Annotated in this window: 45 protein-coding genes and 2 pseudogenes (2 of these 47 cut by a window edge); 18 read left to right on the top strand and 29 right to left on the bottom strand. The window is 55.9% G+C overall.

From position 1 onward, the window contains the following. From OM794_RS04630 to OM794_RS04600, 7 genes are all read right to left on the bottom strand, one after another. Positions 1-8,705, bottom strand: partial view of a non-ribosomal peptide synthetase gene (locus OM794_RS04630; protein WP_226248065.1) — the 5' portion only. Its footprint begins 3,526 nt before the window's first position; 8,705 of the gene's 12,231 nt are visible here — the first part of the coding sequence; its start codon is at positions 8,703-8,705; its stop codon lies beyond the left edge, outside the window. Positions 8,706-8,750: 45 nt separating this feature from the next. Continuing rightward, complete coding sequence (locus OM794_RS04625; protein WP_226248063.1) at positions 8,751-9,752, bottom strand: TauD/TfdA family dioxygenase; 1,002 nt, start codon at positions 9,750-9,752, stop codon at positions 8,751-8,753. A gap of 10 nt (positions 9,753-9,762) precedes the next feature. Next, positions 9,763-10,497 carry a 4'-phosphopantetheinyl transferase family protein gene (locus tag OM794_RS04620; RefSeq protein ID WP_226248061.1) on the bottom strand — a complete coding sequence of 245 codons (735 nt, stop codon included), beginning with the start codon at positions 10,495-10,497 and terminating at the stop codon, positions 9,763-9,765. Beyond that, on the bottom strand, positions 10,475-11,215 hold the full coding sequence (locus OM794_RS04615; protein ID WP_226248058.1) for a thioesterase II family protein: 741 nt from the start codon (positions 11,213-11,215) through the stop codon (positions 10,475-10,477). The genes OM794_RS04620 and OM794_RS04615 overlap by 23 nt, the downstream gene beginning before the upstream one ends. Further along, the gene (locus OM794_RS04610; RefSeq protein ID WP_226248056.1) at positions 11,205-11,450 is read right to left on the bottom strand and encodes an MbtH family protein; all 246 of its coding nucleotides are present in this window, start codon (positions 11,448-11,450) and stop codon (positions 11,205-11,207) included. The genes OM794_RS04615 and OM794_RS04610 overlap by 11 nt, the downstream gene beginning before the upstream one ends. 256 nt (positions 11,451-11,706) lie before the next feature. Next, entirely contained in the window at positions 11,707-11,925 is a 219-nt protein-coding gene (locus tag OM794_RS04605) for a FecR/PupR family sigma factor regulator (protein ID WP_226248053.1), read from the bottom strand. A 111-nt stretch (positions 11,926-12,036) separates the two neighbouring features. Continuing rightward, positions 12,037-12,564, bottom strand: coding sequence for an RNA polymerase factor sigma-70 (locus OM794_RS04600; RefSeq protein ID WP_226248051.1), 528 nt, complete (start codon positions 12,562-12,564; stop codon positions 12,037-12,039). A gap of 305 nt (positions 12,565-12,869) precedes the next feature. Here OM794_RS04600 and OM794_RS04595 point away from each other — a divergent pair, with 305 nt between their 5' ends. From OM794_RS04595 to fhuF, 5 genes are all read left to right on the top strand, one after another. Then, on the top strand, positions 12,870-13,667 hold the full coding sequence (locus OM794_RS04595) for an inositol monophosphatase family protein (RefSeq protein ID WP_226248049.1): 798 nt from the start codon (positions 12,870-12,872) through the stop codon (positions 13,665-13,667). A 148-nt stretch (positions 13,668-13,815) separates the two neighbouring features. Further along, on the top strand, positions 13,816-15,159 hold the full coding sequence (locus OM794_RS04590; RefSeq protein WP_226248047.1) for a glycerophosphodiester phosphodiesterase family protein: 1,344 nt from the start codon (positions 13,816-13,818) through the stop codon (positions 15,157-15,159). A 69-nt stretch (positions 15,160-15,228) separates the two neighbouring features. Further along, positions 15,229-15,444 (top strand): hypothetical protein, encoded by a 216-nt coding sequence (locus OM794_RS04585; RefSeq protein WP_265154296.1) that lies wholly within the window; start codon positions 15,229-15,231, stop codon positions 15,442-15,444. A gap of 204 nt (positions 15,445-15,648) precedes the next feature. Further along, positions 15,649-16,416: an ABC transporter ATP-binding protein gene (locus OM794_RS04580; protein ID WP_226248044.1), complete on the top strand. Its 768-nt coding sequence runs from the start codon at positions 15,649-15,651 to the stop codon at positions 16,414-16,416. 149 nt (positions 16,417-16,565) lie between these two features. Further along, positions 16,566-17,354, top strand: a complete 789-nt coding sequence (gene fhuF / locus OM794_RS04575) for a siderophore-iron reductase FhuF (protein WP_226248042.1) — start codon at positions 16,566-16,568, stop codon at positions 17,352-17,354. A gap of 23 nt (positions 17,355-17,377) precedes the next feature. Here fhuF and OM794_RS04570 read toward each other — a convergent pair. From OM794_RS04570 to OM794_RS04550, 5 genes and pseudogenes are all read right to left on the bottom strand, one after another. After that, a pseudogene (locus OM794_RS04570) lies at positions 17,378-19,028 on the bottom strand (multidrug ABC transporter permease/ATP-binding protein). Positions 19,029-19,168: 140 nt separating this feature from the next. Continuing rightward, positions 19,169-20,257, bottom strand: a complete 1,089-nt coding sequence (locus tag OM794_RS04565; RefSeq protein WP_226248037.1) for a DUF1513 domain-containing protein — start codon at positions 20,255-20,257, stop codon at positions 19,169-19,171. Positions 20,258-20,260: 3 nt separating this feature from the next. Then, a complete protein-coding gene (locus OM794_RS04560) occupies positions 20,261-21,295 on the bottom strand; it encodes an imelysin family protein (RefSeq protein WP_226248035.1) in 1,035 nt (344 codons plus the stop codon). 43 nt (positions 21,296-21,338) lie between these two features. Further along, positions 21,339-22,790 (bottom strand): di-heme oxidoredictase family protein, encoded by a 1,452-nt coding sequence (locus OM794_RS04555; protein WP_226248032.1) that lies wholly within the window; start codon positions 22,788-22,790, stop codon positions 21,339-21,341. 107 nt (positions 22,791-22,897) lie between these two features. Beyond that, complete coding sequence (locus OM794_RS04550; protein WP_226248030.1) at positions 22,898-24,193, bottom strand: imelysin family protein; 1,296 nt, start codon at positions 24,191-24,193, stop codon at positions 22,898-22,900. Between the two features lie 207 nt (positions 24,194-24,400). On the opposite strand from OM794_RS04550, the gene OM794_RS04545 reads away from it, so the two are divergent. Next, positions 24,401-25,273 carry a LysR family transcriptional regulator ArgP gene (locus OM794_RS04545; protein WP_226248028.1) on the top strand — a complete coding sequence of 291 codons (873 nt, stop codon included), beginning with the start codon at positions 24,401-24,403 and terminating at the stop codon, positions 25,271-25,273. 167 nt (positions 25,274-25,440) lie between these two features. Continuing rightward, on the top strand, positions 25,441-27,246 hold the full coding sequence (locus OM794_RS04540) for a diguanylate cyclase (protein ID WP_226248026.1): 1,806 nt from the start codon (positions 25,441-25,443) through the stop codon (positions 27,244-27,246). A gap of 22 nt (positions 27,247-27,268) precedes the next feature. Here the strand turns inward: OM794_RS04540 and OM794_RS04535 are convergent, their stop codons facing one another. Together OM794_RS04535 and OM794_RS04530 are read right to left on the bottom strand one after the other, a co-directional pair. Further along, complete coding sequence (locus OM794_RS04535) at positions 27,269-27,826, bottom strand: cytochrome b (RefSeq protein WP_226248024.1); 558 nt, start codon at positions 27,824-27,826, stop codon at positions 27,269-27,271. Positions 27,827-27,930: 104 nt separating this feature from the next. Continuing rightward, positions 27,931-28,803 (bottom strand): LysR substrate-binding domain-containing protein, encoded by an 873-nt coding sequence (locus OM794_RS04530; RefSeq protein ID WP_226248022.1) that lies wholly within the window; start codon positions 28,801-28,803, stop codon positions 27,931-27,933. 114 nt (positions 28,804-28,917) lie between these two features. Between OM794_RS04530 and OM794_RS04525 the strand changes: the two genes are divergently transcribed. After that, the gene (locus tag OM794_RS04525; RefSeq protein WP_226248020.1) at positions 28,918-29,796 is read left to right on the top strand and encodes a DMT family transporter; all 879 of its coding nucleotides are present in this window, start codon (positions 28,918-28,920) and stop codon (positions 29,794-29,796) included. 174 nt (positions 29,797-29,970) lie between these two features. Here the strand turns inward: OM794_RS04525 and OM794_RS04520 are convergent, their stop codons facing one another. After that, a complete protein-coding gene (locus OM794_RS04520; RefSeq protein ID WP_226248017.1) occupies positions 29,971-31,416 on the bottom strand; it encodes a hypothetical protein in 1,446 nt (481 codons plus the stop codon). Positions 31,417-31,740: 324 nt separating this feature from the next. Here OM794_RS04520 and OM794_RS04515 point away from each other — a divergent pair, with 324 nt between their 5' ends. From OM794_RS04515 to OM794_RS04505, 3 genes are all read left to right on the top strand, one after another. Beyond that, positions 31,741-32,118, top strand: a complete 378-nt coding sequence (locus tag OM794_RS04515; RefSeq protein ID WP_226248016.1) for a septal ring lytic transglycosylase RlpA family protein — start codon at positions 31,741-31,743, stop codon at positions 32,116-32,118. 172 nt (positions 32,119-32,290) lie between these two features. After that, the gene (locus tag OM794_RS04510; RefSeq protein WP_226248015.1) at positions 32,291-33,289 is read left to right on the top strand and encodes an NADP-dependent oxidoreductase; all 999 of its coding nucleotides are present in this window, start codon (positions 32,291-32,293) and stop codon (positions 33,287-33,289) included. A 190-nt stretch (positions 33,290-33,479) separates the two neighbouring features. Continuing rightward, on the top strand, positions 33,480-36,026 hold the full coding sequence (locus tag OM794_RS04505) for a glucose/quinate/shikimate family membrane-bound PQQ-dependent dehydrogenase (RefSeq protein ID WP_226248014.1): 2,547 nt from the start codon (positions 33,480-33,482) through the stop codon (positions 36,024-36,026). Between the two features lie 109 nt (positions 36,027-36,135). Here the strand turns inward: OM794_RS04505 and OM794_RS04500 are convergent, their stop codons facing one another. After that, positions 36,136-38,199 carry a TonB-dependent receptor family protein gene (locus OM794_RS04500; RefSeq protein ID WP_226248013.1) on the bottom strand — a complete coding sequence of 688 codons (2,064 nt, stop codon included), beginning with the start codon at positions 38,197-38,199 and terminating at the stop codon, positions 36,136-36,138. Positions 38,200-38,353: 154 nt separating this feature from the next. Between OM794_RS04500 and OM794_RS04495 the strand changes: the two genes are divergently transcribed. Beyond that, positions 38,354-38,527, top strand: a complete 174-nt coding sequence (locus tag OM794_RS04495) for a YqaE/Pmp3 family membrane protein (protein ID WP_009722289.1) — start codon at positions 38,354-38,356, stop codon at positions 38,525-38,527. 60 nt (positions 38,528-38,587) lie between these two features. Here OM794_RS04495 and OM794_RS04490 read toward each other — a convergent pair whose 3' ends face one another. Continuing rightward, positions 38,588-39,079 carry a nucleoside deaminase gene (locus OM794_RS04490; RefSeq protein WP_226248011.1) on the bottom strand — a complete coding sequence of 164 codons (492 nt, stop codon included), beginning with the start codon at positions 39,077-39,079 and terminating at the stop codon, positions 38,588-38,590. Beyond that, positions 39,069-40,369, bottom strand: a pseudogene (locus OM794_RS04485) (dicarboxylate/amino acid:cation symporter). Before OM794_RS04485 ends, OM794_RS04490 begins: the two are co-directional and overlap by 11 nt. A gap of 412 nt (positions 40,370-40,781) precedes the next feature. Between OM794_RS04485 and OM794_RS04480 the strand changes: the two are divergent. Further along, positions 40,782-40,988: a cold-shock protein gene (locus OM794_RS04480; protein ID WP_007111402.1), complete on the top strand. Its 207-nt coding sequence runs from the start codon at positions 40,782-40,784 to the stop codon at positions 40,986-40,988. Between the two features lie 149 nt (positions 40,989-41,137). Here OM794_RS04480 and OM794_RS04475 read toward each other — a convergent pair whose 3' ends face one another. Further along, complete coding sequence (locus tag OM794_RS04475; RefSeq protein ID WP_226248007.1) at positions 41,138-42,004, bottom strand: putative RNA methyltransferase; 867 nt, start codon at positions 42,002-42,004, stop codon at positions 41,138-41,140. Between the two features lie 55 nt (positions 42,005-42,059). Next, positions 42,060-42,989, bottom strand: a complete 930-nt coding sequence (locus OM794_RS04470; protein WP_413229646.1) for a DMT family transporter — start codon at positions 42,987-42,989, stop codon at positions 42,060-42,062. Positions 42,990-43,086: 97 nt separating this feature from the next. On the opposite strand from OM794_RS04470, the gene OM794_RS04465 reads away from it, so the two are divergent. Next, on the top strand, positions 43,087-44,022 hold the full coding sequence (locus tag OM794_RS04465; RefSeq protein ID WP_226248005.1) for a LysR substrate-binding domain-containing protein: 936 nt from the start codon (positions 43,087-43,089) through the stop codon (positions 44,020-44,022). Here OM794_RS04465 and OM794_RS04460 read toward each other — a convergent pair. Beyond that, a complete protein-coding gene (locus OM794_RS04460; protein ID WP_226248003.1) occupies positions 44,015-44,773 on the bottom strand; it encodes a helix-turn-helix domain-containing protein in 759 nt (252 codons plus the stop codon). The genes OM794_RS04465 and OM794_RS04460 overlap by 8 nt on opposite strands. A 161-nt stretch (positions 44,774-44,934) precedes the next feature. On the opposite strand from OM794_RS04460, the gene OM794_RS04455 reads away from it, so the two are divergent. The 4 genes from OM794_RS04455 to OM794_RS04440 all read left to right on the top strand — a co-directional run bounded on the left by OM794_RS04455 (position 44,935) and on the right by OM794_RS04440 (position 51,281). Further along, positions 44,935-48,411 (top strand): acyl-[ACP]--phospholipid O-acyltransferase, encoded by a 3,477-nt coding sequence (locus tag OM794_RS04455; protein ID WP_226248001.1) that lies wholly within the window; start codon positions 44,935-44,937, stop codon positions 48,409-48,411. Between the two features lie 312 nt (positions 48,412-48,723). Continuing rightward, entirely contained in the window at positions 48,724-50,310 is a 1,587-nt protein-coding gene (locus OM794_RS04450) for a flavin monoamine oxidase family protein (RefSeq protein ID WP_226247999.1), read from the top strand. Positions 50,311-50,322: 12 nt separating this feature from the next. Continuing rightward, the gene (locus OM794_RS04445) at positions 50,323-50,724 is read left to right on the top strand and encodes a c-type cytochrome (protein WP_226247997.1); all 402 of its coding nucleotides are present in this window, start codon (positions 50,323-50,325) and stop codon (positions 50,722-50,724) included. A gap of 62 nt (positions 50,725-50,786) precedes the next feature. Then, positions 50,787-51,281 (top strand): RidA family protein, encoded by a 495-nt coding sequence (locus tag OM794_RS04440; protein WP_226247995.1) that lies wholly within the window; start codon positions 50,787-50,789, stop codon positions 51,279-51,281. 87 nt (positions 51,282-51,368) lie between these two features. Here the strand turns inward: OM794_RS04440 and OM794_RS23305 are convergent, their stop codons facing one another. The 8 genes from OM794_RS23305 to OM794_RS04405 all read right to left on the bottom strand — a co-directional run. After that, on the bottom strand, positions 51,369-51,518 hold the full coding sequence (locus tag OM794_RS23305; RefSeq protein WP_413229648.1) for a hypothetical protein: 150 nt from the start codon (positions 51,516-51,518) through the stop codon (positions 51,369-51,371). 16 nt (positions 51,519-51,534) lie between these two features. Then, entirely contained in the window at positions 51,535-52,029 is a 495-nt protein-coding gene (locus OM794_RS04435; RefSeq protein ID WP_264167791.1) for a LysE family translocator, read from the bottom strand. Positions 52,030-52,102: 73 nt separating this feature from the next. Further along, the gene (locus tag OM794_RS04430; protein WP_226247993.1) at positions 52,103-52,858 is read right to left on the bottom strand and encodes an alpha/beta hydrolase family protein; all 756 of its coding nucleotides are present in this window, start codon (positions 52,856-52,858) and stop codon (positions 52,103-52,105) included. An 85-nt stretch (positions 52,859-52,943) separates the two neighbouring features. Beyond that, entirely contained in the window at positions 52,944-53,687 is a 744-nt protein-coding gene (locus OM794_RS04425) for an RES family NAD+ phosphorylase (RefSeq protein WP_226247991.1), read from the bottom strand. Positions 53,688-53,689: 2 nt separating this feature from the next. Then, positions 53,690-54,061, bottom strand: a complete 372-nt coding sequence (locus tag OM794_RS04420) for an antitoxin Xre-like helix-turn-helix domain-containing protein (protein WP_226247989.1) — start codon at positions 54,059-54,061, stop codon at positions 53,690-53,692. A 358-nt stretch (positions 54,062-54,419) separates the two neighbouring features. After that, positions 54,420-56,147, bottom strand: a complete 1,728-nt coding sequence (locus OM794_RS04415) for a mechanosensitive ion channel family protein (RefSeq protein WP_226247987.1) — start codon at positions 56,145-56,147, stop codon at positions 54,420-54,422. 159 nt (positions 56,148-56,306) lie between these two features. Further along, complete coding sequence (locus tag OM794_RS04410; RefSeq protein WP_226247985.1) at positions 56,307-56,846, bottom strand: GDYXXLXY domain-containing protein; 540 nt, start codon at positions 56,844-56,846, stop codon at positions 56,307-56,309. Continuing rightward, a protein-coding gene (locus OM794_RS04405) for a DUF4401 domain-containing protein (protein ID WP_226247983.1) crosses the window boundary here: on the bottom strand, positions 56,843-57,671 show its 3' portion. Its footprint extends 254 nt past the window's final position; the window shows 829 of its 1,083 coding nt (coding positions 255-1,083); its start codon lies off the right edge, out of view; it ends in the stop codon at positions 56,843-56,845. The genes OM794_RS04410 and OM794_RS04405 overlap by 4 nt, the downstream gene beginning before the upstream one ends.

Raw genomic sequence — 57,671 nt, 5'->3', positions numbered from 1 at the left:
ATGTTATGGCTACGGATTAGCTCGACCAATTGTGCCGGTTCGCGATGGGCTCCCGGCGGCGCCATCACCAGCCGCGCCCCCTGCATCAGCGGCCAGAAGAACTCCCACACGGAAACATCGAAACTGAATGGCGTTTTCTGCAGCACCGCATCGTAGGTCGTCAGCCCATAGGCGTCTTGCATCCACTGCAGGCGGTTGGTCAGCGCGTGATGACGGTTGGCCGCACCCTTAGGACGTCCGGTAGAACCCGAGGTGTAAATGACATAGGCGAGATGTTCACCGTGCAGTGCCACCTCCGGGTTGGTTGACGCATAATGCGCCACGTCCAATTGATCTAGCTCGATAACGCCAAGGCTCTCAGACACCGGCAACGTATTGCGAAGGTGCTGTTGGGTAAGCAGCAGCTCAATACCGCTGTCTTCAACCATATAGGCCAGACGTTCGCTGGGGTAATCCGGATCCAACGGTACATAGGTGCCCCCCGCTTTAAGAATGCTCAGCAGCCCCACCACCATCTCGATGGAGCGCTCAACAGCGATGCCTACTCGAGTCTCAGGTTGTACGCCTAAACCAATCAGATAGTGGGCCAAGCGATTGGCCCGGGTGTTAAGCTCGGCGTAGCTGAGATGCTGATCATCGAAAATGAGGGCTGTCGCTCCAGGCGCCATATCGGAACGACGCTCAATCAAACGATGGATCGGGGCTTCCCATTCGTAATGCTCATCATTGACGCTCCACGTCTCAAGCTGTTGCTGCTCAACGTCACTTAACCAGTCAATGTCACCGACTCGGCGAGTAGCCGACTCACTCAACTGTTTCAGCACTCCCACCAGATGCTGGATCAATATCTCGGCAGCGGCATCATCTAACTGTGACCGTGAATAGCCGCAGCAAAGCTCCAACGCCTCCTTATGGAAGACGACCAGCGTGACGGGATAATTGGTTTGCTCGCGGTTATCCACTTCGCCGAACGTCAGCCCGCCTGGCAAATTCTGGTGTAACGCGGCATCAACGGGATAGTTCTCGAATACCACCAAGCTATCGAACAGTGCCTGGCCACCCTGCCCCGCCCAGCGTTGGATTTCGTATAGCGGCGTATGCTCATGCTCGCGACTCGCCAAGTTTTGTGCCTGTAACTGGCACAACCACTCGTTGACGCGAAGCGAGGGGTTCAATGAAACAATGACTGGCAAGGTATTAATAAAGGGGCCGATCAAGTTTTCTGCTGCCGGTAGCTCAGCGGGTCGTCCAGCCACGGTAGCTCCAAAACAGATGCTATCTTGCCCCGTATAACGTGCCACCAGCAGCGCCCAGGCACCTTGCATTAAAGTATTGAGCGTTATGCGAGTCGCTTTGGCGAAACCCTCCAATCGTTGAGTGGTCGTGCTATCCAGTGACAGGGTTATCTCTTGATGCCCAGCCTGCGCTTCATGGGGTCTAGGCATTGCACTGACGAGATGCGTAGGCGCATCGAGATGCTGTAATTGGTCACGCCAGTAGGCTTCACTGGCATCAGCGTCACGGCACTGTAGCCAAGCGATGTAATCCCGATAACGCCCCTCTGTAGGTGGCAGCGCCGCCCCGGCGTAACAGCGCAATACCTCGCCCATCAGTTGTGAAGTACTCCAGCCATCCAACAGTAGATGGTGGCGCGTCCAGATAAAGCAGTGCCGGGAGCCTGCGATTTTCACCAACGCCAAGCGCATCAGCGGCGGCGCCGTCAGATCGAATGGTGCCCGTTGCTCCTCGGCCAGCCTCTCAAGCGCGCCTGACAGATCCTCTCGTTCTCGCCAATCCGCTTCGAACCACGGCAACTCGACGGTGCGTGCTACCCACTGCAGCGGCGTTCCAGCTCGCTCCAGGAAGCCGCTGCGCAATATCTCATGGCGCATGAGTACGTTTTGCCAGGCGCGCTGGAAGCGTTCGACATCCAGGTCGTCAATTTCTACCTGCAACTGGTTCAGATAGGCTGAATCTTGGTAATCGTAAAGGCTGTGGAACAGCATGCCCTGCTGCAACGGAGATAGTGGGTAGAGATCCGCCAGTTGATCGGTGGCAACAGGCAAGCCGTCCAACTGCCCTTGACTCAGCCCCGCCAGCGGGAAGTCCGAAGGCGTTGCGCCACGAACGCCACTAGCACAGTGCTCAATCAATACCTCTAGTTGCGCTTGGAAGCTTACTTGCAAGGCATGTATCGCTGCCTCGCTGTGAATCTCACGACTGTAATTCCAGTCGAAGCGCAGTTGGCCATCTTGAACCCAGGCCACCACCTCAATCCAGGTACGGCGCTTGCTTTGGGGCGCGCGAGCCTGCCCTGCATTCTCTTTAGCGAGCCGCCAGGCCCCATCGCCCTGTAGGGAGCGATCCAACTGGCCTAGATAATTGAAGGTGACCTGGGGGTAGGCACCACTAACCAGCGCGGGCTCTTCTTTCAAATAGCGCAGCACGCCGTAGCCGAGCCCCTTTTCAGGCACTTGGCGAAGTTGTTCCTTGATGGCTTTTAGGCTTGTACCGGGCTCCGCATTACCTGGGGTCAGGCGAACCGGGTAGAGCGAGGTGAACCAACCTACGCTGCGACTGAGATCGACACCCTCGAACAGGTCTTCGCGACCATGGCCTTCCAGTTCAATCAGTACGCTATCTCTCTCTACCCATTGGCACAGGGCGCTCGATAGTGCAGTGAGGAGCAGGTCATCTACCTGGGTACGATAGGCTTTATGCACCGGCCCCAGCAGTTGCGTGGTGGCCTCGGTAGGCAAGCTGCCAACGAGCGATGCGGTATCGGCGACGGTGTTGCTGCCATGGGGATTCCGTGCCGGTAGGCTGGGCTCTGGCGCTGTGACGAGACTTTCCCAATAGGAGCATTGCTCAGCCAAAGCCTCCGATTTGACATAGTCGGCCAGGGCACGCGCCCACTCATCTAGCGAGGTGGTTGCCGGTGGTAGGTCGACTGTCTTTCCTGCATTTAACTGCGCGTAGGCCGTTTGCAGGTCGTCGAGGATCACGCGCCACGAGACGCCGTCCACCACCAGGTGGTGAGCCACTAGCAGCAATCGTCCGCCGCGCTCGCCTCCCAGTGCCATCCAGATAGCACGGAACGGCCGCGCCAAACTCAGACTGCGTTGCGCAGCATCGGCAGCCTGGGGAATGGCCTGCGCCGGATCCGCATGATCGCTTACGTCCACGTGCTCGAGGAGATCGTCGGCTAGCTTGCCATAGGCTTGTTGCCAGCTATCGCCAACGCGCTCAAAGCGCAGCCGTAAGGCGCTATGGTGATCTACCACTGCCTCAATGGCACGCCGTAGCAGCGCGGTATCTACACCACTGTCCGCTTCCAGCATCAACGACTGATTCCAGTGGTGTGGCTCGGCAAAGTTCTGCTCGAAGAACCAGCGCTGTACCGGCAGCAGAGCAAAGGAAGCAGCCTTATTGGGCGCAGCCGCTTGTTTAGGAGCGGTAGCAGCCAAGGGCGTGGCCATCGCCGCCACTGCGGCAATGGTCTGCCCTTCCATCAACTGCTTGGGCGTTACCTTGTAGCCACGCTTACGCGAGCGCGCGACGATCTGCAAGCTGAGGATGGAGTCACCACCCAACTCAAAGAAGTTGTCGTTACGCCCCACCTGCTCGCAGCCGATTACGTCAGCCCAGACCTCTGCCAACGTCTCTTCTACTTCTCCCTGGGGCGCCTCGAAGGCTTTATCACTACCGGCTTGCACCGGCTCGGGCAGCGCCTTGCGATCCAACTTGCCATTGGCGGTTAGCGGTAAGGCATCTAGCCGTACTATGGCACTGGGCACCATATAGTCCGGCACGCGTTCGCCAAGCTGCGGGAGTAACGCGGCGTCATCAACGTCGCTCCCGGCTGCCATAACCACATAGGCGTACAGTTGCGCGCGTCCTTCCTCATTTTCCCGCGCTACCACTTCGGCCTCCGAGACCCCTGGCTGGTCGCGCAACAGGGCAGCGATCTCGCTCGGCTCCACCCGATAGCCGCGAATTTTGACCTGATCATCCACACGGCCAAGAAACTCCAGGCTACCGTCGGCCAGTTGGCGCGCACGGTCACCGCTGCGATAGAGCCGTTCCCCTGTATGGAAAGGGCTGGCGACGAAACGCTCCGCCGTTTGCCCCAGGCGCTGTAGATAGCCTTGAGCCAGTCCCGGCCCGCCTAAGTAGAGCTCCCCAGCTACTCCCTTCGGCACCGGATTAAGCCAGGGGTCAAGTACCCAGGCCTGAGCATTGGCCAGCGGTGTGCCGATCGGCAGTGTGCTGGCACCTCGATCGGCCATTTCGGCTTGTTGGGTGAGAACCCCTACCGTGGTTTCAGTGGGGCCGTAGTGATTAAGCACCCGGCAGGCTGGCTTGAGTTTGGCGATACGTTCCAGCAGCGCCCAGTCGGTCGCTTCGCCGCCCAGAATCAGGTGCTCGTGAGGAAGCACGTCAGCCGGAGTTGCAGCACTCAGCAGTGCCCGCAGGTGGCTGGGCACAATCTTGAGCACATCCACCTGCTGTTCCCGCATATAAGCCGCAAAGGCATCCGGGTCGAAAGCGCACTCGGGGGAAATGAGGTGCAAGGTACGGCCGGTGCACAAGGCACCAAACAACACCGTATGCCCCAGATCCGCCGCCACCGTCGACACCATAGCCAGGTTGCGGGCATCCTCTGGTAGCGCCAGCGCCTCCAGAACGCCCTGCACATAATTGGCCAGAGCACCGTGACTCACCGCCACCCCCTTGGGCTTGCCCGTGGAGCCAGAGGTATAGATCACATAGGCGGTCTGCTGGGAATGGATGTCGGGCAGTTTGTGTTCTACTGCAGACGGAATATCATCGGCAAACGCCAGTTCCATTACCGGAACGTCACCGCTCCAGTCGCAAGCCGTGCAGCTCAGCATTAAGCGAGCGTCACTATCAGCCAGTTGATAGGCCAAGCGCTCGCTCGGCAGTTGTGGATCAAGCGGTACGAAAGCCCCGCCCGCTTTGATTACGGCGAGGATACCTAGCACGTACTCGCACGAACGCTCAGCGTGAATGGCAACACGCACCTCGGAACCAACGCCTTTTGCAATTAGTGCCTGTGCCAGACTCTGGGCTTGGGCATCTAGGCTGGCATAGGTATAACGGTACTGCCCATCGTTTACGGCTAACTCATCAGCATGAGCTGCCACCACTTTCGACAGCAGGGTGGGTATATCCTGGGTGAGAATCTCGCTTTGGTTTCCTTCCAGCACGGAGATAGGCTCAGGTAGCGACAGCATCGCCGTGTGAGACCGCGGATCAGCGACGACCTGCTCGGCCAGGAATCGGAATGCCTGGCAGAAACGCTCGATCGTGGTGGCATCGAATAGCTCTGCGGAGTAAGCGAATAGACCTGCTATTCCCTCAGGCTCATCGCAAAAATCGAGACTCAGGTCGAAGTGAGCAATGCCCGTGAATACCTGCTCAGCTTGAACGGTCAGGCCAGCCACGTGGCGCTCCGCCTGCCACATTTCCTGCTGAGTGCACTTCACCTGGAACAGTGGATGTACACCCGGTTGACGTTCGAGTTGGAGCGCTTCGACTAACTGATCGAAGGGGACATCCTGATGCAGTTGGGCATCAATCAGGGTAGCGTTCACCTCGTCTAACAAACGTTCGAAATTTCCAGTGGGATCAATCTGAGTGCGCAACACAACGACATTGATAAGGTACCCAATTAAGCCCTGAAGCTCGGTTTTATGCCGATTGGCAATCGGCGCCCCTACCTTGATATCTGTCTCACCGCTAAAGCGATGCAGGGTCAGCTTTAGTAGTGCCAAGATCACGGTGTAGAGCGAAACGCTTCGTTCACGAGCTAGGCTACGTAGCCGCTCGCTCAACTCATCGGTAAGCGTAAAGCGCAATCGGCCTTCACTCGGTGCGGACAGCGCTTGGCGTGGGCGATCCAACGGCAATGCTAGCGGGGAATGATCCCCGGCGAGGCGTTCACACCAGTGAGCAAGTTGGCTCTGTCGCTCACTACTGTGCTGCTGACGCTGCTGCCAAACCGCATAATCTGCGAACTGTACTGGCAGTGGTGCAAGCTTGACTTCTTGCTGTGTGCACGCGCCCTCATAAAGTGCACATAGATCATCGATGAGCACCTGTACTGACCATCCATCGCCAGCAATGTGGTGCTGCACGACAGCTAACACATGGTGCTCCGTGGACAAGCGGTAGAGTGCGATGGTTAAGGGAGGTGCCTGATCCAGGTCAAAAGGCTTCCGGGCCAGTTTGGTGAGTGCGTCATGCAGTGCCTGCTCCCGTTCATCCACGGTATCACCGGGCATCTCGTTACAAATCAACTCAGGATGCCAATCCTGCGCTAGCCGCTGAACAGGTTCTCCCGCATCACTCAAGGGATAGTAAGTACGTAAAATGTCATGGCGCTGCACGAGATCCTCCAGCGCTGCATTGAGCGCTGTTGGCTCCAACACCCCCTTGAGATGCAGTGCCCCTGCCATATTGTAACCAGCGCTCTGGGGATCGAGCTGCCACGTCAGCCATAGGCTGCGCTGTCCTTCCGACAGCGGTATGTCGCCTTGACGCTGATCATCTTCAAGACGGGGGATGGCCGTCCCTGGTTGATCCGATGGTGCCGCCAAACGTGCTTCGATAGCGTTAGCCATGGCAGACAAGCGCGGTTGCTCGAACAGCGCGTGCAGAGATAGCTCGACGCCCCAGTGATCACTGATGGCGGCAGCTAGGCGCACCGCCGCCAGAGAATTACCCCCGCTAGCAAAGAAGTGGGCATCTTTTCCCAACGGCTTTTCCTTGCCGTCCCCCAGCACCTGGCACCAGAGCTTCGCCAACGCCTGCTCCGTTTCGCTCCCTGCTTCCGCAGTAGAGTGCGATGACTTTCCTCCGCCCTCAGCGTCACCACCGCTGACAAAACGCCCAAAGGCGTGAATGGCGTAGGCATCCAGGCTACCCGCCTCCCAGCCTTGGCGGCAGGCGCTGCGCTGTAGCTTTCCGCTGGAGGTTTTGGGGAGGCCACCTGGGTTGAGCAGTAGCACTACAGAAAGTGGCTCGTGGCAAGCGCTCCCCACCGTCTCGCTTAGCGCTTCGACCAGCTTCTCGGCGGGCACTAGCTTCTGTATGCCGCGGGAAACTTCTGCCGCGACGCCAATCCCCTCGGCGCCTTCCGGCGTGGTCACTGCAAAGGCCGCCACGCGCCCTTTGCGCACTGCGTCCACCTCGGCTTCGATAGCGCTCTCGATATCCTGGGGGTAGACGTTATGGCCGCGCAGAATGATCAAATCCTTAATACGCCCAGCGATATACAGCTGCCCTTCGTGCAGAAAGCCTAGATCGCCGGTGCGCAGCCAGCGATCATCGCGGGCGTCGTGGTTCTGTGCATCAGTATCATCGGTGCGCTGCCAACTGACCCCATCGCGGGTGACAAAGGCTTGCGCTGTAGCTTCTGGGTTCTGCCAATACCCGTGCGCCACGCTGGGCCCGTTGACCCAGATCTCGCCGACGTCACCACTGGGCAGCGAGTGAAGCCCCTCAGGATCGACAATATCGATAGCGTGACCGGGTTCCGGTGTACCGCAGCCCACCAGGGTGTTGCCTTTAAACGCTGAGGCAGCCTTTCCCTCGGCCAGCAACTGTTGAGAAAAAGCCGTGCCCACCACGCCTGTACCGCGCGAATTACAGCTAACCAATAGCGTTGCTTCGGCCAAGCCATAACAGGGTGCTGCGGTATCAGCGGAAAAGCCCGCTGGGTGGAAGCGTTCGATAAAGCCAGTGAGGGTATCGTGGCGTACCGGCTCGGCGCCTGAGAACGCAACCCGCCAGCTGGATAAATCGAGCGCCTCAAGCTGCTCGTCGCGGATACGCTCAAGACACAGCCGATAGGCAAAATCGGGGCCACCGCTAATGGTGCCCCGGTGGCGGGAGATCGCTTCCAGCCAGCGTACCGGCCGCTGTAAAAAGAAGGTGGGGCTCATCAATACCGCGGGAATGCCGCGATAGATGGGCTGCAGCAGGCCACCGATCAGCCCCATGTCGTGGTAAAGCGGCAGCCAACTGATGAAAACATCGTCGGCACCAATCGAGAAGCCTGTCTCGATAGCACGCTCGTTCGCCATCAGGTTGCCATGGCTCACCATCACCCCCTTGGGTGTAGCTGTGGAGCCTGAGGTGTACTGTAAAAAGGCGATATCACTACGCTTTGGGTGATGCTCGACCCAGTGTTCAGCGCGGCTCTCATCTACAGCATCCACGGGGATCAATTCCGCACTGCCGAAGCCTTCGCTCGCCGATGCGACCACATCGATAATCGTTGTAGAGGTGAGCACACAGACGGCCTGGGAGTCGGCAGCAATAGCGAGCAGGCGCGCCAGATGCTGCTGCTTGGCCGACTCTGGAGGGAAGACCGGCACGGCAATCACCCCGGCATATAGGCAGGCGAAGAACGCCACCACGTAGTGCTCATCGTTATCCAGCAGGATCAAGGCACGCTCACCCGCCGGGAACCGCTGCTGTAGCTCGCTGGCCAAAGCACGCGAACGCCGCTCCAAGGTGGCGTAATCAAGGGTAGTTTCGCCTTGAGCGTTCACCACAATCAGCGCCCTGTCATGGGGCCTTTCCTGAGCTAAGCGACTTAAATGCTCAACGAAGCTGTGGTTAGCAACGTTATGGGATGGGTGGCTGTTCATTGTCTGGGCGTGCCTAATATTCATATGCGTACCTGCTGGAACTCCTGGCCGTGAGATGAGGCGTTATGTTTAGTCGTTGGAGAGGTTGCCGTGACCTTCCGCCATGGCGACGACGACTTTGCGCGGCCCTTTAAACGGCGTGCGCGCATGGGCAACCAGCATGTTGTCGAGCATCAGCACATCGCCTGCCTGCCAGGGGAACATCACCGTTTCTTCGGCCAGTACGCCGCGGATCTCATCGAAAATGGCATCGTCAATGGGGCTGCCATCGGCAAAGAAGACGTTGCGCGGCATATCTTCGGGGTCGAGCAGCTCTTCGAGCGATTCACGCACTTCTGGCTGCAGGTTGGAGACATGGAAAAGATGGCCTTGGTTGAACCACACCTGCTCACCGGTGACAGGGTGAGTCTCTATGCTTTGGCACAGTTGGGTGGTACGCAGGTCGCCATCAGGCTTCCACTCACAGCGAATACCCGCGCGCTGGCAGAATGCCTCCACTTCAGCGCGGTCTTCGGTGTTAAACACCTTTTGCCAAGGCATATCGAAATCGCCGTAGTTGCGTACGTATAGGATGCCGGGGGCAAAGCGCTCGCGGATCTCTGCGGGCATACGGCGGTAAATAGCGCGGCTATCGGCTATCGGCGTCTCTCCCCCTTCGGGGGAAGCGGTGACACAGTGGAACCAGATTTTCATCGGCCACTCGCGGGTGTAGGCCTGCTCATTGTGAAGGGGAATATGTTGATGAGCGGGGTACTCGGTGGAGGTATAAATGCCTGATGAAACCGCTGAACGCGGTGTTGAGGCGAACTCATAGCTCAGCAGAGGATGACCAAAGGCGGCAGCAAACTGCTGAAAATCGTCCACGGAGGGAACATCGAAGCCTCTTAGCAGTACCCCACCGACTCTGGCCACCAGCGACTCAATATCCGCGCGTAACTCGCCAAAGGCTTCCAGCAGTGGCTGCCCTGGGTAAGAGGGAGAAATCATAATAGGCAGCTCCGAATCAGCAGGCCCCTGACGTTTGGATAGGGTGTTGGTTTGTTGCGTTGGTGTTGCGCTTTGGCTGTCCATTATTGATCTCCTAAAAATTCGTTGAGTAGCGTTTACCCTGGGCGTTTGTGTGGGAATAGCCTGAATCGACATAGCCTAAATCGATATAACCCAGGGCAGCGGCATAGCCACTCGGCGCTGGCAGCGGCCATGCTTGCAAAGGTGATGAAATGGGAAGCGAGTGCTCAAGGTGATAGGTGCCTGGCGGCCCTAAAGAGGAAGTGATCGAGAGCGACCGCAAATGATCAGCGATGCCCAGGCCCAAAGCTTTGAGCACCGCCTCTTTAACCACCCAGCGCTCCATAAAGAGCAGCGCGGAGCTGTCGCGTGCGTGGTCGAGCTGCTCACTCGGCGATAGCACCAGCCCATGCAGCGGCGCCAGTTCAGCCTCGGGTCGGCAGCGCTCAATATCGACCCCCACCGCGCCGCCGGGAGCAAGCGCGATCAGGGCGACATGGCCAGAGTGGGAGACATTGAAAGCAGGCCCATCAGCGTTTTCCAGCGCTGGTTTGCCGTAAGCGTTCTGAGTGAACACCAACTTTTCTGGCGCTATACCGGTGTGCGCTGATAGCAGTCGCCGCAGGGCTGCGCGAGTCGCCACGGCGCGTACGACATCAGCATGATGGCGAAGCCGCTGGGCGCGCTGCCACTCGGCTCGACTCAGCAACCGATCATCTTCGTCAGCCACCGGGGCGTTCAAGTCGAGCGTTAAGCGCCAGACTTCAAGCCCCTCAGGAGCCCCTTCAGCTAACGGCAGGCGCTGCATGAGGCACCTCCTCAAGCCGTCGAGTCAGCGCCCGTTCTATAGTCTCCAGCACTTGTGCTTGCTGCTGGCGAATAAAGAAGTGCCCTCCTTCGAACCAGTCCAACGAGAACGCCTCTCCCGCTTCCCGCTGCCACGCCTCTAGACGCTCTCTTTCGATATCGTCATCGCGCCCTGCGAGTACCTGTAAGGGATAACCAAGCGGCGACCCGCCGCGATAACGGAAACTGCGACAGAGGCGATAGTCCGCCATCAAGATATCGAGGGTAAGGCGCAGCAGCTCAGGGCTTTCGAAGACCTCCTCTGGGGTGCCGCCCTGTTGGCGCAGATCCGCGATTAAGGCCTTATCGTTATCAAGGCCCGCCAAGCGGTCTGAGTCGCGCATTGAGGGCGCCGCGCTGCCTGAGGCGAGCAGCATCCGCGGCTGAGGCCGCCCTACATCGCGTAAGCGTGCCGCCATGCCATAGGCCAGCAGCGCCCCCATGCTGTGGCCGAACAGGGCAAAATCACCGCGCAACCGCGTTGCCTGCTCTTCGCACAACCGCACCACCTGGGTCTCGAAGTCATCGATAAGCGGCTCACCCAGGCGTTCGCCACGCCCAGGCAATTCGACGGGATACACCTCGACCCAGGCGGGCAACTGGCGCTTCCAGCGTAGATACATGGTGGCGCTGGCCCCGGCGCAGGGCAGGCAGAGCAGCCTTAAACGCTTAACCTGCATTCACCTGCTCCGCCTCAGCGCCGGCCTGCTCATCCATCCACTGGCGCAGCGAGAGTGGCCGCATATCTGTCCAGGTCTTTTCGACGTAGGCTAAGCAGGTTGGCTTATCGCCCAGCACGCCGGTATCCGTCCAACCGGCAGGAATCGCCTTCCACTCGGGCCAGAGGGAGTACTGCTCTTCGTGGTTGACTAATACGCGGAAGACACCATCTTCACGATCAAAACAGCTTGTCATGGAATTAACCTCATCGTTGCCAAAGGAATGAGAAGTAAAACGCAATTGCTTCTCATTACTTAGTGACGAGTGAGGAACCAGAAAATTTAATGCTGGAAAGGAAGAAAGTAGAAAAAATAGGGGGAGGGGTCGCTAGGGCGTCGACATAGCATTACCCATGCCAGGCTAAAAATTGCTCCAGCGGGAGGCAGCGTTAGCTCGCGACCATTGAGTTAGCCTGAAAATCGAAGAAGGAGGTTAAAAAAACAGTGACTTATCAGTTGCGCTCATCGCCATTTGGGATCATCCCCGTTAACAACCATAGCTGTTCGGCTTCATGGAATACCCGGCGATGCTGAGGAGAAGCCGCTAACCACGCATGAAGCGCCTCGCGATCAGCGTCACTCAACGTCTCTTCATGTTCGCGCATCAGCCAGTCTAGCGCCGTTTGCCAAACGGCATCATCGCCGCTGTCGTTATCCATCGTTACTGTCAAACCTCGCTACTGCGGCCTGCTTATTACCTGCCTATGGAAGCGTCTGATATTCTCAACGCTATTGGCTGACAGTGTAACAAAGCGACAACAAAGAGGGGACGGAACGCCGATTTACTTATCTGGCAACGACCGGCCCTGTAGCGACTGGTGGCAATGAGTCAGCGCATCGCGAATCATAAAGTTAACTGACGTGGTAGAAACACCTAGCTGTAGCGCCACTTCCCGCTGGGTATGGTTTCCCGAACGATAAAGTTCAAAGGCGCGTCGCGTACGCTCTGGCAGTTCGTTCAACGATTCGACCACCTGGGCCAATGCCTGGCGATCAATGGCAATCACCTCAGGTGAGTGTGACGCACAAGAGGCGTTATCCCCCTCCTCTGCTTTTGCAAACAGCGCTGACTCAAACGCGGAACGACGGCAGCGGTCAATGGCGAGATTGCGCACCACCCGTGACACGTAGGATATGGGCTGCTTTATCTCAAAAAGCGTGGTTGCCTCTGAAATTTTCAGATAGGCATCCTGCACAACATCGTCGGCTTGATCAGCATTGCCCAATACTTTTGCGGCGACACAGCAGAGCCTAGGCCGCTGATTAACGAAGATGTCTTCTAACTCAGCGCTCCAGGTCTGGGTATCCACAGCACGGCCTCCTGCCTTGATTAACACCACGGAATAAAATGGCAACAATTATTATTTGCGTTACCATCAGGTAAGTCAACCGGTGTCAGCTAATCCACTTTTTATAACGATATGCTGGTTGATTTTTTGTTGGCTCAGTTAATAGCGACATGTAACAGGGGTATCTCTCATACGCCAAATGCATCGATGACCTCCCATTAAACCAACTTTACGCCTGTCATCGGCGTGTCATGAATGGCTAGTTACATTGAATGAATACAGTTTTGCTATTCACTAAGACACGATGAATGCTCAGGGGAAATACAATGCTCGATAGCAGTAACGACCTACTCGAAACGGTAAAGCAGGCGGCGTACGAGGCAGGTGCGCTGTTACGCGAGGGGTATTCGCTAAAGGGAAGAATTGCCTTTGAGCAAAAGGGGGCGTCAGACTTTGTCAGCTACTACGATACGGCTGCGGAAAACATCATTATCGACTGTATCAGCAGCGTTTTTCCCGATATCGCGTTCCTCGGTGAAGAGAGCGGCCTGACCCCCACCGATAGCAACTATACCGTGATCATTGACCCTCTTGATGGCACCAGCAACTTCCTGCATGGAGTGCCTCATTTCTCGGTCTCTATTGCAGTCACCAAGGGCGATGAGCTGATCATCGGGGTTGTTTATCACCCCTTGCTAGATGAAATGCTGTGGGCAAGCCTTGGCACTGGCGTCTTCCTCAATGACACACCGCTCAGTACTCCGGAACCGCGCCCGCTCAACGAGATGCTAATAAGCACCTGCCTGCCCTACCACGCCAAAGGCGACTGCACGATAGCCATAAGCCAACTCGCCGCCTTAATGCCCCAGGTAGCCGGTATCCGCAGCCCAGGTTCGGCGGCGTTGGAGCTCGCTTCTACCAGCCTGGGCCGCTTTGATGCCTTTTGGTCTCAAGGGGCTGCGCTCGACTTTTGGGATATCGCCGCCGGCGTCTTGATTGCCCGAGAGGCAGGCTATACCGTCACGGATCTCTCGGGTGAGACGAATCCCGCTCAATGGAACAGCCTAATTGCAGCGCACCCCGAGCAGCATGGCCAACTGCTAGCGTGCTTAACTTCCTGCTGATGGTAGCGGGCAATGTGCGAGCCTTCCCGGCTCGGATCATTCGCGAATTCCTGTCACTTGTGCGTCGCATCTATCACTTTGCACGGAAGCAGGCGTGAAACCTGTCTACACTCAAAACACCCACTTCGCGGCAAAGAGAGTTTCGTTGATGAAGGCTTCCGGTTTGCTAATAACCATGCTGGTTTCAGGTGGCCTGCTGGCCGCTAACACCGCCCATGCTCAAGAAGAGACTGACGCAAAGCTCTGGGATGATGCCCTGGTTAAGGCGGCACAGCAGGTAACGCTGGGGCCGCGCCCGCTATTCTTGGTTAACGACATGAGCACGGATAACGATCACGAGCGCGAGCTGAAAGCCTCTTTATTGAGCTGCGCTGCGGAGCAAACCCAGTGGCAGCGGTCTCCATTGACGATTGGACATCGTGGCGCGCCGTTACAGTTTCCAGAACATACTCTCGAATCTTATATTGCCGGTGCTCAAGGCGGGGCGGGCATTCTTGAGTGCGACGTCGCCTTCACCGCCGATGAAGAGCTCGTCTGCCGTCACTCCCAGTGCGATTTACACTCCACCACCAATATTGTCGAGACCGACTTAGCTGAAAAATGCAGCGTGCCTCCCGCTTTTGATGAAGAAAACGGCGAGCTAATGAATGCGGCAGATATTCGCTGCTGTACCAGCGATATTACCTTAGCTGAATTTCGTACCCTGCAAGGCACCATGGAGGGGGTAAACACGGATGCAGCCAGCCTTGAAGAATACCTGGCAGGCACGCCCGAATGGCGCACAGAGCTCTATGCTACCCGTGGCACCTTGATGAGCCATGCTGACAGCATTGCCCTTTTTCAGCAGCTTGGGGTGCATATGACCCCAGAACTGAAAGTGCCAGAGGTTGAAATGCCGTTTACAGGTCATTCAGAAGGCTTCACGCAGCAGGCGTACGCACAGAAGATGATAGATGAGTACAAAGCGGCAGGGGTTCCTCCCAGCGATGTCTTCCCACAGTCATTCAATCTGGATGATGTGCTTTACTGGATTGAACATGAACCTGAGTTTGGTAACCAGGCAGTTTACCTGGATGGCCGCTACAGCGATGACTCCTTTGATCACACAAACCCCGATACGTGGCAGCCAAGTATGCAGTCGCTGGTGGAAAGCGGCGTTCAGATTATCGCTCCTCCTATCTGGATGCTAGTCGAAGCAAATCCAGAGTTCGGCAGTGACGAGCAGGCAAAGCGTCTGCAACCTTCGCTTTATGCCCGCCGCGCCCGAGAAGCAGGCCTATCCATGATTGCCTGGACGTTTGAGCGCTCGGGGCCATTGGCAGAGGGTAATCAGTGGTACCACAGCACCACTGACGATGTCATTCAGCGTGATGGCGACAAACTAATTACCTTAGATGCCCTCGTTAACGAGGTAGGGGTCATCGGCGTATTCAGCGATTGGCCCGCCACGGTTGCTTTCTATGACAATTGTGCCCAGCGGGGCGCGCCCTGAACTGCATGCAGCGGTACCGGGGTTTGGCTGAGGTACCACGCGCTACGGGATGTGCACGGAGCTGAATCGGTGGTTTTCGTAGCGCGTGGTAAGCGTCAGCGCACCCGCAGCGGCGGCCCGGCGCGAAAGCAGCGCGAAGCGGTGCCGGGGTTGGATTCGGTGCCACTGGGCGTCGTTCCGCCGCCATTCGCGGGTGCCTACGAACGCTCGCTGAACTCGCGTTCTCGTTACCACGCGCTACGAGTGCCACCAAGCTGGATCGATGGGTTTTGTAGCGCGGCGTAAGCGTCAGCGCACCCGCGACGGTGCCGGGGTTGGTGTGCGCCTCCCGCGGGTAATCAAAGGCTGGCTGAGCCTTATCCGCTTCTCTGCTTTCCCAAGCCGCGTTTCCCTTCTCTTACGAAAATCATTTCATTTTTTTGTTAAAAATGAGAACTATTAGCACTAGAATGGAGCCATTATCATTAACCCCATTGCCAGGAGTGATTCATGTTCGAGGTCAAAGGCGCCACTTTTGAGATTAATGGCAAGCCGATTCTAAATCCCATTGACCACAGCTTTCATGAAGGCAAGGTTTACGGCCTGATTGGCCACAATGGCTCAGGCAAGTCGACCTTGATTAAATTGATGGCCCAACAGCAGCCCACCAGCCGTGGTGAGATTCACTTTGACCAGCGCCCGCTAAGTGATTGGGGCAATCGCGAATTTGCCCGCCAGGTGGCTTACCTGCCCCAGCATTTGCCCAGTGCCGAAAGCCTTACCGGGCGCGAGCTGGTGGCTTTTGGCCGCTATCCTTGGCATGGCCTGCTAGGGCGCCACAACCAGAAAGACAAAGAGGCCATTGACCGCGCCATTGCCCTTACCCACACCGAGGCCTTTGCCGACCGCCTGGTCGACACACTCTCCGGTGGTGAGCGTCAGCGGGTGTGGCTGGCGATGCTGCTGGCTCAGGGCAGCCGATTTCTGCTGCTGGATGAGCCACTGGCGGCGCTGGATATTGCCCACCAAATCGAAGTGCTGGCGCTGATCCGCAAGCTGTGCGATGAGTTAAATCTGGGGGTCATTATTGTCCTTCACGATATAAATATGGCATCGCGCTACTGCGACGAGCTGATGGCGCTGCACAGTGGCCGCCTGCTGGCTCATGGCACCCCAAACGATTTGATGTGCGACAGCACCTTAGAAGCAATTTATGGATTGCCGATGCAGGTCATGAAGCACCCCAACGGAGAGCACAATATCGCCGTGGCTCAATAACGCTATTCTCCGAGGCTAGACACTTTTAAGAACACTCATTCGCAATCAAGCACTTCAACTGATACGCATTATCGATTAAGCTGAGTGTCATATTTTCCCAGCGTGCTGTGTCAAAACCCTGTGTTAATGCCCTGTGATGGAGCCCCGCGATGACCTCTGCTCTGCGTCAGCCGCAACTGTTCGAGCCTTCATTGGCCGCCTGCTACACCGGGCCGTTGGCAAACTTTACGCCGCCATTAATTGGCGGCACGCCGCCCCTGGAAGCGTTCAACACCGCCCGCTGGCGGGATGCACGTTGGCTCAAAGAGGATCTCTCCCGTTTCGCTGAACAGTACCCAGGCGGTGACCTGCGGGCAGTGGTTTCGATCTGGTCGAAGTGGCACCTCAGCGCGCTAACCGTCCCCACGCTGACAGCCAACCTACTGCTGAACCGCGACCTGCCGGTGGGGCTGGACGATATGCAGGTTATTTTTAACGACAAAGGCGCTACATCACGGCTGTGGCTACCCCACGAAGGTACGCCGATCACCACGCAAGACCCGTTTGAGCGTTTTGCTACTTTGATTGAGCAGCACTGGGCACCGTTGATCGAACAATTAGCGGCCATCTCCGGCGCCGCTCAGCGAGTGTTCTGGAGCAATGCCGGTGGCTATCTGGACTTTTACGTCAATGCGCTGGGCGAGCATCCGCTTGCCAGTCAGCAGGCGTTTGAGGCCGCCAAGGGGCTGCTGGAAGCGCGCAACCTGCCCAACGGCAAGCGCAACCCGCTGTTTCAGCCGGTGCGCTACTTTACGCCCAAGGGGAGTGAAGAGGTTAAGCGGGTGCGCAAGCTCTGCTGCCTGCGCTACTTACTGGATGAGTTTGATACCTGCGGTACCTGCCCGCTAGAGGGCTGCGACCTGGAGGCGCGAAAGCGCGCCAGGCAGGTCGCCCGTTAATACGTTAGTATTTTTAACACGGTTTAGATATTAATTTGCGCAACTGCATCTTCGCTTGCCCGCGCACGCTGTTCGCCTTTCAGCTCGCTAAGCTGGCCCTTCGACATCTCCAGCAACCGATCAGCGTGGACGAAGTAGCTGTCGTCATGGCTGATGGCAAACACGGTTTTCCCCATCGCTTTTAAGTTCGGTAACAGCTCGCGGTAGAACAGCCGCCGGAACTGCGGGTCTTGATCCGCCGCCCACTCGTCCAGCAATAAGATATCGCGCTTTTCGGCAATGGCCAGCAGAAGCGCCAGACGCTTACGCTGGCCTTGGGAAAGCTGGGTGTTGATAACGCGATCCCCCTCCCACTGCAGCTTGTGCTGCATCTGCAGTCGCTCAAGCCAGGTATCAACGACCTGCGGGTCAGCAGGTAATCCTTCAGGGCCCATGGTCTGGTCAAACTGATGGAAATCGGTAAACACGCTGGCAAAGCGAGCGCGGAACGCCTCCCACTGAGCAGCAGTTACCACCTCGCCATCAATCTTAATGGTGCCACTTTGGGGGCGGTATAATCCCGAAAGCAACCTGGCCAGGGTCGACTTACCGCTGCCGTTACCGCCGATCAGAAACACCTGCTCACCGCGCTCAAGAGTCATATTAAGCGGCCCTACCTGGAAGCCTTCGCCTTGGGCAGTGTTCGGGTAGTGGTAAGTGACTTCTTCCAGTTCAAGGCGCTGCCAACCGGCCAGCGTATCTTCGACGGCAAAGCTTGACTGGTACTCGGCGAGCTCCAGGCTGCTCAATTTATCAAAAGCGACCTGAGCACTGATCAGCGTTGGCCAGGCGCCCACCGCCTGAATCAGCGGCGTGCGCAGAAACAGCAGCGTCAGCGCAAAGGTAGAAGCCACGGTAGTATTGGCCCAGCCCAACCCATTAGAGAGAAAAACACCACGCCGATGGCGCCCAACATCATAATGTTAGACCAGTTATTGGCACTTAATGGTAGGTATCGGCGCGGATAATGTGATGACGATAGTCGCGTGCATTGGCGGTATAGCGCTCATCGTAAAAGCGCCGGGCACGGTCGCGGTTCAGCGCCAGCTCTTTGCGCCCTTCAATGGCCGCCTGGAAATCTTTATAGAGGCTGTCTTCACTTTCACGCACCAGGCGAAAGTGGCGATACACCCGCGACACCAGCACCCAGCCCACGCCCATGGTGAACGCGATCCACACCACGGTGATCACCACCATTTGCGGCGAGAGCCATGCCAGATAGGCCACCGATGCGAGCGTTAGCACCACGCCCTGAATTAGCTCCGGCAGGCGCACAAAGCCAATGGTGATATTGCGCACATCGCTGGACAGGCTGGCCAGCAGCGTGGCGTTGCCCAGTTGCTCCAAGCGCTCAATATCGGTGTCGAGAATCCGCTTCACCAACCGCGAGCGTAGATCAAACACAAAGTGGTGCCCCAGCACGGTCAGCGCCAATTGCGTACTGAGAGTGACCGCCAGTAGCACCGCCAGCAGGCCGAGAAATTGCGGCAACGCCGCCATGCTGCCTACCTCAATAAGCCGCTGGTTGATGAAGGCAATCACCCCGACCCCTAAGCCAGCGCTCAATAGGCTCAGAGCAATGGCGCCTAAAAAGGGCCAGCGGTAGTGATGAAATACTAAGCGCAGCAGTTCCATGGGGCTCCTTGCCTTCCTGTAAAGAGCGCTGAAGTCTACCAGCAGCACCTCTTACCAAGAAGGTGTCATTTATATTGGTTTCAAACCGATGTCCTGGCAGCCTGTTTCAAAAGGCCATTCCAAAGCGCTATTTCTAAGAGCTATGTCAAATGGTTATCCCAGCGGAGTTCCAGACTGGCGAGCAGCTCAGGCGTTACAGAGTCAGGCGTTACTCGATAGAGCCCGCCCTGACCGGAGGAGACCAGAAAGCCGCCGTTGCCGTCGCAGCGGGCGCCGGCGGCGTCGGGCAGTGCCAGGCTAGCAACAAGCTTGCCTTGGGCGGCATCCAGCAGCAGCACCTGGTTGCCACGGGGGGCGGTAACTAAAACATTGGCCGCGACACGGCTAAACGCCACGCTGGCGATGTAGTGATTCAAGCTGGCGGTGACCTCATCGGGCAGCGCCAACTCAGAAAACTGACCATCAGTACCCAGACGGCAGATCAGCGGATGAGACTCCCACTCGGGGCCTTCAAACTGGTACCCGGCAATCACCGTGCCGTCCGCCGCTACGTCCAGATGACGGCAGCTTAGCTGGTGGTGCGAAGGCGCGTGGCGAGCCAGTATTTCGCCGCTATGGCGATCCATTAACAGCAGCGCCGGAGCCATGGTGTCCAGATTGAGTTTTACCCGGCCATAGTCAGGGTGGGTCTGAATACCCCCTAAACCAATCACCAGGGTGTCGCCATCCGGCATTAGCCGAAGCTCATGGGGGCCGATACCGTCCAGCGGCATATCGCGCACATGAGCGTAGTCGTTGGCCGCATCGTAAACGCGTACTAGCCCGGCGCTGTCCTCCAAACGGTTGGCGGTAACATACAGATAGCGCCCGTTAAGGTCGAAAACGCCATGCCCGTAGAAGTGGTAGCCCTCCCCGGCCGCAATGGTGTGGGCTAATTGACGGCTGTCGCCATCGATCACGTGCATCCGCGTGCCTGGGCGGCGGGCAAACAGTACCGCTTGGTGAGAGTCGGGCCGCAGACAGCCACCATGGCAGCGCTCGGGTACTTCGATCATAAAGCGGGTCTGGCCATCCAGTGCCACCCCGGCGATGAAATGCCCTCCGCTGGGGTCATCCACCGCGCTAAACAGCCAATCCACCTCATCTCGGGCGGGCAGCGCCCAACTCAGCGGCGTCAGCGCCATAGCCACGCTACCCAACCCCACTTTAAGTACCTGGCGTCGCTGCATGGTTCAATCCCCGTCGCTGGAATTGAAACCGCGCACCAACCCCAGTTCTGTGGCTATCTCGTTACCCAGTATGTGGCGTAGCTGGCTGATGTCGAGGTAGAGCGACTGCAGACCGCGAAACGCTTCTTCGTCTTCAAGGGAAGGCACCAAACCCGGCGGCAGTTCGCGAGCCTGGGCAAGCGCCTTATCCAGCTGGTCACGAAACGCCTCGGCTAGCGGCATGGCATCAGCTTCTCGCAGCAAGGCGGTAAGGCCCGGCAGGAAGCCGGTACGCAGGCCCTCCAGGCTGCTCTCTACCAATCGAACCGTTTGTCCGCTACGCCATGCCTCCGCCAAGTAGCCGTTGGCGGGTGCGCCTTTAAGGCCCATGGGCTCACCGAGCCGTTTATCTTCGAGTAGCTCAAGAGCCTGGATGGCGCTGCCCAGAGTGGTCTCGGTATAGCGTTGGGTATCGTCCGGCGCAATATAGTGATCGCCAAAGGCCTGCCAGTCGCGGTGTAGCGCGCTTGTGGTATCCGCAAGATGCGTCGTGATGGCCTGCATCAAGTTACAGGCGGCAGGATCGCTAAGGGCCTGCTCGCCCATGGCGTCGTCATAGAGCAAGTACTCAAGGGCGGGAAAGCCCTGGATCGCTACGCTGTCAGCGGCGATATCCTGGGCATCTGGTGCGTCGGTTGCTTTCAGCCATCCGCCCACTTTGCGGCCCACCAGGTTTTTACGATCCGGCCAGAACTGCAGCTGCCAGCCCCGGCTGTTCTGCTCCACCGGGCCAAACTGGATAAAGCGCACCGCCTGCCAGGCTTGATAGGCGTTCAGCCAGTCGTTTTCCAACCGCTGCCTGAGCGATTCATCGGAGGCTTGGCAAAAGCGTGTGGCGCTCGCCTCCAGGCGCTCGGAGGCAGCACTCAGCTCGGCATACTGCAGCTCCACTGCGCCGTGCCAAATATCCCGCGGCGTGGGAGCGTCCGAAGCAAAAGAGAGCGGCGCGGCCAGTAGCGTACAGGCCAGCAACCCCAGGCGGCGAAAAGATGCGATCACATAAACTCCTTGGCAATCAAGCCTTGCAACAATTCAACAACACTTATAGGGATTCAAGAAAACGAATGAGCTCAGCGCGCTGATCCTCAGGCAAGTCACGATAGCTCTGGGTGGCCGCTTCCGCCTCACCGCCGTGCCAGAGAATCGCCTCTTCCAGGGTGCGAGCACGGCCATCGTGAAGAAAGCCCGCTCTAGGGTTTACCGTTTGCGCCAGGCCGATACCCCACAACGGCGGGGTGCGCCACTCGCGGCCATCAGCCTTGAACTCACTGCGATGATCCGCCAGAGCGTCGCCCATATCGTGCAGCAACAGGTCGCTATAAGGCCATATAATCTGATCAGCCAGCGCCGGTCGTTCGGCATCCGCTGCGGCGCGATGGCGCGGCGTATGGCAACTGGCGCAGCCCAGGGCATTGAACCGTTCGGCCCCCTGCTGAACCGCCGGGTCATCCAGGTTGCGGCGCATCGGCACTGCCAGGCTGGAGGCGTAGAAGGTCACAAAGTCGGCCACGTCATCACTGACTTCTGGCGTGCCTCCGTTGGGAAAATCATCGCAGCCCTGGCTCTCCATGCAGTCGGTTTGCGGCACGAGGCTGGAGGTGAGCCCCATATCCCCGGCGAAGGCGTGTAGGCTCTGTTGCTCAATGCTGGGCTCACCCGCTTTCCAGCCGAAACGCCCCAGCTTGGTGGTACCACTGCGCAGATCCCAGACCTGATTGTAGCGCCCGCAGATACCGTCACCATCTGCGTCATCAGGGTCAGCGGCCGCCATCAGGTCAGCCTCGGGAATCGCCTCTAGCAGCCCAAGACCAATCATCGGCGGCGCCAGCCTCGGCGAAGTCTGCAGTTCCTCGGGCAGCTCGCCGTAAGCAGGCTCGGCAATCGAGTAGAGCGGTTCCTGCAGGGTAACGCTGTGGCCATCGGCAAAGGTGACCTCGCGCGGGCGATACGCGATCACCAGCGTCCCCTCCGGCTGTGCGCCAGAAATCGCCGCGGTTTGCAGCTGCAGACCGTAATTAGGCACCGGAAGCGCGCCGCGCTGTTCAAGCGTCGTCGCATCCGCTTGGCTAGCGGGTAGCGAAAGGCGCAAAAATAGCGCGATAGGATTTTCATCCCCCGTTGGCGGGTGCCCGCGACCATCCTTGAGGTGGCACCCTTGGCAGCTATTGGTATTGATCAGCGGCCCCAGGCCATCCCTAGCCTCGGTGCTGGCAGGGGCCGCCACCCAGGGGTTACGAAAGAAGCTATTGCCAACGCTGAAATCCAGGCGCTTGGTCATCGACATATTACCCAGCGGCAGCGAATAGGCGTTATGGTCAAACTGTTCCACCGAGCCATCGCCGCCGCTCATCGGCGTCGTTTGGATGGGATACTCCTGGGTTGGTGATTCAGCTGCCTGCAAGGGCGCTACCAGCAGGGTCAGGATGACACTATTGTGGATTAATCTGCTGGGCAGCCACTTGGCGAGGACAATAAACCGGGGTAAGCGGTACATGGTGATACCTTGAAAAGGATAATACGGCATACGCGCCATTCAACAAAAACCAACAGAGCCGCTCGACAGTAAGACCATCGGCGGCTCAGAATTGACGCTAGTCCTTTCTAGAACTGGTGGCCTGCGTCATCAGGCTGCAGCGACGTCACGCCCATTGAGCCCGCGGCCTGTTCGATGGATCCAGTTTGCGCTACCAGGGTGAGAATCGCCTCGTTGATCAGCTCGCTGCCCTGCTCATTGCCCGGCGCGATCATCATGTCAAAAGCCATCGGCGAGCTTTCCGCCTCAGCCGCCTGCTTGATTGCATCGAGGCGCGCCATCGTGGCGTCGAGCTGCTGAGCAAGCGTATCGGCCAACTCGCTATCTTCCTGAGCCAATAGGTCTTGCAGCGAAGGCCCCTCGACTACGCTGCCATTAAGGCGCTGATAGCGGCCAGTGTAGATATTCTGAATACCCTGACCGTTGTAGTAGTGGGAGTTGTGGGTATTGTCGCTGAAGCAGTCGTGCTCATCCTCAAAAGAGTTGGCTTCCAGCGCCACCTTCATACGCTCACCCGCTAACTCACCCAGTGAGAGCGAGCCCATGCCGAACAGCATGCGGCGCAGGCCTTCCTGGTCGCTCTCCGCCAGTAGTTCCTGGCGATAGTTGCCCTCGGTTTCCGGTGCCCACTGGGCCACCATCCACTCAAGGTCGTCAACTAACAGGTCGGAGACCGCGTCCAGGTATGTACGACGACGGTCGCAGTTGCCATGGGTGCAGTCGTCGCCGGTTTGGTAATCGCTCACCGGGCGTTCGCCGCTGCCCGCCTCAAAGCCGTTCAGATCCTGTCCCCAGAGCAGAAACTCGATGGCATGGTAGCCGCTGGCGACATTGGCTTCCGAACCGCCAATTTCATTCAGGTCGGCGAGGAGCTCCGGGGTGATCTCGCTAACGTCCAGGGTTTCACCGCCGACAGTGATTTGCTCGTTGGCAATAATATTGGCGGTGGCGCCTTCGTTACCCAGCTCATGCTGGTAGTCGTCGCCTTTCACATAATCGATCATGCCTTCGTCCAGAGGCCAGGCGTTTAGCTGCCCTTCCCAGTCGTCGACCACGGCATTGCCAAAGCGGAATACTTCGCTCTGCTGATAAGGCACCCGCGCCTGCAACCAGGCTTGCTTGGCGGCGTTCAGGGTCTCGCTAGTGGGATTGGCCAGCAATTCGTCGATGCGCTCGTTCAGTGCCTGGGCGGCACTCAGTGCATCGGCGTAATTGGCATGAGCCAGATCGGCGTAGTGGTGAACCACGGCGTCGCCGTTAACGGTGTCGTCAGCAGCTGTGTCAACAGCAACAGCGGCAACAGGCATCAGCGCGCTAAGCGCAACGATGCCAGCAAGGGGGCGACGGAGCATGATGGCGGGCATTACATTATCCTTTAGGCTGTGGCGTAACAGAAACTACTCACATAAAGTGCTAGGCAACCTGGGAGGATTGGGTGCGCTAACCATGCCTGAAATGTAATTCATTGACCTATGAGATTCAATCCCATTTAAACCCAAATAGAGAGCAATACTGGGGTTAATCGCCCTTTTTTTGCTTTATGTCACTTATTCTGTCCTGGGAACACCGCCATGCTGGATTACAAACTGCTTCACGCCTTGGCGACCGTAGTGGAGTGCGATGGCTTTGAGCGCGCTGGCGATGTATTGGGGCTCTCTCAATCCGCTGTCTCCCAACGCATTAAAGCGCTGGAAGTCCGCCTTGGTCAGCCAGTGCTGGTACGCCACCCCCATCTTGCTCCCACCCCTGCTGGCCAACGGCTGTTGACTCACTATCAGCAGGTACAGCTTTTAGAGCGTGACCTGCGGGGCTCCCTGCCCACACTGGATGATCAGGCTCCTCGCCTGCGGATCGCCATCAATGCGGATAGTTTGGTCACCTGGTGGGCCGAGGCGGTCGCCACTATTTGCCAGCAGGAGGGGTTACTGCTGGATCTGGTCATTGAAGACCAGGATGTGGGGCTCAAGCGCTTACGCGATGGCGATGTAGCGGCCTGCCTGTGCTCCGCCTCACAACCGATTGCCGGAGCACGCTGTGTAGCGTTGGGCGAAATGCACTACCACCCGCTTGCTTCCCCCGCTTACGTGGCGCGGCACTTCCCTGATGGGCCCAGCGATGAGGCTTTTAAAAAGGCACCCGCCATTGTCTTCGGCCCTCATGACCAGTTGCAGCACCAGTTCCTTGCTCAGTGCGGCTACCATGATCCCTTTCCTTACCACCTCTGCCCCTCTTCAGAAGGGTTTGTGCGCCTAGCTTCAGCCGGGATTGGCTACGGCATGATGCCTCAGTTGCAGGTCGGCGAATTGATGGCCAGTGGCCAACTCGCCAGTGTGGCTCCTGGTTACTCTTTAGCAGTACCGCTCTATTGGCATTTTTGGCGCCATAGCGGCACGTTGATGCAACGGCTGACACAACATTTGAGTTATGTCACCTCTAAAGCATGAGGGTTTTAAACGCTATTTTTTGCCAAAGCCAACTACACTCAAAAGGCTCATCTACGGCACAAGGGAATTTGAGCAGCTAGCGCTATGTCGACGCATTAGCTCCCCCGGCGGGCAAGGGAACCCAGGGAACAGCGTACGGGGTAATAAAACGAAAAAAGCGATACCCTATGCATGCACGACGTTTTATAGCGGGTGTTTACACCGGTCTATTGCTGCTGCTTGCGGTTTGTTTTATGCCGTGGGCACAGGCAAGTATTCCTCTATCCGCATCGCCAAGCCAGGCGAGCTATTCACTCGCCCCTTATAACGAGTACTGGCACGCAGACACACCGTCTTTAACGATTAACGATTTGCTTGCCCAGCCGCGACCTTTTCAGCCAACCCAAGACGCTCAAGATTTAAATTTCGGTTATACCCGCGGTGATGTGTGGCTGCGCACCCAAGTGTATAACGACTCGCCACATCCCCAGCGTTGGATAGTGGAGTTTGAGTACCCGTTCCTGGATTACGTTACCTTTTATACGTTTCGCCAACAGCTTAGCGAAGTACAGCTAAGCGGCAGTGCGGTTCCCGTTGAACTGCGCGCGCTCGCCCACCGGCAGGCAGTTTTCCCACTAGAGCTGGCCGCCTTTGAAACCGTCACTCTGTATACCCATGTGGCTGCATCAGGCAGTAAGATGCTGAACTACAATTTATTAACGCCAGAGACATTTTATACCCAAAATGACCGGCATAATTTTTGGCTGGCGACCTACTTCGGCATGCTGCTGGCAATGGGGTTATATAATTTACTGCTGTTTTTTGGCTTCAAAGAGCGCGTATTTCTTCACTACTCGCTATTTGTCGCTGGCTTTGGCCTGGCCATTCTCGCGTTTAATGGCATTGGCACACTCATGTTCTGGAGTTTTTTAGGTGAAAACACGTCACGCTTGGTGGCGCTCGGTTTCACGTTTGCTTCCGCTATGGCCACGCTGTTTGCGCAGAGTTTTCTTAATACTGAGATCTATTGCCCTCGCTGGCATCAAGTCTTAAATACCTTTCGCGGCTACTGCTGGCTCGCCGTTATTGCCTCGCTGCTGCTGCCCATTCCCACAGCGCTTCACATCATGGATGTAACGGGTTTTATGGCGGCTTTACTGCTCCTGACATGCGGCAGTTACTGCAGTTTTCGCCGCTTACCCAGCGCTCGGCTATTCGTATTCGCATGGTCGCTATTTCTGCTGGGTGCAGGTGTCTTTGCACTGCGCAACCTGGGCATACTGCCAGCGAATTTTATTACTCTACACGGCATTCAAATTGGCTCAGCATTAGAAATGTTACTGCTTTCATTTGCGCTGGCAGCGCGCTTTAACAAACTTAAACGGCAAAAAGAGCGTGCCCAAGCCGCTATGTTAGCTGCTCTTAAAAAGCAGGAAGCCGTGCTGGAACAAAAAGTCGCCGCTCGTACTAGAGCACTGGAGCATTTAGCCAACTGCGATATGCTGACCGGTTTATTAAATCGACACGGCCTGGCGCGCTGCGCTGCAGACGCCCTGGAGCGGAATCGCCAATATGACCAGCGGCTGGCATTACTGATGCTTGATCTTGATCGCTTTAAACCCATTAACGACTGTTACGGCCATGAGGCAGGTGATTTCGTACTACAACAAATAGCTAAACGCATCGCCCACTTGGCGCGAACCGATGATCACTGCGCACGCTTTGGCGGTGATGAGTTTATTATCATCATGGAGAATATTGAGTCGTGCGATACGCTTGAGAATATTCAGGCGCGTATTGACGAAGCCATTCGCTCACCGATCAAACTTCCCTGCGGTGAGCGAGTTAGCGTGAGTGTGAGCATCGGGGTCAGCACTTGCCAAGGAACAGAGGGCGCCACGCTTGAGAGTTTACTGCGTGAAGCCGATAGTCATATGTACGCAGTCAAATCACGCCAAGCGGTGGAGTTCTATCGCTACGGCTCGGCGAGTTAGATGCTGATTGATTGTTTGGTCATTAATCAAACAGGCTCATACGCTTCATAACGTTATCGCGCTTGATTTTCCAATGGAACATAGCGCCAGCGACGTGCAGCACCACCAAGCCTAAAATGGCCCACCCCAGACGTTCATGCCACATAAAGAGCTGTTCAGACAGTTGCTCGCGTTCGCCAATCAAACCGGGTAAATGCCAGTGGAAAAACTCCACCGGAAAACCGCCGCTTGCGGTCGCCGCCCACCCTAGTAAAGGCATAACAATCAGTGCTATGTAAAGCAAGTGATGGACGCTGGTACTCACCAGCCGCTCGAAGGCATTTAGGGGCGGCTCGTGGTCAGGTACCACAAAGGCCAGCCGGGTAATAATACGTAGTGTCATTAGCAGCAGTATCAACACCCCCAGCGTTTTGTGGCTGGTATACAGCAGGTTTGTGAGCATATTGCCGACTAAAGCAACGGTGCGCTCATAGCCCAAAAAGCCTAACGTTAAGCCGCTGGCCAAGGAGAGCAGCACCGCGCCAGCCACCAGCCAGTGCAGCACCCGATGCGGGTAGATATAGTGATCCAGTTCGTGCATGTAGTGCTCCTAAACGCCTTCAATTGCTCTTCATTCTAGTCAGTAACGCTCTCCCTTGCGCTGATTAAAGCACTACACGGTCATCAACGCTAAGCAATCCTTGTTTATAGCGCTTGCTCATGCACTGCCAGCTGTTCGCGTATTAACTCGGCCAATCGGCGCACAGGTTCAGAAGGCCGGTGCGGCGCCCGATGCAACGCCAGCTCAATCATCGGCAACGCAGGCAGCCCGCTGCTCTCATCCAGTGGCCTCAGCGCTGGGGTCAGCATACTGCGGGTCACCACCACAATGGCCAATCCAGCGGTGACAATCGGTGCCAGCCCCGCCATGGATTGGCTGGTATAAGCAACGCGCCAGCTGCGCCCCGCCGATTGCAATGCCTGCTCCGCCACTTCACGAAATACGTCGGCCCCCGGCGAGTAGAGCGCCAGCGGCAGTGGATCGCTAAGCAGCGGCTGCTGGTTCATTCCGACTGCCCACAGTAACGGCTCCCGGCGAATCACATCGCCCCCTGGCGAGTTACGCTGCCGGGTCACCAGGGCAAGATCCAGCTCTTTAGCCTTCACTTGCTCGACGAGGTGTGTACTGGTACCGCAGATCACCTTTAACCCAACCGCGGGATAAAGCTGATGAAAGTAGGCGAATACCGAGGGCAGCAGCGAAGCGTAATCTTCAGGAATACCCAGGGTGAGATCGCCAGTGATCTGACGCGCCTGCATATCACTCCACGCCTCATCGTTCAGCGCCAATAGCCGCCGTGCATGGCTGAGCAGGCGCTCGCCTTCTGGGGTGAAGCGTATTCGCCGTCCTTCGCGCTCGTGTAGCGTGAGCGATAGCTGCGCCTCTAACCGCTGCAGTTGCATGCTCACGGTGGACTGGGTATACGCTAACCGCTTTGCTGCTGCCGTTACGCTGCCGGTGTCCGCAATGGCCACCAGAGTACGCAGCAGGGTTAGATCCAGCGTGGGTGCACGCATCTACGCTCCTTATTTATCATCATCCTTGATAATAACGATCATAAAAGATCGATATTGTGATGTATTTAAAATGAGTATGCTGCTCAGCACATTCACTAATCAAGGAGAACGCTGATGCATCCCGTTCACTCCCCCGCGTTATTTCCACGTTGGTACAGTGTTGGTGCAGCGCTGGTGGCCGTGATGCTTTGGAGTGCGGCGCCGCTGCTGGCTGAGTTTGCCAAAGCGACACCGCCCTTGCAGCTTACCGCTGTCACCCTGTTAGCAGGATCATTGGCGACGCTACCGTTAAGCCGCCGCGTTAACGCCGTGGCCTGTGGCACGGGGTGGCAGATCAGTGTTTGGGTAGGTGTGCCGTTACTCATCTTTGGCGCCGTTAGCACCTACTTTATTGGTATGCGGTTAGCGCCCGCCGCCGAAGCGGCGCTCATCACCTACACTTGGCCCGTGCTATTCGTGCTGCTTAGCCAATGGAGCCGTTTTGGCCGCCTGCGTATCGCGGGGGTTGTCGGTGCCCTGATTGCGTTTTCAGGCGCGGCGCTGCTACTGGTGCCTCAAGCCATCAATGGAGGCCTGGGTGGCGCCACCACGGGCTACGCGCTAGCCCTGTTGGCCGCCTGCTGCTGGGCGATCTATTCATGGTTAAGCCAGGCGGCGCCAGTGGCCTTAACGCCGCTACTACCGCGGCTACTGCTTATCGCCTGCGCTATTGCCGTGGCCGCCAGTTTACTACTGGAAGGCAATCTTGCCTTTCCCAGCGGCGAAGCGTTACTCGCGGGTATCACGTTAGGCTTAGGGCCTTATGGAGTAGCCATGGTGGCCTGGGATAAAGCGCTGCGCTGGGGGCACGCAAGCCTTGTGGGAAGCTTGGCCTACGGGGTGCCAATTCTAGCCGCCCTGCTGCTGGTGCTGGCAGGCATGAGTGTACTCGACTGGCGCTTACCCGCCGCGGCCGTACTGGTGGTGGTAGGCTGCCTAAAAGCGAGCCGTTAACCTCCTCACGCCTAACTATTTACGCCTTACTCCTCACTCTTTACTCCTCACTCTTTACTCCTCACCCTTTACTCCTCACTCTTTACCCCTGACTACCTACCACCCGCCAATAAACCAACGCCCCTATCACGGTAAGTGACAGGGGCGCTGGGTATTATCGATTAATGCTAACAGTTAAAGCTCTGGGGGAATGTCCGTCGGCTCCATTTCAAGGCTTAGTTCAAATAAGCCGCTGCCGGTTGCGCTAAACCCGCGTGCGCTTACTGTGTACGTGCCGGGTAGCAACGGCTCCTGAAGCCGTGAGTCGGTACCGCCCGCGCCATCGTCATCGCTGGCGGCAAAGCCCTGACCACTAATCTCGATAAAGGTATCAAAATCGGCTGAGCGCATTTCCAGGGTCACTAACGAGCTCTCTTCTACCTCCAACTGATACGTCAGCGGCTCACCGCTATACCAACCGTTAAGCGCTTCGCCGGGGGTAAGCGTGCCTTCATTACGCAGTTCAACATTGGGCATATCACGCGGTTCCATGGAGAGTGTAAACATGCCGCTGCTGTCACCGTAGGCAGTACGCGCCGTTAATTGATACTCTCCGGGAGCCAGAAAATCAGCGATGCTGGCATCCAGGTTACCGGCACTGTCATCATCTTCGCGGTAGTAGCCGTTAGGCCCTTCAAGCACCAGGTAGGAATCAATGTCGCTGGAGCGCATCTCGATCTGGTACATGCCGGCTTCTTCTACCTCTACCTGGTAGCTAAGCTCCTGACCGCTAAACCACCCGTTAAGAGAGTCATCGGGAGTGAGCGCTCCGTCATTGCGCAGCTCACCGTCACCCGGTAACTCGTGAGGCTCTACTGAAAGCGTATAAACGCCATTGCCATCACCGTAGGCGCTGCGTGCTGTGAGCGTATATTCACCGGGCTCCAGAAAATCGGCAATGCGTGCGTCTAAATCACCGGCACTATCGTCGTCTTCACGAGCGTAACCATTGGGGCCTTTAATCTCTAGGTAGGCGTCGAAGTCATCCGAACGCATTTCCAGTTGGTAGAGGCCCGCCTCCTCTATGTTCAAGGTGATATCCCGGGCATCCCCCTGCAGCCAACTATCGATGGGCTCCCCCACTACCACTGTGTCGGCATCCGACAGCTCGACGGTTCGGCTATTGACGGTAAACGGGCCATAACTGTGGGCATCGGCACCGCTAACCACCACTACATAGTCGCCGCTCTCTTCAATACGGTGGCGAACGACGGGCGCATTATCGAGCAGCTGTAGTTGATCATCATAAAGCGCCACAACACCTTGCAAGGCTCCTTTAAGAGAAAGCTCAACAATCTCGTCCTCTTCCAGTGCGATGGCGTAGCGCATGAAACGGCTACCGTCGTTACCGTTTAGTTCGCTGGCCGAGGTTATTTCGCCACGCAGGGGCTCATCAAGCGTGAGCTTTTCAAGGCCAACAATAGCGTCGGCAGCAGACGTTTGATCAGTTGTCTCCGCACTTTCGACAGGCGCTTCATCAACAGCCTGCCCCGGCAGGGGGATAATTTGAGCGGCGAGAAAACCCACAGCTGCGCCACCAACCGCCACCAATACAAACGTAAACGAAGAAGATCTAGCCATGAGCAGTTCCTTGTTGGGTCGCAATGACAAATATTAATTAGTTAAGCATTCGTGATTATAAGATGCTTACTCCATTAAAGTGAGCGTTTAATGAAAAACACTGCATTGCACAAAATTCTTTTCTGATTCACTTCATACCTGGGCTGTTAAGTCACTGAAACCCAAGGCAAGGCCAGTAAAGAGTAAAAAATCTTGAAATTGAACCTATTTGCATCGATCTTCTCAAAGCTTGCTGACTCGTTGCTACGAGGGTAGTATCGACAGGCCTATCAGGCACCTCAACAAGAGTGCGGGATTCGCAACACGCAAAACCGAGGTACTCCTATGGGAGCCCAAACACGACTGTTCCGAACGTTTTTAGCAGCGCTTATCTTCAGCTGCGCTGCCAATAGTGCTTTTGCACATGAAACAGAAACACAGGAGGGCGTTGCCTCTTTTTACAGTGATCGCTTTCAAGGAGCGACCACTGCAAGCGGAGAGCCCTTCGACCAGCAGGCGCTGACAGCCGCTCATCCTAGCCTCCCCTTGGGAAGCAAGGTGCTGGTGACAAGACCCGATACCGGGCAAGAAGTTGAAGTGCTGATCAATGATCGAGGCCCCTTCGTCAATGGACGGATCATTGATTTATCCAAGCGGGCCGCACGGGAGCTTGGCATGATTCGCCGAGGCGTCGCGCCGGTCATGGTCACTTTGGTCAATTAACGCATAGCATCCGTCAGCATACCAAACAGGGCGGCCCGCCATGGTCGCCCTGTTTCTTTTGTGGCCTATCCTCTTTCTCCGCACAACGTCACATATTAACGAACTTGCAAGCAGGCTAATGGTCTTTATGCTTGAAGGAATTCACCACGCGACGTATTTGCAGGAGGCATTTATGCAGTCACAATTTTATACGCTTACCGATTACCCCAACGGCCTTCCCGACCGCGCACTGTTTAAGCTGGAAACACAAACGCTCCCCGACCTGGCCGAGGGCGAAGTGCGCATCCGTAACCGCTGGCTTTCCGTCGACCCTTATATGCGCGGTCGCATGAGCGGTATTCGCACCTACGTGGAGCCGTTTGAACTCGGCAAGCCGATGGAGGGCGGCGCCATTGGTGAGGTTATCGAAACCAATGACTCAAGCCTAAAAGTGGGCGACAACGTCAGCCATATGGGCGGCTGGCGGGATATCGCTCAACTGCCTGCCCAGGGGGTTACCAAGCTACCCGATATCGACGTTCCCGAGCAGGCCTACCTAGGCGTGCTGGGCATGCCGGGCATGACTGCCTGGACAGGCCTAAACCTGATTGCCGAGTGCAAACCGGGTGACAATGTGTTGGTTAGCGCGGCTAGTGGTGCCGTAGGCTCCCTGGCAGTGCAGTTGGCCAAAGCCAAGGGCTGCCATGTGGTTGGTATTGCTGGCGCTGCACATAAGCTGGCCTGGCTTGAATCACTGGGCGTTGAACCGGTGAGCTACCGCGACCGTACCGCACTGGAGTTAAGCGACGCCATTAAGCTCGCCAGCCCCAACGGCATCGATGTGTATTACGAAAACGTCGGCGGCATCTGCTTAGAAGCGGCATTGAGCCAGCTTAATGAAGGCGCACGGATTGCTGTATGCGGCATGATCGATAGCTACAATGCAAAAGAGCCCACTCCCGGCCCGAGCAATCTCGCTCAGCTGGTAGTGCGCAAGGCCAAAATGCAGGGCTTTATTGTGGCTGACCATTGGTCTAGCTACCCCTATTTCCTGAACGAAGTAGCCCCTCAGGTCGCGGAAGGCAAGCTGGTCTATAAAGAGACAGTCAAGGAGGGTCTGGAGAGCACGCCTGATGCATTCCTCGCCCTGTTTGACGGTGGTAACACCGGTAAAATGCTGGTCAAGCTATAAAACATTCCCCTCTCCCTGCCGCTACGTCAACGATGTGGCGGCAAAGTAATCGCCAAAAATAATCAGCAAATCGTTAGACCAATGGCGAATTGATAATTAAAATCATCTTTCAGAAATGTGTGTTTTAACCCATCGGCGCTGTCGATGGGTTAGAGCGCGTTGTCGGTACGTTGTTACAAGAGGACACCTCATGGAAGAAAGCACGCGCGATCACGGTAAAGGGCCAGCGATTGTCGTTGGCCTTTTACTACTTATTGTCGGCTTGGCGCTCGCGTTAGGCGGCAGCAAGCTCGTCAGCGTAGGCGGCAGTGCCTACTACTTAATTGCCGGGCTGAGCATCATTGTCTGCGGCATTCTATTTACCCTGCGCCGAGGCGCCGCTCTGTGGCTCTACGCGCTGATTCTTTTTGCCACATTAGTGTGGGCGCTGTGGGAGGTTGGCCTCGACTGGTGGCAGTTAGTGCCCCGCGTCGCCATTCTCTGTTTAATCGGCATTCTGTTGTTATTGCCCTGGTGGCGTAAGCCGTTACGTTCAAAAGGCGGTAGCCTGGCACTCATGGGCAGCATTGCCGCCGCCGTTATCGTGGCCATTGCCAGCCAGTTTAACGACCCCGGTGCTATCGAAGGGTCGCTGGCGAATAGCAACACATCAGCCGATAGCGTCAACCCTGCCCAAGTGGCGGGCGAAGACTGGCCCGCCTATGGCGGCACCAACGCAGGCACCCACTACTCCTCACTCGATCAAATTACCCCAGAAAACATCGGCGAGCTTGAAGAGGTATGGCGGATTCAAACCGGGGACAAAGCCGGCCCCAATGCGCCTCCGGAGATCACCAATCAGAATACCCCGCTGAAAGTGAACGACAGCTTGTATATCTGTACCTCGCACAGCCGGGCGATGGCGCTATCACCCGAAACCGGTGAAACCCTCTGGGCGTTTGACCCCGAGATCAGCACCATGGGGGCGGATGACTTCTCTGGCTGGGCGCATATGACTTGCCGCGGCCTCGCCTACTATGACGCTGCAAACTATTCTACTGACACTAACGACGCTGCTACCGATAACACAGAAGTGACAAACAGTGACGCTGCCCCGAGCAGTGCAACGGCTCTCTCTTTCGATATCTTCGATGACAGCGACATTTTCAGCCTGGATCTCTCCTTCCTATCCCTGCTGTTTGGTGTGGAAGAAAACGGTAACACGCAGCCAATGCTCAGTGAGACCGACGTTATGTGCCCACGCAGGCTCTACCTGCCGACGGCGGATGCGCGTTTGATTGCGCTGAATGCCGACACGGGCGAGCGGTGTGCCAGCTTTGGCGATAACGGTGAGATTGATCTCACCAACAATATTGGTGACTTCTCACCAGGTGGCTACTACTCCACCTCCCCGCCTACAGTCACTGAGAACCTGGTCATTCTGGGCGGCCACGTCACCGATAACAGCTCCACCGACGAACCTTCCGGGGTTATCCGTGCCTTTGATGTGCATACCGGCGAGCTGGTGTGGAATTGGGATAGCGGCAACCCTGACAACACCGATCCACTGCCCGAAGATGAGACCTACACGCGTAACTCTCCCAATGTATGGGCACCGATCAGCGTTGATGAAGAACTGGGCCTGGTTTACCTGCCCATGGGTAACGCCACGCCTGACCAGTATGGCGCTGACCGCACTGAGAACGATGAAACTTACAGCGCGGGTCTGGTGGCACTTAACGTCGATGACGGCCAGGTGGCGTGGGTTTATCAGTTTGTGCACCATGACCTATGGGATATGGATACACCGGCACAACCGGTGCTCATTGATCTGGCGACTAATGAGGGCACCCAGCCAGCGGTCATTCAGCCGACCAAGCAAGGCAGCCTATATGTATTGAACCGCGAAACCGGTGAGCCGATTGTGCCCATCGAAGAGGTGCCTGCACCTCAAGGCGCCGTGGAAGGTGACTGGACCGCCGAGACGCAGCCACGCTCTGCGCTTAACCTATTGCCTCCGCCGCTCACTGAGCGCGATATGTGGGGCGCATCGCCGTTTGATCAAATGATGTGCCGCATTCAGTTCAACTCTTTGCACTACGAAGGCCAGTACACGCCCCCTTCGCTGGAGGGCAGTATTGTTTATCCCGGCAACGTGGGTGTAATGAACTGGGGTGGGGTCGCAGTTGACCCCGAGCGCCAAGCGCTCTTCACTGGCGCTAAATACTTGGCATTTGTGTCTACGTTAATTCCTCGTAAAGAGGTAGAAGAGGGCCAGGGCTCGGCGAGCGAACAGGGCCTGCAAGCCAATGCAGGCGCCCCCTATGCCGTTGAACTCGGCCCACTGCTTTCAGTACTCGGCCTACCCTGCCAGGCGCCCTCCTGGGGCGACGTAGCCGGCATCGACCTGCAAAGTGCCGAGGTGGTATGGAAGCACCGCAATGGCACCACGCGGGACAGCATGCCGTTTGACCTGCCGATTGGCTTGAACGTCGGCGTTCCGGCGCTAGGCGGCCCGCTGACCACTGCAGGCGGGGTGTCATTCTTGAGCGGCACGCTGGATCAGTACCTGCGCGGATACGACATCACCACCGGCGAGGAGCTGTATAAAGCGCGCCTGCCAGCCGGTGGCCAAGCTACGCCGATGACCTATACAGGCCAGGATGGCCGCCAGTATGTGGTCGTCACGGCGGGGGGCCACGGCACCTTTGGTACCAAGATGGGCGATTACGTGATTGGCTACGCGCTACCGGAGTAATCGGTTAGCTTAGCGTCATCACCAATAAAAACGGGCGGCCTCATCAATGAGAGCCGCCCGTTTTTTATTAGTAAAGCATTTAGGAAAGTACTGCTTAGCAACGCACCGCTTAGAAACGTACCTCTAGCCCGCCATAAACACTGCGCCCCGGGGCCGGTTCGTAGAAACGCCCAAAGGTGCCGTTCAAGCGTACGTTGGCGTAGTGTTCTTCATCTAAGAGATTGCGCACACCCACATACGCATTCAGCCGTGTATCGCTGCCCAACTGCCAACCATCGCCCACCCGCAGGTTCACCAGCCAGTAGCTATCGACCTCTGTCTCATTAGCGTTGTCCGCCACCATATCGCCCGTGTACTGGGTTTCCAGGGTGGCAAAGCGCTCATCAAGGCCTTGCCAGGTAAGCTGATTGACCCAGGTTTGCTCAGGCAGCCCAGGAATGCGGTTACCGCCAAAACGCTCTGAAGGTGGCGCAAATCGATCAAACTCGTAGCTTGCCAACGTGAGGGCGCTATTCAGCCGCCACTGAGCAGCAAGCTGCCAGCCCAGCGCCAGCTCGACACCGTCGCGGTCGGTGTCGCCTGCGTTCTGGTAGAAGGTGCGGCCGCCGTCATCATAAGGCACCAGCTCGTCACGCACGCGCACCGAAAACAGCGTTAAATCGTAGTCCATGGCCAGCGGTGCAATGTAGCCACGCGCACCCACTTCACGGTTCCAGGCTTTTTGCGGTGATACCGAGGGGTTGAAACCGCCCCCCGCTGGATTGGCAAACTCTGAGAAGGTCGGCGTTTCAAACGCAGTCCCGGTATTCACGTAGACCTGGTGCTGAGGGCGGTAACGGTAGCTAAGTCCCGCCGAGCCGCTCCACTCATTGAAGGTTTGTTCACCGCTCTGGTCACCATCGCTCAGGTAGCTGTCGTCTACCTTCAACTCCACGCTATCAAAACGCGCGCCAAGCGAGAGCGTTACCTGCTCGGTCAGCGCTAAATCACCCTGAGCAAACACTCCTGCGGAGGTCGCCGTCTGGGTCTCTTCCGCCAACTGCTCGCCAATAACGCCTTGGCCGTTCACATCGTTACGAAAACGCTCGTCGTCTTGGCGGGCCACATCCACCCCAGTGATATAGCTCAACGGCAAGTTGCCCAGACTAACTTCATGATGATACTCAGCGCTCGCGCCCAGATAGTCACGCTGGTAGCCGATACGGCTATCGCCCACATAGGGTAGCTGCTGCTCAAAATCGCGCTGGGCAACAAAGCCTTTTAAATAGAGCGCTCCAGGGCCGGCAGACAGATCTTCGTACTGTAGCCCGATAAGCTGCTGATCTACGTTCTGTCCGGCATCCAACGCTAAGGAGTTCGGCGCCGCTTGATCGCGGCCACGGGCCACTTCACCGGCGTTAAGCGCGCCGGGGTCTTCGGAACGGGGGTTTTCAAGCAGGTTGATAATCGCGGTTAACGCCCGATCGCTGCCTAATTCGCGGCGCAGTTTGGCATTCAACAGGTATTTCTCTGTAGAGCTCTGCTCCCGGTAACCATCCACATTAAGAGCAGAGAAGCTGACGTGGTGCGACCAGTCCCCCTGGGCTCCACCAGTTTGTACGACTGCCTTACGGTAGCCATCGCTGCCCACCTCAGTGCGCACGCTTGAGCCTGGATTATCGCGCCCATCGGCGGTGGTGATGTCAATCACCCCACCCGCCGCGTTGCCGTAAAGTACCGAAGAGGGCCCGCGGATCACTTCGATGCGCTCAGCGCTGTCCAGATCAATGGCATCTAACTGCGCCTGGCCATCGGGTAGCGTATAGGGAATGCCATCCACCATGACGGTAATACCACGAACGCCAAACGGCGCCCGAGCGCCGAAGCCGCGAATGGAGATTCGCTGGCCTTGGGCGAAATTATCGCGGTTCTGCAAGAACATACCAGGCACTCGCACTAACGCCTCATCCAACCGCGTGCGCTGCTGCCCCTGTGCAATCGCCTCACGGTCGAGCGTTGAAACCGCAGCGGGCGTGGCGTAAAGCTCTCGCGATAGTCGTGGCGCTGTGACTTGCAGCGTGGCTAGCGTGTTGTCAGATGTCGGACTCTCTTGCGCCCAGCTTTGGCCTACGCCAAGGCAGCTTAATAAGCAAAAAGACGTGGTGGTTACTTTTAATGGCACTTTGATGAACATGGAGTCCCTCCCAAACAGCGTAGCGCGGAAATAAATGGCGGAATTGAACGATTGCCTACTCGGCTAGTCACAAGGAATTCGCCAAGGCATGGATAAATAGATTGATCGTGCCTACACTTGTACAAGTTACACCAATGAAAGCAAAGGAGGCTTCATGGCGTTTACAGCGACTGATCCAATCAAGATGATTTTTGCCGTAATACTTCCCCCACTCGGCGTATTTTTTGAGGTCGGTTTTAAAGGGCATTTCTGGCTGAACATTATTCTAACGCTATTTGGCTTCGTACCCGGCATCATCCATGCGTTTTATGTGATATTGAAGCACTAGGTTTTCATAGACCGGTTTAGTGAATACGACGCCGCCTAAGCTAACGCTTAGGCGGCTTTTTTATGTCTTTAAAGTAGGGCTGGCATGGCGCCGTTTATGCAAAGCGTGAACCCGTTCATTCAGCTCAGCTATCGGGCCTTCTACCTTGAGCCCTGGCACAATCTGTTGAATAGGCAAGGTCGCAACTGGGGAAGGCGCCACGTCTAAATCTGCAAGCCAACGACCCAACTGTTCAGACGAGCTGGCGTAGACAATTCGCCCTAGCCCTACCCAGCCATGGGCAGCGGCACACATCGGGCAATGCTCGCCTGAAGTGTAAACGGTCGCCTTTGCTCGCGCCTCCGGCGTCATATTCTGAGCAGCCCAGCGCGCCAGGAAGAACTCCGGGTGCTGAGTAGAATCCCCACCGGCAATACGGTTACGGTCTTCTGCCAAGACCTCTCCTTCGGCACTTACCAGGACGCTGCCAAAGGGTTCATCCCCCGCGTTAAGAGCCTCTTCGGCTAGTTCGACGGCACGCGTTAAGTAGGTGAACTCACGATCATTCAACATGTGTTTTCCTTGTAGTTGTTATTGGCCTGCTGCCTTTACCCCCGCGCGGCGCTTCTTCGCCAAACGCCTCTTGCAACTCCTCGCCTTCACTACGGGCAATTACGGAGGTGCCGACCAAGTCGCCTGTCACGTTCAACGCCGTACACCCCATTCCCACCAGTGCATCGATAGCGGTGAGCAACGCGACGGTTTCAATTGGCAGGCCCACCTGAGCAAACACCGTGGCAATCATGATGATACCGGCCCCCGGCACCCCTGCCGTGCCCACCGACACTAGCGTGCCGATCAACACAATTTGTACCATGCTGATGAAATCCAGCGGTGCACCCATCACGTTAGCGGCAAACACCGCCGATATGGCGATACGAATCGCCGCCCCATCCATATTTAAAGTAGCCCCTAATGGCAGACTAAAACCATAGATGCTTTTGGGAATCCCTAAGCGGTGAGCAGCATTAATCGTTAGCGGTAACGTACCCGAGCTACTTTGGGTAGCAAACGCCGTGGCCATGGGCGTACGGGCTTCGCGGAAAAAGGTGCGCAGCTTCACGCCAAACAGCCGCATGATGCCGCAATAAAACAGCAGCTGGCTTGCCAGGGCGATATACAGTACGACCACCATATCGCCCAATGAGAGCAGCGTTGCCAACCCCTGCTGACTCACCGTTTCGGCGACAATCGCAAAACGCCGATGGGCACGTAGTGCAACACCCCTGACATCACTTTTAGAGTGACCTCGTTTAGCGCTTCAATCACCCCATAAAGACGCTCACCCATGGCATGCTGGCGTTCCGACTGGCGCATTTTTAACAGCGCAATGCCAAACACCAGCGCCGTAAAAATAATGCCCAACATGTTGAGTTCGGCAAACGCACCAATAATATTATCCGGCACTATATTTAGCAGCGTATCGACAACGCCTGGATTCTCGGGCACCGAGAAACTGGCGTTCTCATCCAACGTCATACCGCTGCCGGGGCTAAACAGCGAGGCGACCGCTAAGCCCACCATGATTGCCAGCGCAGAAGAGGTAAGGTAATAGCCAAACACCTTGCCGCCTACGCGACCAGCGCTTCCCTCCCGGGACTGATTCACCCCGACCATCAGCGTAAACAACACAATGGGGACAATCAGAAAAGTAAGCAGTCGTAGTAGCAGGTCACCCAGCGGCGCCAGCCAGGCAGCCACTGTCTCTCCGCCAACAAGTCCAACCACTACGCCCAGCACCAGCGCGACAGTAACGCGTAAAATCAACGATGCCTGAGCATAGGCCTTCCATATACGAGTCATTTGAGCCCCTACAGTTTTGAAGAAGTTGGTAGGTCTAATACAGTAATATCGACCACTTTATTAGTGTGGCACAGCGATATCTAGCAAGCGGCAAAGCGGGAAGCTCTCAACTGTTTCGCCTGATGCATATGAACCTAACGCATATGGCAACGAGGCTTCCATTAGCGCCTCCCCCCTAGGCCAGATAATCCAGAAAGCCTTTGACACATCGAACAATCCGTGACACTGTAGCGTCAGTTGGTTAGCAAGCAAGCATGGTTTCAGAAGTGTACGAAAAAGATTTAGAAATGTACGAGATAGACGTGTACGAGATCTTTCGGCAAGCCTGTAATTGTATTCCTTGTTTTATCCGCTATTAATCTGGGTGATACCAGGAACTTTACTAAACGCTTTGCGCGAAAGGAATTTTACTATGTCTACTGGCACAGTTAAGTGGTTCAACGATACTAAAGGCTTCGGTTTTATTGCTCCTTCTGACGGTGGCGATGACCTGTTTGCCCATTTCTCTGAAATTCAAGCAGACGGCTTCAAAACCCTGCAAGAAGGCGCTAACGTTTCTTTTGACGTTACCCAGGGTAAGAAAGGCCTTCAGGCTTCAAACATCAAGCAAATTTCCTAAGTCTAGTTTTTTTAAGACTACGTCTCTAAGACATAGCGCTTAAGAATTTGCTCGAACCTTTCGGGGTTCGGATAATAAGGCCCGCTTATGCGGGCCTTGTTGCGTTTAGAGATATTACTTTTAGCAGAGTCTTTTGAGCATAGCCCAGGCTAGGAACCTAGCCACTGCTCTACCCGCACATCTACCGTCACTTCCAGCCTATCTAGTGCCGCTGCGCGAGCACGCCCTTCAGCGCTGGCTCGGTAAAGATGCGGCGTCATCGCCAACAGATCGGCAATTTCTTCGCTTCTCTCCAGTGTTAACAAGTAACTTACTCTCTCGCTGCTATGGTGCGTAAAGCCCGCAGGCGCTTCTACCTCGCTTGAACGCTCAGGTTTTAACGTCGGGTAGATAATCTCCCGTAACTCCCGCAAATGATCAGGTCCCGCCTCTACTTGTAGCAGCACACCGTCCGTTTTTAGCACACGAGCAAACTCGCTAGCCACAGGAAAGCCAAACATACACAGCACGCTATCCAGCGTTCCCGTCTGCACTGGCAAATGTGCATTGCTGCCCACTACCCAACTGCTTAGCGGTGATTGCTTGGCATCTTGTTTGGCCGCCGCCAGCACCGCCCACTTAGAGATATCCAAACCCATCAGCGAAAGTGGTGGCGCGTTAGTCACAGCGTCAGCTAATTGGCGAAGGTAGTAACCTTCACCGCAGCCGGCATCCAGACAGCTAAACGGCTCACTGCTTAGCGTTTGAACCTCAGCGTGGTTCAAGACTGCACGAATGACGGCATCCGCAATGGGCTGGTAGTGCCCCGCGTTTAGAAAGCGTTGCCGGGCAGCTACCATTGCTTTGCTATCACCCGGATCTTGGGAACGCTTTTGCTGCACAGGCAGTAAATTAACGTAACCCTGCTTAGCAATATCAAAGCTGTGACCATCAGGGCAGCTCCAAGCGCTGCCCAAGTGAGCTAGCGGCTTGCCATCTAATGGGCAGGCCAGCGCCTGGAAGGGAGTAATGCTCATAGCTGTTTGTGTAACCATTGTAGAAGAGGTGGAAGCGCAACGGAGAGCGCATTATTTAGCGCGTCACCAAGACAATGCCCGCTAAAATAACGCTACCACCCAGCACGAAATTGATGCTGAGAGGCTCATTGAGCAACAGGGTACCAAAAAGCACGCCGAAAAGCGGGCCTAGAAAAGAGAACACGCCCAACTGGGACGCGCGATAGCGGCGAAGCAGCGTGAACCACAGCATCAGCGCGGCAAATGAAATAATCAGCGCCTGAAAAGCGAGGCTAGCAACCGCCATGGACGTAAACTGCGCGCTCATTAACTGCCCCGACAGCGCCACCACTGGCAGTAACAGCAGCGCTGTCACACTCAGTTGATAGCTTAGAGTGAGCTCTGCGGGAGCCTCGGAAAGTGAGGTCTTGCGGATTACCACAGTGGTGGCCGCCCATGAGAGGCCTGCGAGCAAACCCAGCGCATCGCCAATGAGGATATCGATGCTATAGGCACCGCTCGGCGCCATGGCAATCACCATACCCAGAAACGCCAAGCCAACGCCCCACCACTGACGAAGGGAGAGCTGCTCACCCGGCACCCAGAGATGTAGTCCAAGTGCTGCGAAGATGGGCGCGGTGTAGAGAAAGACCGACATATGCGATGCCAGCGTGTAGGTCAGCCCCCAAGCGACAAAAGCAAACTCAGCAGCAAACCCAAGGCCAACCAGTAACCCAGGGCCCCAGTGACGCCCCACGTCCGCCCAGCGAATGCCGCGCCAATAGGCGAGCAACCCCACCAGACAACCGGCGATAGTGGAGCGTAGGGCAACCTGCACCACAGGTGAGATATCCTCAGCCACGCCTTTAATCGCTACCTGCTGAAACCCCAACACCAGGCAAAACAGTAGCATTAGCGATGCTGCCGTGGCATCCACGGACTTTCGCTGCGAACGCTCTACCATGTTGGCAGTATGGGCATTTGAGGCGATTCTTTGATTATTCACTGTGAGCTCCTGTAGCATTAAGGCGCTCATTGGAGCAGGAAGCGAAACGGCATACAAACGATTACTTATCGAACCTAGACTTAGGAAAACTCACTCCATGAGGATTGAGAGGCTACCGCTGAATGCACTGCGCGCGTTTGCCGAAGCGGTGCGGGAAAATAGCTTCAAAGCCGCCGCGCATCGTTTGGGGGTAACCCCTGGCGCCGTTAGCCGACAGGTCAAACAGTTGGAGGATCACTTGGGCGTGGTGCTGTTTGAACGGCACGCCAATGGCGTGTGTGCCACTGAAGCAGGCCGGGGGCTTGCTGAGGATGTGCAAGCGGGTCTTTTGCGTATTGCCAGCGGCGTGCAGAACGTCACCGAGCGCTCGGAAGATGCTTTTCGCTTGCTACTGAGTGCCCCGCCTTCTTTCCTACAGCTTTGGCTACTCCCCCGCTTACCCGGCTTTGAAGCCAGTGAGCGGCAAATCGAAATCTCTCTGGATGCCGAGGCGCGCTTAACGCCACCGTTATGGATGCCCAACAGGGCTCGCTTATCGTTGCGTTACGGTCAGGGCCCTTGGCCCGGCGTCATCAGCCAGCGTCTGTTTGAAGACACCCTCTTTCCCGTTTGCTCACCCACCCTGTTAGCGCAGGAAAACATACACACACCCGCCGACCTGCTGGCCCAGACACTGCTCACCGTGGACTGGTGCAGCCATGCGGGCCATTCGATCCCAAGCTGGCAAGACTGGTTTAAAAACGCCGGGGTGGCCATCAAGAAGATCCCCCACCAGCGCCATTACTCGCTCTACAGCCTAGCTCTCGATCAGGCCATTGCCGGGCAAGGCGTGGTACTGGCCAGCTACCCATTGGTGGCTGACCGGCTGGCGAGCGGTGTGTTGGTTCGCCCCTTTGCGGAACGATACCCGCTCGCTTCTCCGTTCGCCTACGAACTGATTCTACCCAGTGATGGAGAAACGCCACCGGCGGTAGCACGCTTTGTCGAGTGGCTAGAACAAGAGGCCACTCTCTTCCGGAACACATCTACGTAGCGCTGGGGGCTATTTGGCCGCCCCGCTTGTAATCCTGAAACAGCCCATACTGCCATTGCCGTACCGCCAGCACAGAGGTAGTACCAAACCGCTGGTGGATAGGTAGCCCGCTCTCACGTTCGCAGAGGGAATGAAACTCTTTAGCCAGGCGATGCATGGTCTGCTGCCATTCAGCATTTCCCGCCGGGGATAATAGTCCGTTAAGCACAATGAGCTTCTCACTGTCGCTATCGAAACGGGAGCGGAAAAACTCGTTGGCGATATGCTGCTGAAAGAAGCGCTGGATCGGCCCATCCGCCTGCCAGCGGAAATTGGCGGCTACCCGCCGCCTGATCCGATTACCCGGAAGCAGCTCAATAAGTTTGAGCCGCTCAAGCTTGAGTAACTGCTGAATACACTCGGCTTCACTTAGCTGGTACTGGTGATGAATTTCGTCGAAGCTATAGCCATTGATAACGCAAACAGCCACCAGAAACAGCTCGCGATCATCCACAATACTCTGCTCCTGGGCATAGGTGAGCGCCTGCAAACGCTGCTCGTCGGCTTGCATCGTCTGCACCAACTCGGCGAATTCGATATTTAGCTGGTCACAGATACACTCCAGCCGCGATAGCGTAAAGTGCTTTTCAGCAAATAGGCGCTTTACCGAGGCCTCGCTCAGCGCCAACCACTTAGCGACATCGGCATAGGTTTTATCCTGAGCGCGAAGCTGGCGTTTTAGCGTTTCAATCAGCGAATCAGCTTGGGACATAGTAATCTCGTAAGCGGAATGAAGGTGCACCACACATTAAAAGTAGCAAATAATGATACCAACCAGCACCTATAACACGACTTTGTGCAAATGAGTTGCAACCAGTAAGCCTTGCTTAGAAAGTGCGACTACTTACAGGGACTTATAAAGGCTACACAACCATGCAACGACTGCTACATATCAAGGGTGCTTTGCCCTACCTGATCGCCATCTTTCTTAATGCCTTTGTGGATTTGGGGCACAAGATTGTCATTCAGAACACGATCTTCAAAAGTTACGACGGTGAAACACAGGTCGTACTCACCGCACTGGTGAATGGACTTATCCTGCTGCCGTTTATCCTGCTGTTTAGCCCGGCGGGCCATGTGGCGGACAGCTACTCCAAGGTACGCGTTCTGCGCGCATCCGCTTGGGCCGCCGTTGTTGTCTCACTGGGCATCACCGCCGCCTACTATCAAGGCTGGTTCTGGCTGGCCTTTGCGATGACACTGCTGCTGGCGATTCAATCGGCTTTCTACTCCCCAGCCAAGTACGGCTTGGTAAAAGGGCTGTTTGGCAAGCCGCGCCTGGCGGAGGCCAACGGGATGATCCAGGCCGTCACCATTGGCGCCATTCTGGCGGGCACCGTGGTTTTTACCGCGCTGTTTGAGACCTGGGTATCGCCAGGGGATCAAACCCCAGCACAGCTGCTGCGCCAAATAGCGCCGCTCGGGTGGCTACTAGTGCTCAATAGCGCTATTCAGGTGGCAACGCTTTATCGTTTGCCCCTTGATAGCACGACGCAATCCGATACGCCGTTGACCTGGCAGCGCTACATTAGGGGTGCTGCGCTGAAAGACAACCTGCAGATTATCGCCCGCCAGCCGGTCATTAGACTCTCCATTATCGGCCTGGCCACCTTTTGGTCGGTGGGCCAAGTACTCCTGGCGGCCTTTCCTGCCTATGCCAAAGACGCCCTCAGTATCGATAATACCCTGGTGCTGCAAGGCATTCTGGCGGCTAGCGGTATCGGAATTGCGCTGGGTTCTATGCTTGCCAGCAAGCTTTCACATAACCGCATAGAAACAGGCTTGATTCCCGTCGGTGCCGTCGGGGTGGCCGTGGGTTTATGGTGCCTACCGCTGTTCACCACGCCTGTTGGCCAAGCGCTGAACTTTGTGTTTATCGGCATGATGGGCGGGCTGTTTATCGTGCCGCTTAACGCCCTGATCCAGTTTCACGCCGCCGACAGCGAGTTAGGCACCGTGCTGGCCGCCAATAACTGGATCCAGAACATCGCCATGCTGGGCTTTTTGGTGCTCACGGCGCTGTTTGCCCTGTCGGGTGTGGATAGCCACTACCTGCTGTTGCTCATTGCCACGGTGGCGATGGTCGGCGGTGGCTACACCATTGTTAAACTGCCGCAGAGTTTGGTGCGCTTTCTGTTGAGCTTTCTGCTGACCCGCCGCTATCGGGTTGATGTGCAGGGCTTGCAGAACCTGCCCGCCCAGGGCGGCGTGCTGCTGCTGGGCAACCATATCAGCTGGGTGGATTGGGCCATGGTGCAGATCGCCAGCCCCCGCCCGGTACGCTTTGTGATGCTCAGATCGGTTTACCAGCGCTGGTACCTCAACTGGTTTTTAAAATCCCTGGGCTGTATTCCCATCGAGCGCGGCAGCGGTGCCGACAAGGCCCTGGCCGATGTTGCTGAACAACTCAACGCAGGCGAGGTGGTGTGCCTGTTTCCCGAAGGGGCGATCAGCCGCACCGGCCAACTAGGCGAGTTCCGCCGCGGCTATGAACGCGCCTGTGAAATGGCGAATCCAGACGTCAAGATTGTGCCTTTCTACCTGCGCGGCCTCTGGGGCAGCCAGTTCTCCCGCTCCTCCAGCAAGTTAAAGGAGCTGCGTAACGCGCCTCTGCACCGCTCGGTGGTGGTCGCCTTTGGCAAGCCGCTACCCAAAGACACCCCTGCCGATGTGCTCAAACGGCGCATCTTTGAGCAGGCGACCCGCTCCTGGCAGCAGGCCATGGGGGAGCTTTCCAGCCTACCCAACGCCTGGATTCAAAGCGTTAAACGCCGCCCTAGCGAGCTTGCCCTGGCCGACACGCTGGGCCGCCCACTCAACGCAAGCCAGGCACTCACCGCCAGTCTGCTGATGGCAAAACGGATTCGCAAACTCAACCCAGGTCAAAACGTTGGCCTGCTGCTGCCCACCAGCAGTGCCGGGGTCATTGCCAATATGGCCACACTGCTGGCGGGTAAAACACTGGTAAATCTTAATTACACCGCCGACCAAGAAGCGTTGACGTCCGCCCTTTCCCAGGCGGAAATCACCACCGTGTTCACCTCACAGCGCTTTGTGAAGAAGCTTGAGCAGCGCGGGCTCGACGTTAGCCAATTGCTTAGCGAGCAGCAGGTGGTCTTTTTAGAAGACCTGCAGACCACGATTGGTCGTGCCGAGCGCTTGAGCACCTGGCTTGCGGTGAGAATACTGCCGACTTGGCTACTACAGCGCTGCTTCTGCCATGGCCACGATGCCGACGCGACCGCCGCCATTCTGTTCTCCAGCGGCAGTGAAGGCGAGCCCAAAGGCATAATGCTCAGCCACCGCAACCTGATGGCCAATATCAAACAGACCTCGGATGTGCTCAACACCCAGAGCAACGACGTGGTGATGGGCTCACTGCCACTGTTCCACGCCTTTGGCCTTACGGTCACCCAGTTGCTGCCGCTGATGGAAGGGCTGCCGCTGGTGTGCCACCCCGACCCCACCGATGCCCCTGGCATTGCGGGCGCGATTGCCAAGCACAAAGCCACGATTATGTTCGGCACTTCCAGCTTTTTAAGGCTGTTTGTACGCAGCGCAAAGGTGCATCCGCTGATGTTGGAGAGCTTGAGGATCGTGGTCGCTGGGGCAGAGAAGCTCGATGACAACGTGCGTAACAACTTTGCGCTGAAATTCCACAAGCCCATTTACGAAGGCTACGGCGCCACCGAAATCGCCCCCGTTGCTTCCGTCAATCTTCCCGATGCCATGGGTGTCCATTACCAACAGATCCAGCGGGGCAGCAAAGTAGGCAGCGTCGGTATGCCGCTGCCCGGCACCAGCTTCAAAATCGTCGACCCGGAGAGCTTTGAAGAGTTGCCCACCGGCGAGGCCGGCATGATATTGATTAGCGGGCCGCAGATCATGCAGGGCTACCTCAATGACGCCAAGCGTACGGCCAAGGCGCTCCACGTGGTCGATGGTCACCGCTGGTACATCACCGGGGATAAAGGCTTTATCGATGAAGATGGTTTTTTGACCCTGATTGACCGTTACGCCCGCTTCGCCAAGATTGGCGGGGAAATGATCAGTCTCAGCGCCGTTGAGGGGGCAGTTAAAGCGGCTCTGGAGGATACAGATACCGCGCTGATGGCGGTTAGCATTCCCGATAGCCGCAAAGGCGAGCGCATTGTGCTGCTTTCAGAAACAGCGCTAGACGCCAACACCGTTAAAGCCGCCATGCTCGCCAACGGCACCCCGGCCATGATAGTTCCCAGTCACTGGTTGACGGTAGAGACCATTCCTCATCTTGGCTCTGGAAAAGCGGATTTTGCCGGGGCGAAGCGGTTGGCTCAAGCACGGGTAGAGGAAGAACTGAAGCGGCAATAGAAGGCTGGCATCCACTTACCAATATCCCCTTTCTGCCCCAAAGAGGAGATATTCCCTAGAAATGTGCACTACGTTGAATGTTTCTATCGGTGCGTGTTGACTTTAAAACGTGCATTAACTTTCACTTATATAATCAAAACAAGGGGTTAATTTAATTTGGCACATCACCTGCATACCTTCAATTGTTACGTGTATTGGCGGGATAATTAGAGCCCTGAAAATTCATTCATCATATTGCCTGCTGCAGTAGGACGATATCGCGTTACTGAAAGGACTCTACTTGCCTGCCTATGACTTCATAGCGAGGTAGCAATGTCATTCAATCCAGAAGGTGTGACGCGTCGGTCTTTTTTAGGCATGGTGGGGGCGGTGGCGGGGGCTGCGGCCATGTATTCCGCAATGAGTACAATGGGCTTTGCCTCCCCATCCAATTGGCGGGGGCGTTTAAACCTTCAGGGAGCCCCCGATAACACCAATATCTTAATATTAGGGGCTGGTTTAGCGGGCATGACGGCTGCTTTTGAGCTGCGCAATGCGGGCTACAACGTAAAAGTTCTTGAATACCGAGATAAAGCAGGTGGCCGTTGTTGGACACTACGTGGAGGAGACAGCTACACCGAGTTAGGCGGATTTACCCAGCATATCGACTTTGCAGAGGGCAACTACTTAAACCCCGGCCCATGGCGGATCCCCTCTGATCACTTTGCCATACTGGACTATTGCAAACGCTTCGGGGTGAAGCTAGAACCTTTTATCCAGGTCAACTACAACGCCTATTTACACGACTCAGAAGCCTTTGATGGTAAGCCTCAGCGCTTTAAGGAAGTAGCCACTGATTTCAGAGGCCACGTGGCAGAGCTACTTGCCAAAGTCGTTGATCAAAAAGGATTAGACCAGGAAGTCACCGCCGAAGACGCTGAAAAACTTATGGCTGCGCTACAACGTTATGGTGCGCTGAATGACGAGTTTGAATATGTGTCCGGTTCTGAATCTTCGGCCTTTCGGGGCTGGGCGCATCATGAAGGGGGCGGTGTTGACGGTAAACCTGAGCCATCACCCATACATTCATTGTCAGAAATACTGAATTCAACACTATGGCGCAACCTGACAGCTGGCGATAATCTGCATATGCAGTCCACCATTTTCCAGCCGGTGGGTGGAATGGACATGATTGCGAGAGGTTTTGAAACACAGGTTGGCGAACTGATTACCTATAATGCGCAAGTTACCCGCATTAAACACGAAGACGACCAAGTCACTGCGTCTTGGGTTTCAACTGACGGTAGCGGTAGTGAACAAATAGAGAGCGCCGATTACTGCATTTGCACCATTCCATTTTCGGTACTCAGTCAAATCGACCACGACTTCTCTCCCCGAATGAGCGAAATCATTGATTCCATGCCCTATGCTTCAGCGTTCAAAGCTGGCCTGGAGTTTAAAAGACGCTTTTGGGAAGAGGATGAACATATCTATGGCGGCATTAGCTATACCAACCTACCCATTACGCTAATTTCTTACCCACCCTACAATATGTTTAGCGATGGCCCCGCTGTCTTACTGGCCGCTTACCCTTGGGGCGCCTTCGCCTATCAGTTTAACGCTCTCTCTCCCGAAGATCGTATCGCCAAGGTCATGGAGTACGGCTCCCAGATCCATCCTCAGTATTACGATGAGTTCAAAACAGGCGCCTCAGTGGCATGGCATCGTGTCCCATGGACATTAGGTTGCTATGGCCTGTGGCAAGACCGGGAAGCGGACTATCTGGATGCCACCGCAATGGATGGCCGAACGCTAATGGCCGGTGAGCATATTTCATACCTTCCTGCCTGGATGGAGGGGGCCGTTCTCTCCGCATTGGATGCTGTCGAACGCCTACACACCACCATTACTGAGGCTTGAGGAGGTCGCGATATGAAAACACTTATTACATCAATAGCAGCACTCGCTCTTTCCATGTCGGCCTTCGCACAGGAAACCTCAATTGATACCAGCAATTGGTTCGACGACCCTTCCGCGTTGACTCAAACCGATGGTGCCTCTATCTATGCGGGCGTTTGCGCAGGGTGCCACATGCCCAATGGGCAAGGCGCTAAAGGAGCAGGAGAATACCCAGCACTAGCGAACAACTCTAGCTTGATGGCGACAGCCTACCCTATCAGCCTTGTTATCCACGGACATAAAGCCATGCCTCCGCTAGGCGGCTTACTAGATGACGAGCAAGTTGCTTCTGTCGTGAACTTTATCCGCACCAACTTTGGCAACAATTATGCTGACAATAACGCTAACGCAGAACTGGTAAACAGCATGCGGTAGGGATTGTCCAGTAACGACTCAGCAGCGCAGCATATGTTCATTACTCACTCAAAGGGAAATACATGATGAGCCTTAAAAGCACGATTATCGGCCTAACACTTCTTTCTGCCTATGCAAGCAATGCACTAGCTGAAGATATCATTCGCCACCCTATTCCAAACTCTGATTTTCCTATACTTCAAGCAGTTGAAGTACCTGCTGATAAGACAATGGTTTATCTCAGCGGCACGGTTCCTAGTGTCATTAATGAAGAAGCTGATCCAAACAGTATGGAAGCGTTCGGAACCACAGAGGAACAAACGGTCACGGTGATGAACCGCATTGAGGCACAGCTGGAAAGCCTTGGATTAGGTGTGGGCGATATCATCAAAATGCAGGCGTTTCTGGTAGCGCCAGAGGGAGAAACGGTCGATTTTCAAGGCTTTATGGCCGGCTATACACAATTCTTTGGTACTGAAGAGCAGCCTAACCTACCCGTTCGTTCCGCGATGGTCGTCGATGCACTGGTCAATCCCGGCTGGCTGGTAGAAATCGAAGTCACCGCCGTTAGGCCATAAATTTAAGAACAGAAAAACAAACTAGCTGGCTACATAAAAGCAATTCTAAGACGCCAGCTAGACTGAACTCATTCAGGCCCAGAAGAGTTAAGCGGGGGCGCGCGAAATCAAGAAACGTCCACCGATAAGGAGAAAAACTAAACCGGATACGCTCTGTATCGACTTCCAAACACGCGGTTGCCTTAGCCATTTAGCGGCTCTCTCCAAAGCAAAAACGACGAAGCCGTAGAAGAGCATAGCGATTAGGGCATGGCTAGCCCCCATCCCGAGCCCCCCCCAGCCAGTAGGTCATTCCGCCAGTGCTCAGAAACTGGGGAAAGGCCGCAACGTAGAAGATAGCGGGCTTAGGGTTGAGGATATTCGTGAGATAGCCTCGCACGAAGGCCTGTCTGCCACTCATTTTCGGTAAGGTTTCAGTTTCATCATCTGTCGCCTGGGACGCAACGGCTGGCGTTTTCGTTAGCGCCACTCGCAGCGCCTTGATGCCGAGCCAAATCAGATAGGCAGCCCCCACGAACTTGATAATCGTGAATAGCGTCACCGAGGCTGCGACGATTGCCCCAACACCGACGAGAGCTAGCGTGGCATGAGAGATGATTGCTGCACAGAAGCCTAGGGTCATCACCACACCCGTAACACGGCCTTGCACCGGCGTCACCTGAAGCAGCAGGAACAGGTTCGCTCCTGGGGAGACCACGATAAGCGTCACGATGGAGAGAAAGGTCAGGTAGTCATGAAGTGGGATCATATAGCCTTTACCTGTGATGCAAAACTCGAGAAATAGAAATAAAACGCTGACCCTTTACTCCAGAAACTCAGCTTTAAAGGTGTTTTGAAAAGAAGCTTAGAATCAGCTCGTAATGCCTATTCTGCCCAGCGCTACTAGGTATATGATCTTCACCTTCATAGTAGTGCACTTCTGGCGAGCGGCCATGCTCGTGCAGGCGTTGTTCCAGACGCCTGGTCATCTCAACCGACCACATTCGGTCTTTGGTGCCGTGGGAAAACAGTAGCGGGCCGGGATAGCGTTCGATTTCGATCGTCGTGGTCGGCAGCAAGCCTTCGTGACTATCACGCCATGTCCAGGCGCGTTTGCTGACATCCCAGGCTTGCCAGCCCGGGTCACCCGCATCGCGGAAGCTGCGAGCATCAAAGGCACCGCACACCACATCGGGCGGGCTATGCGCAGCAATAGCATCTGGAGCGCCTTCGATCTTATCCTTAGCCATCAGTGAGCCGAGCAATAACGCGTGCTCGGCGCCGCGTGAAACACCATAAAGCCCTACCCGCTCATCAACAGACTGGAATTCCCTGAGGGCTTTAAACGCCTCCACGCTGCGTTCGAGCGGGTAATCAATAATATGCCCCGCGTTCCATGCATTACCGCCGCTTGAGTAGCCATAAGGGAACGCCAAGAAACCATGGGCGGCGAGTAGCATTGCATCCCGGTGGCTCCAGCCTGCCCAAGCGCCTTCGGATCCATGCAGCAGCATGATGGCTGGAAAAGGGCCATCGCCCGGTGGGCTATAAGTGACGCCCCATCCGGGTAGTAAACGCTGCACGATATTTAAAGGCATTTAGGCAACCACTCCTTCGCGTTTTTTTGTCATAACTCTTTCTACCAACAATGTGTTAATCATCAACAAGTGCCAATCTTGTCATCTAAGCAGGAAGCGGCAACACACCGTTATACAGAAAATCATTGAGATAGTAGGTATACACACCAAGTGCATCTTTGCGTTTGAACGACACTTGATCGGCATTGGTTACGCAAAGCCATGGACGCATGTCGGTTGGCTCATGCTGTTTGAACACTTCAGGTGTAAACAAGCCCACGCACGCACCACCCTGAACATCTCTTGCGGAGGCGTACTCAAAGGCTTCAACGTTCGCTGTGCGCATCGCACTGCCCAATTGCTGGCACGGGGTGTAATCAACCGGTTGCTTTAATACATCAAGGTGTTCGATGAAGGGCCCTGCGTTTAACCTCACTCCCCATTTAACGGCATAGTCCACCGAAAAGAGCGTGTGTTCTGAGCGAAGTGACTCCGCCACCGGCTCCCCTTCCATTGAGCCCCAGAAGACAAGCCGGTAGAAAGCAGATTCAGCTAATGTTGTAACAATGCTTTTGCCACCATAAAAGATGCTCGGCTCAAAAGTTCGGCCAAAGCGTGATCCCCATTTGAGTGGCGGATAGCGAAAAGGGGTTTTTAGAAGATAGTGCAGGTCTCGCTCCTGTTCAGGGTAAGGCGGTTTAGCAGTTTCAAGCAGTGCTTCAAGCATCTCCTGCTCTTCTAACGTGTCGACATAGCTAAGCGTTGCGACTTGCTCCTGACTTTCCACCAGTCGATAAAGGGTTCCGGAAATAGGTTCAATATTTCGCGCGCCGCCACAGGCTTCCCACACACTCACACTTTACCCCGCATACCATCCACGAATCTCAGTACCGCAAACAGCCCCTCCAACCGTGTGACCTGCTCGGCCGGGATGCCACCAGTAACACGGTTGGATGTTCGCATAAAATGCTGAATCCATGCATGGTCGCCTCCGGTAAGAGCGAATAACGCTCGAGCCAAGCGAATAAGCAGCAGAGCTAGTTCACCCTGCTTAGAGTTCGGGTCAAGCTTCAGGCTTTTTTTAAGTTGGGTAATAGTCGTGCGGTGTACGCCTAGCACTTCTGCCAAATCAGACTGCGATAACCCCAATTGCTCAGCAGCACGCAAAACTGCTTTAGCTAGCACCATTTCCGGGGTGGGCTTTGTTTGAGAAAGGGCTGGCATGGCGCACCTCTGAGAGATGGATTTTCATCAATGATAGCAAAAAAGTTCCTCATTCACACACTGAGCACAATTTTCCTATCTATCTAGGTGGCCAAGCGAATGGTTTCATTTAGTGCCGTGCCCGCCCAAGCTACTCGCCAAACCGGCAAGGGAGTGAGACTCATCTTCACCGACAAGATCAAGAATCTCATCCAACGCCTCGACCCGGGCGTCGTATTCCGCTTCTGTATGTGGGTCGCTAAGAAGAGGGGCAAGATAAACCCAGTGCTCAGTCGCTTGTTCAACGAGTGTGCATAGTCACTCCTCTTTATTGCTATTTACAAGAAAGCAGCGCCGTCTGACGCTGCATAGCAGTATTTTATTCCGATGGTTTTACCTCAGCACTATCCGTTCCGGAAGAGTGCTTACCTTGCGCCCCACGGGCGATATCGTTGTGGCTGATCACCACGATCTCTCTTGGCCACCACTCTGGATGGTTATCGCGAATAAAGGCCAACAGTTTTTCTCTTACACTCATTTCGGCTGCCCAGCCCGCCATTGGATCTGAGGTCATTAGGTAGCAAGAGACGGTTTGTGCGGTACCCGTTTGCGCGGTCACGTAGCACAGCAATTTGTGGTGCTCGATAACGCTATCTTCTTCTTTGGCAAACTCAATAAACTTATCCCTTACTATGCCAATATCGGCGCTCAAATGTAGGCTCATCTCCAGGAATCGGTACATCTTGGTACTCTTGACCGACAGATTCTCGAACGGCTTGGACGTAAAGTACGTGACGGGCACGATCAAACGCCGCTCGTCCCAGGTTCTTAAGCGAATGAAGGTATAAAAGATACCTTCTACGTAGCACCATTGATCTTCAAAAATCACCAGATCGCCAATACGAATGGGCTTGGCAAACGAGAGTTGAAAGGACGCCAAAATATTGCCCAATACCGCCTGGCCCGCAACACCTACCAGTACCGCTAACACACTGGCAGACGCCAGGATGGATAAGCCAAGTGATTCAAAGAGCTGAATTTGCCCAAGAATGTAAATGGAAACACCGGTCACGGTGATCAAAATAATTAGACGCCGCAGTGCATACAGGGAGGTCAGCAGCCTACGCTGGTCTCGGGGCTTGGTATCATCGATTTCGCCGACAATGCGCCGCGTCAAACGCAGCATGATGGTATCCACCAAACGTAATGAAATCGTGCCGACAGCCCAAGCCAAAACAGTGATCAATAGTACCCGGAAAGTGGTCGTGGCCACGGCCGAAAACGACACCACATAGTCCAGCAACATTTGGGTGGCCAGAGACATCGCAATAAGCGCGGCGGGGGTACCGATTTGGCTGGCAAAAATGCTTGATACCCCAGACGGCAGCCATTTCGATATCAAACCAATCAAACGGTGAATCGCCCACCCAACCATGCCAACAAAGATCAAGAAAAGGGGAATGGCTATCCACTCCCAAATCTTCAAGATGCCAAATGACCCCTGGAGACGCTTGGGGATATAGCTTTCCAGCATCGAGGGGCCGTATTGTTCATAAAGCACGGGGATGTATGACACGCTGATCGGCATGATTAGCCAGACGGGCTCTTGTTCACCGACGCGGTAACGGCCCAGCCGAATATCGTAGGTTTCGCCACCGGCTTTTAAGGACGACACTTCGATATTACGACGCGCCTCGCCGACGCGCGGATCTTCACCCGAAGACTCTTCAATCACCGCATCTTCCCGGCCAGGCAGATCAGAAACACTCAGCCACTCACCGCGTTGGAAAATCTCTGCCAGTTGGCGAGCTAGCTCACTCCCCTGCTCGCGCTGTTCGCCTTCTGGGAATTCGTCAAGGTTGAGCATATGGGCAGCGGCCTCATACTCCTCTTGCCCCGTCAGCTCCAGAAAACTCCTGATCGACTCCCTTGGTGTTACCCGGACGACCTCTTCAGGAGCCTCGCCAAGCCCTGTATTGAGTGAGTCAACCGTAAACCACCGACTGTCCTCGCTCTCTCCTCCTTGAGTTTGCGCCGCGCATAGGCTGGAAAAGGTGAGTGCCAGCACCAACACACCCCATGCGAGCCACGAGCCTTGTGCTTTCATATATGCCTTATTTCATTTAAGTGGGCCAATTTGCTAACCACCAACAGCTCCGTCGCCGAGCCAGCCCAGCGTTATTGCTGGGCTATCCGTGTTAGTGAGAGGACAAAGTACAGCCTACCTTGCTTGAAGGTGCAAGGCGTAGCGGCGTTAAGGCGGGTATCACTTAGTTATTTCGCCTAACCGGTTAAGCTCATCATCGTACATAGCCACCAACAGCGGCTCGCCTTGGTCATTCACCCTAAACTGCCCGTAACGGGCAGCCTCATAGCGTTCGCCGTGGCCCTCCTGGAAGAAGAACGCATCGGTGGTAAAGCGTACCTGACCGTTGCGCAGGCGGTAACGCAGCCGTCGTTCGTCATCGGCTAAAGCGCTGCCATCATCGAGGCGCTGAAAATGCGCGATCCGCTGTTCATCCAAGCGTACAACCACATAGCCATTGCTTGCTTTTTGAGGCCCATCTTGCTGAGCATAGTCTTGTCGAAACAGCGCGCTGTGAATTCGATTGGCGAGTGCGAAGTTGAGTGCCATATAGTCGCCCTGCATCAATGAGCGCGGGTCGACTGGCGCAAGCTCCAGGTAAACGATTTCACCCTCGGCCAGGTGATGCTCTTTCTGCCAAATCGCACCGTTTACCAGCACCAGCACGACAACAGTGGCTAAGAGCACTATCCAGCGATGACGCTTGGCTTTCAGCCTCATTTTCCGTGACCTCCCTCAGAAGGAGACGGCATATTACCCTCTATACTCAACCACTTGTGTAGCGCCAAACGCAGCGTAAGCAGCACGCCACCGGTAAACAGTAGGGTTAGAGCCTTGGTTAACAGCGTCGCGTCCAGCCAATAGTAATAGCTGCCAATGCCCATCAGCAGCGACAATACCCCAAGCCCCATCACTAGGCGATGGCCCATCGCAAACCCTAACAACACAACGACCAGGCCCTGGCCCACACCAGGCGCATAAAAACTGATCAACAGCAATGCGATCGGGCTTAGATAGAGCGACCAATGGGGTTTGGATTTCGCAACGTTATACAACAGCAGCGCCAGAGAGAGCGCTACCATCACGGCGCTCAACCAGGGGGCCGACCATGCCAGAACGCTGGTGCTGTGGGCGTCAAACCAGAAGACGAACGACTGGCCGCTATGCGCTAATCCTTGCATCACCAACAGGCCTAATAACAGCCCATAGCCCCACGCCTGTACGACCCGAATACTCCCAGGCCCACGAAACTCATTTAGCCAGAGTAGCGTCAGCGCCAACAACACGAACCCACTCGCCACTAACGCCATCGCGCTCATCGCCAGCGCCATATAGAGCGCCAAGCTGGCGGCAAAAGCGGAAAACGTGCGATGAAGCAGGCTCGGCATCACCAGCGCCAATACGCTCTGCAAGCCAAATAGCGACCACGCCACCAGCGCCCATAATGAAGTCGCAGATTCCTCCCAAAACGCTACCGCGGCCCAAGCGATTAGCAACTGCCCGGCTAAGCTCACCGCCAGCGCCAGGTGTTCAAGTACATCACTG

Source organism: Halomonas sp. BDJS001, from assembly GCF_026104355.1.
GTDB lineage: Bacteria > Pseudomonadota > Gammaproteobacteria > Pseudomonadales > Halomonadaceae > Vreelandella.
Note: the sequence above shows the minus strand (reverse complement) of the source record. Positions and strands in the feature narration are given on the sequence as shown.

Excerpts from the sequence above, each read along its gene's own strand:
- OM794_RS04545 (WP_226248028.1), top strand. The coding sequence starts at position 24,401 with ATGCTGGATTACAAACTGCTTCACGCCTTGGCGACCGTAGTGGAGTGC.
- OM794_RS04505 (WP_226248014.1), top strand. The coding sequence starts at position 33,480 with ATGGAAGAAAGCACGCGCGATCACGGTAAAGGGCCAGCGATTGTCGTT.
- OM794_RS04440 (WP_226247995.1), top strand. The coding sequence starts at position 50,787 with ATGATGAGCCTTAAAAGCACGATTATCGGCCTAACACTTCTTTCTGCC.
- OM794_RS04415 (WP_226247987.1), bottom strand. The coding sequence starts at position 56,147 with ATGAAAGCACAAGGCTCGTGGCTCGCATGGGGTGTGTTGGTGCTGGCA.
- OM794_RS04460 (WP_226248003.1), bottom strand. The coding sequence starts at position 44,773 with ATGTCCCAAGCTGATTCGCTGATTGAAACGCTAAAACGCCAGCTTCGC.
- OM794_RS04510 (WP_226248015.1), top strand. The coding sequence starts at position 32,291 with ATGCAGTCACAATTTTATACGCTTACCGATTACCCCAACGGCCTTCCC.
- OM794_RS04540 (WP_226248026.1), top strand. The coding sequence starts at position 25,441 with ATGCATGCACGACGTTTTATAGCGGGTGTTTACACCGGTCTATTGCTG.
- OM794_RS04435 (WP_264167791.1), bottom strand. The coding sequence starts at position 52,029 with ATGATCCCACTTCATGACTACCTGACCTTTCTCTCCATCGTGACGCTT.
- OM794_RS04620 (WP_226248061.1), bottom strand. The coding sequence starts at position 10,497 with ATGCAGCGCCTGCCGTTAGCTGAAGGGGCTCCTGAGGGGCTTGAAGTC.
- OM794_RS04475 (WP_226248007.1), bottom strand. The coding sequence starts at position 42,004 with ATGAGCATTACTCCCTTCCAGGCGCTGGCCTGCCCATTAGATGGCAAG.
- OM794_RS04595 (WP_226248049.1), top strand. The coding sequence starts at position 12,870 with ATGCTCGATAGCAGTAACGACCTACTCGAAACGGTAAAGCAGGCGGCG.
- OM794_RS04615 (WP_226248058.1), bottom strand. The coding sequence starts at position 11,215 with ATGCAGGTTAAGCGTTTAAGGCTGCTCTGCCTGCCCTGCGCCGGGGCC.
- OM794_RS04455 (WP_226248001.1), top strand. The coding sequence starts at position 44,935 with ATGCAACGACTGCTACATATCAAGGGTGCTTTGCCCTACCTGATCGCC.
- OM794_RS04565 (WP_226248037.1), bottom strand. The coding sequence starts at position 20,257 with ATGCAGCGACGCCAGGTACTTAAAGTGGGGTTGGGTAGCGTGGCTATG.
- OM794_RS23305 (WP_413229648.1), bottom strand. The coding sequence starts at position 51,518 with ATGCTCTTCTACGGCTTCGTCGTTTTTGCTTTGGAGAGAGCCGCTAAA.
- OM794_RS04625 (WP_226248063.1), bottom strand. The coding sequence starts at position 9,752 with ATGGACAGCCAAAGCGCAACACCAACGCAACAAACCAACACCCTATCC.
- OM794_RS04515 (WP_226248016.1), top strand. The coding sequence starts at position 31,741 with ATGGGAGCCCAAACACGACTGTTCCGAACGTTTTTAGCAGCGCTTATC.
- OM794_RS04490 (WP_226248011.1), bottom strand. The coding sequence starts at position 39,079 with ATGTTGAATGATCGTGAGTTCACCTACTTAACGCGTGCCGTCGAACTA.
- OM794_RS04610 (WP_226248056.1), bottom strand. The coding sequence starts at position 11,450 with ATGACAAGCTGTTTTGATCGTGAAGATGGTGTCTTCCGCGTATTAGTC.
- OM794_RS04550 (WP_226248030.1), bottom strand. The coding sequence starts at position 24,193 with ATGCCCGCCATCATGCTCCGTCGCCCCCTTGCTGGCATCGTTGCGCTT.
- OM794_RS04465 (WP_226248005.1), top strand. The coding sequence starts at position 43,087 with ATGAGGATTGAGAGGCTACCGCTGAATGCACTGCGCGCGTTTGCCGAA.
- OM794_RS04535 (WP_226248024.1), bottom strand. The coding sequence starts at position 27,826 with ATGCACGAACTGGATCACTATATCTACCCGCATCGGGTGCTGCACTGG.
- OM794_RS04525 (WP_226248020.1), top strand. The coding sequence starts at position 28,918 with ATGCATCCCGTTCACTCCCCCGCGTTATTTCCACGTTGGTACAGTGTT.
- OM794_RS04495 (WP_009722289.1), top strand. The coding sequence starts at position 38,354 with ATGGCGTTTACAGCGACTGATCCAATCAAGATGATTTTTGCCGTAATA.
- OM794_RS04590 (WP_226248047.1), top strand. The coding sequence starts at position 13,816 with ATGAAGGCTTCCGGTTTGCTAATAACCATGCTGGTTTCAGGTGGCCTG.
- fhuF (WP_226248042.1), top strand. The coding sequence starts at position 16,566 with ATGACCTCTGCTCTGCGTCAGCCGCAACTGTTCGAGCCTTCATTGGCC.
- OM794_RS04480 (WP_007111402.1), top strand. The coding sequence starts at position 40,782 with ATGTCTACTGGCACAGTTAAGTGGTTCAACGATACTAAAGGCTTCGGT.
- OM794_RS04410 (WP_226247985.1), bottom strand. The coding sequence starts at position 56,846 with ATGAGGCTGAAAGCCAAGCGTCATCGCTGGATAGTGCTCTTAGCCACT.
- OM794_RS04445 (WP_226247997.1), top strand. The coding sequence starts at position 50,323 with ATGAAAACACTTATTACATCAATAGCAGCACTCGCTCTTTCCATGTCG.
- OM794_RS04430 (WP_226247993.1), bottom strand. The coding sequence starts at position 52,858 with ATGCCTTTAAATATCGTGCAGCGTTTACTACCCGGATGGGGCGTCACT.
- OM794_RS04580 (WP_226248044.1), top strand. The coding sequence starts at position 15,649 with ATGTTCGAGGTCAAAGGCGCCACTTTTGAGATTAATGGCAAGCCGATT.
- OM794_RS04530 (WP_226248022.1), bottom strand. The coding sequence starts at position 28,803 with ATGCGTGCACCCACGCTGGATCTAACCCTGCTGCGTACTCTGGTGGCC.
- OM794_RS04555 (WP_226248032.1), bottom strand. The coding sequence starts at position 22,790 with ATGTACCGCTTACCCCGGTTTATTGTCCTCGCCAAGTGGCTGCCCAGC.
- OM794_RS04520 (WP_226248017.1), bottom strand. The coding sequence starts at position 31,416 with ATGGCTAGATCTTCTTCGTTTACGTTTGTATTGGTGGCGGTTGGTGGC.
- OM794_RS04420 (WP_226247989.1), bottom strand. The coding sequence starts at position 54,061 with ATGCCAGCCCTTTCTCAAACAAAGCCCACCCCGGAAATGGTGCTAGCT.
- OM794_RS04500 (WP_226248013.1), bottom strand. The coding sequence starts at position 38,199 with ATGTTCATCAAAGTGCCATTAAAAGTAACCACCACGTCTTTTTGCTTA.
- OM794_RS04450 (WP_226247999.1), top strand. The coding sequence starts at position 48,724 with ATGTCATTCAATCCAGAAGGTGTGACGCGTCGGTCTTTTTTAGGCATG.